Here is a 57671-nt window from a genome sequence, read left to right as displayed (position 1 = left end):
GATTATTCCTGAAAGTATCGAACATGACTCCTCAATGGAGAAACTCTTTTCAAAGGCTTCAGACTCTATCTTAAGTAGGGCTTTTAAAGAGTTAGGTTTACAATCTTCAGTACTAGATGCTAGATCTGATTCTGCAGATGTTATTGCTAAGTCATATTTTCACGAATATAGCTTAGTTGCAGATGCCAAAGCATTTAGATTAAGTCGAACTGCAAAGAATCAAAAAGACTTTAAAGTAGAAGCATTATCTAAATGGAGAAAAGATAATAATTATGCCATTTTAGCTTCACCTTATTTTCAATATCCCAATAAAATAAGCCAAATTTATAAACAAGCTCAGGATAATAATGTTTGTTTACTAGGATGGGAACATTTGTGTTTCTTGATTAAAAATGGGATTAAAGAGGATGAAAAACTAAATCTTTCTAATTTATGGTCTTTCTCAGAAAAATATTCTCAAACTTGTACTGTTGCTCATAGTAAAGCATATTTTATTGATAAATTTGATATCTATTTTTGCGAGCTATTAAAGCTAGAGCACTCTGAATTTGAAAAGTTCTTAAATACGCAAATTAATATCATAAAAGATCGAGGAAGAACTGAGAAAGAATTTCTACAATCAGAGGAAAAACTTATTAAGAAATACTCACGCGAAGAGGCTATTAAAGAATTGCTCAAAGCAAAGAAAATTGATAGCAAAATACAGCAAATAGATAAATACATTCAGAGATTGGATTTATGATCAATAATATTATTTTAGGGAACTCCATTCAAGAAATTAAACGTATTGAAACTGAAAGTATTCATTGCATTATTTCAGATATTCCTTATGGGATTGGCTACGATGATTGGGATGTGTTACATCAAAACACTAATTTAGCCTTAGGTGGGCAATCACAAGCACAAAAAAATGCTGGTTCATTATTTAAACGTCGAGGAAAACCCTTAAATGGTTGGAGTGAAGCAGATAAAAAAATCCCTTATGAATATCAACAGTGGTGTGAAAGTTGGGCAACAGAATGGTTTAGAGTGTTAAAACCTGGTGCAAGTTGCTTTATTTTTGCTGGACGGCGTTTTGCTCATCGTTGTATTGTTGCATTAGAAAATGTCGGTTTTACTTTTAAAGATATGGTTGCCTGGGAAAAAAGCAAAGCACCTCACCGTGCTCAAAGAGTTTCAGCTATTTTTGAACGTAGAAATGATATAGAAAATGAAAAGCGATGGAAGGGATGGCGAGTAGCTAATCTTCGCCCAACATTTGAACCGATTCTATGGTTTCAGAAACCTTATAAAACGGGTGGAACATTAGCCGACAATATACTAGAGAATGAATTAGGTGCTTGGAATGAGGAAGCTCTTAAAAAGTATTCTTTATATGAAAATATTTTATCATCATCTAATATCTTAAAAGTAGAAACAAATGCTAATGATTTTGGGCATCATATTACTCAGAAACCTTTAAAACTTATGGAATTATTGATTTCATTAGTTACAGTTGAAGGGCAAATAGTTTTAGACCCTTTCGCAGGTTCAGGAACCGTCTGTGTCGCTGCCAAAAAATTAAATCGTTCTTATATCGGTATTGAGTCTGAGCAGCAATATGTAGATATTGCTAAAGAGAGATTAAAATTTAATCATCAAATTGATTTAAAATTTGAGGTTAATCCACATCCAAAATAGATTTTTATAATTCATTTTTTAATGAAATCCAAGCAAAAACTCAATATTTTCCCCAAATAGAATCAATGTTGCACGGCAGGCGAATGGGACACGATTTCTATCCGCCGTCCAAATAACACGGCGTGCGGTATAAATCGGCGCATTTTTAATCGTTAAAACAAGGCAAAAAATCACCGCACTTTTCTTGTTTGCAAGGTTGAGTGCGGTTAAAAAACAAGGCTTATTCGCCCTAATGCCCAGACATTTGCGACATTGAATTGAGCAACACCACGCCGAGCAAAATCAGTGCAATGCTCACAATGCCGATGAAATCCGTTTTTTGCCCAAAAAAGACCACGCTCACCACCGAAGTCAGCACCAAGCCCAAACCAGCCCACACGGCATAGGCTGTGCCAAGTGGCATTGTTTTGAGGGCTAAGGAGAGGAAGTAAAACGAAATGATAAACCCAATCGTCATTCCTAGCATGGGCAAAGGTTTGGAAAACCCTTCGCTAAGTTTGAGCATAGACGAGGCAAAGACTTCGCTGATAATCGCACCAGCTAAAAATAACCAATGTAGTTGCATAAATAGCTCCCTAAAATGAAAAACGCTATTTTATCAATATGTTAAAAAATAAAACAGTCTTGTTTTTTCCGTTTTTTTGTGTGCAAAGGATGAAGATATCGCCGATAAAACGCCCTCGCCCCAGCAAAGCTGCCTGAAAGTTAGGGGCATTAACCCAAAACAAGGCAAAAAATCACCGCACTTTCACGCATCACTAAGGAACAAAATGCAAAAACTCCATCTTTCCACCCAAACAGGCTCGGTGTTGCACGGGGTATTATTCGCGGCGGCACATCCTGCGGAAACGGTCGTTTTTTATTCCAACCCTTTTTACTACCATATCGGCGACACGCTCGCCGCCAACGGCATTGATTTTATTTACGCTCAAACCCGCAACGCCTTTGGCAAATTTAATGATGTGAATACGTAAACAGGGTTACCTGAAATTTTAGGATCGTTTAACGAGGATTTTGTTAAAAGTATTGACGATGTGCGAGCCTACATTGATTTTGCAGAAAGTCGTGGCTACCGACATATTATTCTCGCCGGACATTCTTTAGGGGCAAATAAAGTGATTTATTATTTAAGCCAGACCCAAGATCCACGAGTGACAAAATTTATTTTATTAAGTCCGGCTAATGTAACCCACTTAACCAACAGTGTGAATGAAACTGAGCGTGCTTTTATCCGCAAAATGGTGGAACAAGGCAAAGGTGAACAAATGCTGCCCTTTGAGCTATTTGGCTGCCTGCCACCGCTAATACTGCTTATCAATGGCTATATTCACCTCTGTTGAATAATTGTTCATGTAGAGGAGAGTGGTGATTATCGTCAAATTCGACAAATTCCGCATACTGGGGCATTGCTCATCGGTACGCTTGATCGTTTCACTTATGGCGATCCCCGAGGTTTCTTGCAGACTATCAATCATCATTTTCCTCAAGGGGATAAAAATCAACTGCTTTTTATTGAGCAAACCGGGCATACCTATCAGCAAAAAGAGCAGGAAGTTGCAGATAAACTCTTAGATCTTGTTCAAAAATGGCGTCAATTATGGCATTTATCAGCGTAAAAACGACCGCACTGATGACTGCAGAATCAGAGACCGCATTAAAAAAACAAATCGGGCAGGCAATGTCTTTAATTGGACAAAGTGAAGCCTCTTTGATGTTAATTCTTAAGGGTAATCAAAGCCTGTATTTACGTGGCGAAAAACAACCGGCTGCCTTGATTAAGGCTAATATTTTCGGCAATCCTCAACATTTTGGCTATACCGACTTTGCCCAACGGCTAACCCAAATCATGAACGACATTCTGAATATTCCACCACAAAATAGCTACATTCAATTTAACGATATACAAAGTCGGGCGGTCGCAGGAAATTTAATTGAATAAGGATAAAAAATGCTGAAATTGACCATTTTCACCCATCCAATGATGGGGCTTTCCTACGAAAGTGCCCCTTTTTGGGCAAAAATTGAAACTCACTTTTCTGGGCAAATTGAAATGCAAACTAAAATGGCAGGACTGGTGAGTAATGTACGTCATTTTATGATTGCAGAAGATTTTCGTGATGGTGAAACCCGAGCACTTGAGCATTATAACCGCAGATTTGCTCATATTTACCAAGCGGAGCAAGCCATTAGTGGAATGCCCATTCACATTACGCCCGACAATCTGCACTTATTTGACCGCCAGCACCGTAGTTCTACGCCATTGAATTTAGCGGTGAAGGCAGCGGAATTAACAGATAAAAACAAAGCGGCGGCATTTCTCTATCGCTTGCGTTACGCTCTGATTGTTGAGACTCGTCCCATAACCCATTGGAAAGAGATTTTTCGGGTAGTGGAACAGACAGGTATCAACATTGCCACTTTTATGAAGTCTTATCAAAACGGTATGGCACAAGCTGCGTTAGAGCAAGATTGGGCTTTAAGGGAATCATTAAACATTTATCGTCTGCCTGCTTATTTATTGGAATATGAAAATCAACACATGTTATTGCAAGGTGTGGTGGACGATCGAACTTTCTTCAACGCTATCATCAAATTAAGTGAGGGTAAAATTCTTCCGGCCGCACCGAACGCGACTTTGGAAAATTTGCAAGATTGCTTACAAAACCATCCGCTTGTTTCATTCATTGAATTGCAATATGCCTTTGGATTATCGGATAAGAAGTCCGTGAAAAGCTGGATTCAACCGTTATTGAAGAATGGCACATTGGCGATAACGGGAAAAGGAGAATTTGTGGCGGTTCAGCGTTAAAAGTGCGGTAGATTTTTAATAAGATTTTGATTATTTGGACAAGACACAAAGCCGAAATAATGTTGTTATTATGAATTTTGGGGGACTGTCAAGCTTAACGTCAAACAGACTATCGACATAATATCGTAAGCTTTCATAAATTACCCTCCTATTTGTCTTTTTTGAAAGATGGGAAAGCACGATTATTTTAAATTGTAGAAATACCGATTGAACCTTACCATTATATATTGGTCTTTATAGAGGTTTTTAATTCATTCTTATAGAGGTAAAAATGCAAACACGTCGAGAATTTTTAGTGATGAGTGCCGGTATGGCTTGTGCAGTGAGTATGCCAAGTATCGTCTTCGCAAAAGGCGCTAATGAGCCTTTGAACGCAACAGCAATTACGCAGGTTTTTGGTGATGGGGTACAGATGGTGGCGGTTGCAATTGAATTTGCACAGGAATTGACACCAACAGATATAAAAACGGCTGATTTTAATGTTGAAGGCAGAACCATACAAAATGTATTTATTAGTCAATCGGTGGATTTAACCGAGAGTGATAAGGGTAAGTTCGTGATTGTGGCACTCAAACCTGATGAATCGGGTAGCGGTTTACAAGAAACCGTGCAGTTGGCGAATGCAACGTCTCAATCTCCGACACCGAATGGTGGCAGACCTCGCTGGGTTGCCGGTGATACAATGAGTAAAATTATTCGCTATAAAAAAGCACAGGCTAAAGTATTGGTAGAAGGTAAGACATTAGAAACCCATACGGTAAAAAATGGGGTCGTTGATGAGTTTCAACAGTCAGAATTTTACGATCAAAAAACAGCTAAAACGCTACCCTATAATTTATTTAAACCAAAGGATCAAAGTCAACCCTTACCATTAGTGCTATTTATGCACGATGCAGGGGCAACCAGCGATCAGACTGAAGTCACCCTTTTTCAAGGATTAGGCGCGGTTATTTGGGCTGAACCGAAGGAGCAGGAAAAGCGTCCTTGCTATGTGCTTGCACCACAATATAACGAGATTATCGCAGATGATGATTGGCGTACGTCTGATATGCTTGATACCACAATTCATTTGGTTCAAAAGTTGATTGAAGAAGAAAAAATCGATCCGAAACGTATTTATGTGACAGGACAATCCGGTGGCTGTATGTTAGCAACAGCAATGAATGTGAAATACCCTGATTTTTTTACCGCCAGTTATTTGGTGGCAGGCAAATGGAATGCTGAAGTTGTCGCACCATTGGCGAAGAATAAAATGTGGTTTATGGCATCGGTGGATGATTTGGGGGCATTTCCTAGTTTTAATGCGATCACCGAACGTTTAGCACAAGCAGGTGCAAAAATCAGCCGAGCGGAATGGAATGGTAGTTGGGAGGCGGATCAATACCGCTTTGCGTATGATGATTTAATGGCTGAACAAAGTCCGATTAATTATACCATTTTCGCTAAAGATACTGTTTTTCGTGAGACCGATAGTCGTCAAGGGGCTAGCGGGCATCGCAATACATGGCGGCTTGCATACAGTATTGAGCCAATTCGTGAATGGTTGTTTGCTCAGACGAAATAATCGTGCAGAGATTGTCTCTTTTGTCGTGGGGGAAACATAATGAAAAAGTTAGGGTTATTCATTGCACTATGGTTTAGTTTATTTGCGTTTGCGAATGAACCGGAAGAGAGTGCGAAAAAAATGACTTTTCCTGAAATACAAGCATTGGCGAGTCAAGGTGATCCTGAGGCTCAGGCTCGTCTTGGCGAGGCTTATTTGAATGGTAATTATGAGCAAAAGGTTGATTTTTCTCAGGCTTTGTTATGGTCAAAAAAAGCTGCTGACCAAGGGAATTCGAGAGCAAAATTAAACTTAGGTGTGATGTCTTTGAATGGCTATCAAGGCGAATTTGATTATCGTCAAGCAAAAGCACTGTTTGAAGAGGCCAATAATGCCGGTGAACATAAAGCTCCCCGTTACTTAGGTATCATTTATGAACGAGGCTTAGGTGTAGCACAGGATTATGTTTTGGCCGCGAAATTTTATCAACAAGGTGATAAGTATGGTGATGTGACGGCACAATATAGGCTGGCAAAGCTGTATGAACAAGGGCTGGGGGTAGCACGTGATTATGCTAAAGCCATTGCTCTTTACCAAAAGCATCAACATCGTATTGATCACATTAGTGCGCCAAGTTTTATTGCATTAGGCGATATTTATGGATTGGGGCTTGGCGTTAAAGTCAATAAGGTTGAGGCGGAAAAATGGTATCGTTTAGCCATAGAGACGGGGAGTAAGGAAGGAGAAATCAAATTAAATTTATTAAATGAGGGGTAATTATTTTTGACTTCATTACTATAACGGTAAAGTGCGGTTAAATATGTCGGAATAGTTAATACAAGATGTATTCGTTGACTAGGTGAATCCTTTTGTCTGTATTGACAAACCAACAATTTAATTGCACATAATATTTAGAAATATCATGATCTTAATTGGAGAAAAATAATGTTATCAAAAAGTTTATTGGTGGCTACTACACTGAGTGCGATTGCCATTCAAACACAGGCTGTATCGAAAGAAATGGATGATCCTTTGGCAGATACGCCTTATTTTAATCAGACCGAAAACGGGTTTGATCTAACATTCTCACCGAAAAACTACCGTATTTTGGAAGCGAAAGTGAATGGTGAAACCGTGAAATTTCGTGCGTTTGAGAAAATCGTTTATGTATAAAATCCCATAGAAGCGGATTATCAAACACTCAATTTGTATGTACCGGAAGCCTATTTTCAACAAGGATCAATTAACGGATTTAATGCTGATAATGCCCCTATTTTCTTGCCGAATGCGGTGGGAGGATATATGCCTGCGAAGGCTGCAACCTATGACAAAAAAAGTATAGGTGGTGGGGATAAACCGAATGCAATTTTAACCGCACTTTCTAAAGGCTATGTGGTAGCCAGTGTGGGGGCTCGTGGCAGAACATTGGAGAAAGAGGGAAAATACACGGGTAAAGCACCGGCTGCGATTATCGATCTTAAATCTGCCGTACGTTATTTACATTTTAACGATGCTGTTATGCCGGGAGATGCGAATAAAATTATTTCAAATGGGACAAGTGCCGGTGGGGCATTATCCGCCTTATTAGGGGCTAGTGGCGATAGTCGTGATTATATAGCATATTTCCAACAATTAGGCGCAGCACAGGCATCAGACCGTGTTTTTGCGGTATCGGCGTATTGCCCGATTACCAATTTGGAGCACGCAGATAGTGCTTATGAATGGGAATTTAATGGATTAAATGATTATCAAAGAATGGATATGAGCCGCTTGAATGCCAATAGTTATAATGATCGCAGCCAACCTGCCGCTAAGGCAATGATTGAGGGATCGTTAAACAAAGATGAAATAGCTGTTTCTAATCAGTTGAAAGCTGCATTTCCTGCCTATTTGAATAGTCTCAATTTGAAAGATACACAAGGCAATCCTTTAACGTTAGATCAGGATGGCAATGGTTCATTCAAAACTTATTTAGAAGGTATCATTGTGCGTTCAGCCAATAAAGCCTTGAAAAATGGTACGGATTTAAGCCAAATTACTTGGCTTGTGAAAGATAAAAATGGTGTAACCGGAATGGATTGGAACGGGTATATTCATTCTGAAAAACGAATGAAATCACCTCCTGCTTTTGATGCATTAGACTTAACAAGTGGTGAAAATAACCTGTTTGGTACGGAAAGTATTAATCATCGTCACTTTACTGCCTTTTCACTGGCGCAGAATAAAGCACAGGGTAATCAATCAGAATTAATGGCAGATAATGAGCAAATTAAATTGATGAATGCAATGAATTATGTCGAAACGAGTCCGACCCAACATTGGCGTATTCGTGTCGGTACAAGTGATCGAGATACTTCACATGCCATTGGTGCAATGCTTGCGGTGAAGTTAGAGATGTCCGGAAAGTCTGTCGATTATGAGATGCCGTGGGGTATTCCACATGCGGGGGATTATGATTTAGATGAACTATTTCAATGGATGACGGATATCAGTCGATAAAGTTAGAAAAATCCTCTGCATAATTAATTCGCAGAGGATTTTATTTATTGTCCGATTTATTCGTAATATATCAATCGCAATCAAAGGCGAATAAAAGTGCGGTCAATATATTATCAATTTTCTTGCTTAGGAAGCGTGCCGGAATTCCAACTATGAGCCTCACTTGGACGTTTAATTTGTAATAAGAAACGCTGATTTGCCGGTGCTTGTGGTTGAATGACGGTACTCGATGGTGTGGAGAATGAAATTCCGCCTTTGAGTAATTGTTGGACACTACCGGTATTAAATTTAGCACCTTGCCAGCCTAGCGTGAAATCATAGCCGGATGAAACCCAGAATTCAGAATTTTTACGCACAAGATGTTGGTATTTTGGTGCGATGATAATATGGATTAGAACACGGTCACCTAGACTGTTTAAGTCAAATTTACGTATCGTTCCAACCTCAACACCACGATAAAGCACCGGTGAGCCTTCCGTTAAATTCATTGCATCATTGGTTTCAAGAATAAATGGCATACCTTGGCTGTATTTATTACGGCTTGCTGTGGTTTGTGAAAGGTTAAATTGTGTTTTCATTTTCCCATTTCCTACTTCCACATCAATATAGGGTTGTAAAAGGCTATCTAGGTTTTCGATAGCACCGGCGGAAATTTGCGGAGAAATGATTTTAAAGGTCGAGCCCTCTTTTGCAATGATTTCCATATAGTTTGGATTAATAAATGCTTTTGCCGTGATCTTACGTGATTTGGCATCTAATGTTACACTTTCAACTTCACCAATAGATAATCCTAAATAGCGTAGGCTCATACCTTTACTTAGATTGGTAGCATCATCAGTGGTAAGGGTAATGATTTTTCCTGAAGATTTCGCTCGTAATTCGTTAGGGTATAAGATCTTATTTTTTCCTGCTCCGGTGTTATCAAAACTAATTGCCCCTTTTAATGAGCGTGCAATCGGTGTCGCCTGAATGCTGATACCTTTTGGCGTAATATCAACCTGTGCTGCACTTTCCACCCAAAAGATGCTTCTATCCGTTAATAAATGTTTGTACGGCGGATAAATATAAACATCAATATTAAAATGGTTGGTTTGGGGTTGAATGTTGGTGATTTTACCCACTTCATATTGGTGATAAAGTACAACAGAACCTTTACTGATACTTGGTAATGTTGATGTTTTTAGGGTGATACTTGGTTCAACCAATTTCCCTGTGATACCGTATTCGGCATTTTGCGTATCTTTATAGAGGGGGTAGCTTTTTAGTGGCTCACCTAATCCTTTTTTGGCAATAATACGAATACCACCTTGTAGCCATTTTTCAGGATGTGCCGCTTCAAAGCGTACGCCATCAATACCTAAATTGACATTAAAATTTGAGGCCGCCACGAAAAGTGTATTAGGGTTAATTAAATTACGATATGTCGAGGCAATGGCAACATCATATTCTACGCCTTCTACCCCTACCTGCTGATTGATGATTTCCCCAATGGCAATATTATTGTAATAAACGGATTGACCTTCAGAGACACCATAGCTTTCAGGTGAGGTTAATTTTACAACTAAAGTATTTGGTGCTTTTAAAAGTAACTCGTTTTCTTTAATGACATCAAATGCTAACTGTTCAGATCCTTCACCCGGAATAATTTCAAAGTAATCACCACGGAAAAGCCGTTGTGGATCGGTTAAGTCCCCTAAGGTTGGTTTTTTATTGCGCAGTACAATTCGGGTATGGGTCTTTAATAAGTTGGCTTGGTTTGGATCGATAAGTAGTGTTCCCTGTAATTGACTGTCATCATTTTCAATGGTTGTTAGGCTTGAAAGCACACCAATTTTATGATCTTGGTAATACACCTCATTGCGTCCGGCTTCTAAACCGGCAACAGAGGGGAGGGTTATTTCAACATTAATTCCTCTTTTTGCCGCTTGTAGGTTTGAATAAAGGGTGTAGCTTGTATTTTCTACTGCGTTAGGGCTATTGGTGGGGGAATCAAAGGAAACGGCACCTTGAACAATGGAATTAAGGCTTTCCATATTCACATTTAAACCTGCCGGTGTGATATTGGCTGCGATACCGCTAATATTCCAGAATCGTGAATCTTTTTTTACAAAATGTGCATATTCCTTATTGATCACAACATCAATTTCCACTTTGTTATCGTTATTAAAGCGGTAATCGTAGATTTTACCTACCGGCAATTTTTTGAAGTAAACGGAGGCACCAATAGAAATAGAACCCAAGTCATCCGAAATTAAATGAATAAGTAAATCACCTGATTTAACTTGAGCTATCGGCCCTTTTTCTTCAGCGATAAACTCATCTTCACTGTTACCATCACCAGGCTGTAATGTAATGTAGTTGCCTGACACAAGGGAGTCTAGCCCTGAAATACCCGCGAGAGAAACATTAGGTTGTACAACCCAGAATTTAGTGTTTTCCCTTAGAACACCTGTTGCTTCAGGGTAAATGTTTGCAATGACCTCAACTTTCTGCATATTGTCAGTAAAGTTGACTTTTTTCACTACACCGATTTGTAGCCCTTGATAGCGAATAGGGGTTTTATCCGCAACTAAGCCTGCGCCATTCGTAAAAGTAATTTTGATACTTTTACCTTGTTCCTCCACAATTTGGAAGAAAAGAATCGCCCCAATACAAAGTGCAATAAAGGGCAATAGCCAAAACGGAGAAACCTTCCGATTTTTCCGCAAAACGGCTTGAACGGCTTTGTATTGTGAACTAATACCCGAGTCGGTTGAATGCTGGTCATTCGGTTGTTGTTTTTCTGTCATAGATTTTCCAAATCAGTCGGCTATCGAATTGTGAGGTTGAAATCATTGTAAGGAAAACTGCAGCACCAAAGTAGAAGGCAGCAGGTCCTACCGTAAAATTAATAATTTGCCCACGTGTTACAAGCGACATCATAAGGGCAAGAACAAATAAATCAAGCATAGACCAACGTCCCACAAAATGTACGATATGTAAGAGACGCATTTGCCATTTTATTGAATGTTGCCATTTAAAATGCACGCTGGCGAGTAAATATAGCATAATGAAAATTTTGCTAATCGGTACAAAAATACTGGCAAAGAATACAACAAAGGCAACAAAGTAGCTTTTCATCTCAATAAACGAAATGACGCCGGACATTAATGTATCTTCAGATAGAGAACCCGTCAAATAAACACCGGAGATGGGGAGTAGGTTTGCAGGGAAGAGCATAATAATACCGGCAATAAGTGTTGCCCATGTTCGTTGCAGTGTAATGGATTCTGGGATAGCTATACGTGAATCGCAACGGGGACAGAAAGAATGACTGTGATCCCGCTTTATTTCTGAATGAGGGAAGGAATAGTGGCAGGCGGTGCATAATTCAATATCATTTGTTGTTGAATGCACATGCTTGTTTTCCGGATAAAATTCATCCCACAATTCATTTAAGTTAATTTTAATGAATAATAATGTGGTTAAAAGTGCGGTAAATATAAAGGCAAGTAAATAGAGATCAATTTGTAATGCTGCATATTCCCGTACTTTAAACATAGATACGCCAAGTGCCACGAGATATACATCAAACATCACCCAAGGTTTAATATAACTGAGAAAAAGTAAAACGTTACGTGGACGAATACCAAGTAACTTTGAAAACCATAACATTAAAACCAAAATCGCAAAAGAAATAGGCATTAATACGGCACAAACAAATACTAAAAAAGCGGTGTATTGATAGCCGGCTGTTGCCATTTTCCAGATTCCTTCCCATACCGAGGCGTCCACTCTTATACCCAGTAAATCAATACTCAATAGCGGGAAATTCAAGGCAAAGGGCATTAAAATGAGAATAGAAAGTGCAATCATCGCACAACGATGTAATGACCAACGATTGCTTGTGCTCAACGTATGATGGCAACGGGGACATTCTGCATGTTCATCCTGAGGTAAGGGATAAATGATGGAGACGAGCTCGTCACATTCGCCACAACGGGTGATTTTATAGCGGGATTGAGTTGAGTTTGTCGTCATCATCGTTGTCTTATTTACAATAAAGTGCGGTCAAAAAAATTGGCGTATTTTATCTTTATTTCCCCCATTTTGTGAAGTTTAAATCAAGAAATGTTGGGTAGAGTGAGCGTTTGTATGCAAAACTATGGATTTTATTAATGTTTCTTATGAATTTATTGAAATTGACTCATAGACGAACTTATTTTATTGTAGCGTAGCAACATCATTCTATATGGGAATAATAATATGAGTTATGCAAAAGAAATTAACAACTTGAACCAAAACATTGCGGATTTTAATAAAAAAATCAATGTATCCTTTGAGTTTTTTCCACCTAAAAATGAAAAAATGGAAACAATGTTATGGGAATCAATTCACCGCTTGAAAGTACTAGAACCTAAATTTGTTTCGGTGACTTATGGGGCGAATTCGGGAGAGCGGGATCGTACTCATAGTATTGTAAAATCTATTAAGCAAGAAACCGGATTGGAAGCTGCACCACATTTAACCGGGATTGATGCGACACCGGAAGAATTAAAGCAAATTGCCAAAGATTATTGGGACAGTGGGATTCGGCACATTGTCGCATTGCGTGGTGATGAGCCGCAAGGCTATGAGAAGAAACCATTTTATGCAGCCGATTTGGTGGAATTACTGAGAACCGTAGCAGGTTTTGATATTTCCGTTGCGGCTTATCCTGAAGTACACCCTGAAGCGAAATCTGCACAAGCGGACTTGATTAACCTGAAACGGAAAATTGATGCTGGGGCAAACCATGTGATCACGCAATTTTTCTTTGATATTGACAACTATCTCCGTTTTCGAGACCGTTGTGCGTCTATTGGTATTGATACGGAAATTGTACCGGGTATCCTACCGGTTACCAATTTTAAACAACTCCAAAAAATGGCATCTTTCACTAATGTGAAAATCCCGACTTGGTTGTCAAAAGCCTACGAAGGATTAGATGATGACCCAACAACACGTAACCTTGTCGCAGCAAGTGTTGCAATGGATATGGTGAAAATTTTATCCAGTGAAGGTGTTAATGATTTCCATTTCTACACGCTCAATCGTAGCGAATTAACCTATGCGATTTGTCATATGTTAGGCGTGAGACCAAGGGGATAAACGGTTTTCTAACGGATAAAATAAAGTGCGGTTGTTTTTTGTGATGTTTACGGTATACATCCCCAAAATTTTAACCGCACTTTTTTGTTCATTTTCAATAAATAATGTTTTTTATCGGTTTTATGTATGTACCGATTTTTTACTTCATCTCTATTTCGTCTAACACATTTTCTTTTGCAACTTTTAAATATTGAATCATCGACCAAACCGTTAAAATCGCTGCAATATAAAGTAAGACAATTGCTGAAATTTCCATATAAATATTATAGCGCCATAATAATCCGCCGAGTGCAAGCATTTGAGAAGTCGTTTTCACTTTCCCCAACCAAGAAACGGCGACTTTATTGCGTTCCCCCAATTCCGCCATCCATTCACGCAAGGCTGAAATAATAATTTCACGAGAGATCATAATGATTGCAGGAATCGTGATCCAAAAGGTATGTTGATATTCTACGATAAGTACGAGTGCGGCAACGACCATGACTTTATCTGCCACAGGATCTAAAAAGGCTCCAAAGCTTGTGATTTGTTTCCATTTACGTGCGAGATAACCATCGAGCCAGTCTGTTACACCGGCAATAAAGAAAATAAGCGTGGTAATAAATGGGGCAGATTCAAAAGGCAAATAAAAGGTGATCACAAAAAAAGGAATTAATACAACGCGAAAAATTGTGAGAAAAGTAGGTATATTAAATTTCATAGAAAATTAACCGCACTTTGGTTAGAGATGGACTTATTCTAAAGGATATCAGGTGATAAAAAAAGCCACGTAATGTGGCTTTATTGTAAAGATTTGATAAAGATTAAAGTTTATCCGCATTTTGTTTTAAGTATTTTGCAACGCCTTCGGGATTATCTTTCATCCCTTCTTTGCCTTTTTCCCATTGAGCAGGACAAACATCACCGTGTTCTTCGTGGAATTGTAGGGCATCAACCATACGTAACATTTCATCAATATTGCGACCTAACGGAAGATCATTAACGATTTGGTGGCGAACAACCCCATTTTTGTCAATTAAGAATGAAGCACGCAGAGCGACACCTTCGGTTGGATGTTCAATGCCGTACGCTTGGGCAATTTCATGTTTAATATCAGCGGCTAACGCATATTTAACTTGGCCGATACCACCGTTTTCAGTTGGTGTATTACGCCACGCATTGTGGGTGAATTGAGAATCAATAGATACACCAACGACTTCAACACCACGTTTTTTGAATTCCTCATAGCGGTGATCGAAGGCAATTAATTCAGACGGACATACGAAAGTGAAATCTAATGGGTAGAAGAAAATTACGGCTGCTTTTCCTTCAATATGTTTTTTGAAGTTAAAATTATCAACAATTTCACCATTGCCTAAAACTGCAGATGAAGTAAAATCGGGTGCTTGGCGAGTTACTAATACCATAGTCTAATTCCTCTATTAAAAGTTTGTTGATAGAAAAAACGGGTAATATTCCGGCATTATGTAGCGATTGCACAAAAGTGATTGTAGGGCATTTGTAGGGATACTCATATGTAGGGATACTCATAACAATCCGTACATTTGTTGGGATTTTTGATTTTTGCCCATTTGCTACACAATGCCGCAACATTCTATAAAATTTAACCACACTTTTATAGTGCTTTTGTTTCATTATCTTGTTTGTATTGTTTAAATTAGGTGAAATTTATGTCAAAAAATACTTCATTATCCACATTGCTTGTCCATAGTGGACGAAATAAACGATTTTCTCAGGGGGCAGTTAATCCTGTGGTTCAACGGGCATCTTCACTGGTTTTTGATACGATAGCGGATAAAAAACACTGCACGAAAAATCGTTATAAAGGTGAATTATTTTATGGTCGCAGAGGTACACTCACGCATTTTGCGCTACAAGATCTAATGTGTGAAATGGAGGGGGGGGCAGGCTGTTATCTTTACCCTTGTGGGGCAGCTGCCGTGACAAATACCATCTTATCTTTTGTAAAAACGGGCGATCATATTTTGATGAGCGGTGCTGCCTATGAACCTACACAAGATTTCTGCAATATTGTTTTGAAAAAAATGCAGATTGATACTACTTATTATGATCCTTTAATTGGTGAGAATATCGCCCAGCTTATTCAACCAAATACCAAAGTTCTGTTTTTAGAATCACCAAGTTCTATTACCATGGAAGTGCCGGATATTCCGACTCTCGTGAAAGTGGCCCGTTCGGTAAATCCTGAAATTGTGATTATGATTGATAACACGTGGTCGGCTGGGGTGTTATTTAAAGCATTAGAGCATGGGATTGATATTTCTATTCAAGCAGGGACGAAATATTTGGTGGGGCATTCGGATGTGATGATAGGCACAGCGGTAGCAAATGATCGTACTTGGGATCAGCTACGAGAGCATTCCTATTTAATGGGGCAAATGGTCGATGCGGATTCCGCTTATATGACGGCAAGAGGGATTCGCACTTTAGCGGTGCGATTAAAACAGCATCATGAAAGTAGTATCAAAATCGCAAAATGGTTAAGTGAGCAGCCACAAGTGAAGGCAGTCTATCACCCGGCTTTACCAAGTTGCCCGGGACATGAATTTTTCCAACGTGATTTTAATGGCTCGAGCGGTTTATTTTCCTTTGAATTAACTCAACGTTTGACAGATGAGCAAGTCGCCCAATTTATGGATCATTTCAAACTATTCACCATGGCATATTCATGGGGAGGATTTGAATCCTTAATTTTATGCAATCAACCGGAAGAAATTGCCAAAATTCGCCCGAGTATCAAAAGAAAACTCACAGGCTCACTGATTCGTGTGCATATTGGTTTTGAAGATCCTGATGAATTAATTAATGATTTAAAAGCCGGTTTTGAACGAATTGCGTGACAGGTTTTATGATGAGTAAAAAGGCTTGTAGAATAAGCCTTTGTTTACTCACACTTTGAGTTGATTTATCATATTTTTCATTTTTTATAAAAGAGATTACAAATGAAGCATATTCATATTTTAGGTATTTGCGGCACATTTATGGGGGGCGTGGCGATGATTGCCAAACAGATGGGCTATAAAGTGACGGGATCAGATACGAATGTCTATCCACCGATGAGTACCTTTTTACAAGAACAAGGGATTGATATTATCCCTAATTATGATGTTGAACAACTTCAACCCGCACCGGATATGGTGATGATTGGAAATGCCCTAAAACGTAGTAATCCTTGTGTCGAGTACGTATTGGAAAATCGTTTGCCTTATACTTCCGGCCCACAATGGCTACATGATAATTTATTAAGAAATCGTTGGGTTTTGGCGGTTTCGGGTACCCATGGAAAAACCACCACAACCGGTATGCTGACCTGGATCTTGGAACAAAACGGCTTAAAACCCGGCTTTTTAATTGGTGGAATTGCCGGTAACTTCGGGACTTCCGCCCGTTTAGGAGAAAGCAATTTTTTTGTCATTGAGGCAGATGAATATGACACGGCATTTTTTGATAAGCGTTCTAAGTTTGTGCATTACAATCCTAAAACCTTAATTATTAATAACATCAGTTTTGATCATGCGGATATTTTTGATGATTTGAATGCGATTCAACGCCAATTTCATCATATGATTCGGACTATTCCAAGTAGTGGGCGTATTCTTTCTTTTGCTGATGAGCAAAGTGTAAAGGAAACATTAGCTATGGGATGTTGGTCTGAACAACAGTTTCTTGGAAAAGATAAGGAATGGTTTGCAGAACGTCTAACAACTGACGCTTCCCATTTTGCGGTATTCCATCATGGCGAAAAAGTGGCTGAAGTAAAATGGAATGTAGTTGGCGTGCATAATATGCATAATGCATTAATGGCAATCGCCGCAGCTTATCACGTAGGGGTATCTGTTGAGAAAGCTTGTGAAGCATTAGGTTCTTTTATTAATGCAAAACGTCGCCTAGAAGTAAAAGGTGAAGTCAATGGTATCACGGTTTACGATGATTTTGCTCATCATCCCGAAGCTATTCTTGCCACCTTAACGGCATTGCGTGATAAAGTTGGTGGGGGTGTTCGTATTCTTGCGGTACTAGAACCTCGTTCAAATACGATGAAAATGGGCGTGCATAAAGATGAAATTGCACCGGCATTAGGCAGAGCAGATCTCGTTTTTATGTTGCAGCCAGATAATATTCCTTGGGAAGTCGCAGAAATTGCTTCACAATGTGTGCAACCTGCATATTGGAGTGCAAACCTTGATAAGTTGGTTAATATGATCGTCGAAGAAGCCCAACCAACAGATCATATCCTTGTGATGTCAAACGGCAGTTTTGGCGGTATCCACCAAAAAATTTTAGATAGACTAAAATAATTTTTGATGAAAGTGCGGTTGGAAAATCATGTGTTTTTTAACCGCACTTTTGTTCTATTATTTGACTAGAAAGGAGGAAAAATGGCTGATCCACATATTCAGTCCCCAATGGATATTTGGGATAACATCACAGTGATAATTTATCGAACCGGGTTTGTTGTCGCCGCTTTTGGTATTTTGCTATTGACTTGGTTGCCAAGTTTGGCAGAAATCACGATTTTAATTGCTGCGACCTGTTGTGCCTCATCTTTGCATATTTATCTCAAACATTTTCGTTTAATCTTTCAATTTGCTACTTGGTTAGCTCTGGTTTGCTTCATTTTAGGTTGGCATGAACTGGCACTAGGCGGTGCATTAGTCACCTTAGGTGGGCTTTGTTTTAAAGAATATTTTTGTTTCCGAGTGCCATTATTAAATTTACAGCCTATTTTTGTGGCGATACTCTGGTTTGTTTGGGTATTTGAAAGCGGAATACTGACTCGGATCTTCTCAATGATTGTAGGGGTATTACTGTTGTTACTTGCCATTCAAAAATGGAGAATGCCATTGCATTTTGATATTGGCGATAAAACAAAATATCAGGTTTAAAATAGGGTATTATGTAGCAAATGCACAAAAACAGAAATTTCAACGATATGTAGGGACACACTGAGTGTGTCCGAATTTTAACATATTGAAATAATTTGATTTTATAGCGGACACACGCAGTGTGTTCCCTACAATCTAACCAAAAAACAGGTTTATGCAATTGCTATAAAATAAAAAGAGCGGTCAATTTTACCGCTCTTTTTTACATATTATTAGTGTAGATAAGTCACCACAGCTAAGAAAACTTTTAATAGTGAGGCATTAATTAAGTCAATAAAGAATGCGCCCACCATTGGTACGATTAAGACAGCCTTGTGAGACGCACCGAAACGGCTGGTGATTGCTTGCATATTTGCCACTGCAGTTGGAGTTGCACCTAAACCGAAACCACAGTGTCCCGCACTAAGTACGATCGCATCGTAATCTTTACCCATGGCACGATAAGTCACATAAATGGCGAAGAATGCCATAAAGGCAACTTGAATTGCTAGGATAACTAATACATCCGTGGCAAGACCGGCTAATTCCCAAAGTTTTAATGACATCAAGGCAATGGCTAAGAAGATAGATAATCCCACACTGCCGAGAACATCAATAGCTGAATCTGCCACACGGAATTTGAAGATATGTGCTAATGCATTACGAATGATAACGCCGGTAAATAAACACCAAACGAAGGTTGGTAATTGTAATGCCGTACCTTTTGTCACGCTGTCTAGATATTGACCGATCAATAGACAGAAAGACATCATTGCAATGGTTTCAATGATAGAACGTGCATTGACTTTACGTTGGTAGGTTGGATGCTCAAAGGCTTCTTGGACATCATCTACTTCATCATTTTCCGGGTTTTCCCCTTGTTTTTGACGATTTAGCAAGAAACGTGCTACCGGGCCGCCAATAATACCGCCGAAAACTAAACCGAATGTAGCACAAGCCATGGCAATTTCTGTTGCCGCCGGTAAGTTAAATTCCTTGATGAAGGTTTCAGCCCAAGCCGCACCGGTACCATGACCACCGGTTAAGGTGACGGAGCCCGCTAATAAACCATAGGCAGGGTCAATGCCTAAAATCTGAGTGCCGGCAATACCGATCACGTTTTGGAAGAAAATTAACGCCGCGGCAACAAAAAGAAAAATAATTAATGGTTTTCCACCTTTAATTAAACGGGCAAAATTTGCACTTAAACCGATTGATGAGAAGAAAACTAACATCATTGTGGCTTGTAGGCTTTTCTCAAAGGTAAATGAAGTACCATCTATTTGATACCAAATTGTCAATGCGATAGCGATAATAAAACCGCCGACAACCGGTTCAGGAATATTAAAGTTTTTCAGTACGCTAATGCGTTTTACTAAAAAATAGCCTAATAATAAAACAAGGCTGGCAAGTGCCAGTGTTTGATAAGTATCGAAAACAATATTCACGAAGTATTCTCCTCTTAGTTTGTTTTGGAAAATTTATGTGTTGTGTTCAGGATCAATCACCGTAATATCCACATTGCTGTGTAAGCCTCGGGGGAGTTGCGATCCTTTTCTGCCTCGTTCTGTGCGGAACTTTTGCAGATCTTCTGGCTTTAATGTCATTTTTCGTTTGCCGGAGTGGAACTCAAGAGCGGCTTGATCTGAAATGAGCAATAATTTCACTAATAATTCGCTACGATCTTTTGCATGAGTCGCAGAAATACTCACGATTTTATTGCCTTTACCTTTTGATAATACCGGTAAATCTTGTACCGGGAAAATTAACATTCTGCCGGCTGAAGTCAAGGCAACGAGAAGTGCGCTTGAATCCGACAGAATTTTTGGCGGCAACACTTTGGCATTTTCCGGTAAAGAAATCAAGGCTTTTCCTGCTTTGTTACGTGCAATTAGATCTTCAAATTTACAAATGAAGCCATAGCCCGCATCAGATGACATCAATAATTCCTGTTGATCCGCTTCCATGATGACATGCTCAATAGTGGCACCAACAGGCAGAGTTAATCTACCTGTGAGTGGTTCGCCCTGTGAACGGGCAGAGGGCAGGGTGAGCGGATCAACGGCATAGCTGCGTCCGGTGCTGTCAATAAATACGGCAGCTTGGTTGCTTTTACCACAAGCATGAGCGCGATAACCATCGCCGGCTTTATAACTTAATGCTTTTGGATCAATATCATGCCCTTTGGCACAGCGTACCCAGCCCATTTCCGACAAAATAACAGTAACCGGTTCTGCCGGTGTCATTTCGCTTTCTGAAATCGCTTTGGCTTCTTCACGTTCGACTAATTGTGACATCCGTGGACTGGCGTATTTTTTGGCATCTTCTTGGATTTCTTTCTTAATGAGCGTATTGAGACGACGTTCAGAGCCTAAAATCGCTTCTAAATTTGACCGCTCTTTTTCCAACTCATTTTGTTCGGCACGAAGTTGGTTCTCCTCTAATTTTGCTAAGTGACGCAAGCGTAAGTTTAAAATCGCATCAGCTTGCTCATCACTTAAGTTAAAGCGTGCCATGAGTTCTGTTTTGGGATCATCCTCATGGCGAATAATCTCAATCACTTCATCAATATTTAAGAAGGCAATCATTAATCCTTCCAAAATATGCAGACGGGAAAGCACTTTATCAAGACGATATTGTAAACGGCGTGTCACCGTAGTGCGGCGGAAATGTAGCCATTCATTGAGAATTTGCACTAACCCTTTTACTGCCGGTTTATGATCAAGCCCAATCATATTCATATTCACACGATAGCTTTTTTCCAGATCGGTGGTGGCAAATAAGTGAGCCATGAGGGCGTCGGTATCCACCCGATTGGAACGAGGCACGATGACAATACGAATCGGGTTTTCGTGATCGGCTTCATCACGAATATCTTCCACCATCGGCAATTTTTTCGCCGTCATTTGATCGGCAATTTGCGCAATGATTTTGGAGGGAGAGGCTTGGTGTGGCAGGGCGGAAATAATAATTTCTCCGTCTTCTTTTTTCCATGTCGCACGCATTTTTATCGAGCCACGGCCTTGTTCGTAAATTTTACGAATTTCCGTTTTTGGCGAAATAATTTCCGCTTCTGTTGGGAAATCAGGCCCTTGCACAATATTTAACAGATCATCAAGGCAGGCTTTAGGATGATCGAGCAAATGAACGGCGGCATCGGCAATTTCATTAATATTATGAGGGGGAATATCCGTTGCCATTCCTACAGCAATCCCTGTTGTACCGTTAAGTAAGATATGGGGTAAACGTGCAGGCAAATATTGCGGTTCTTCTAACGTACCGTCAAAGTTCGGTTGATAATCTACCGTGCCTTGCCCAAGTTCAGAAAGTAAAATTTCAGAAATTTTGGACAGGCGTGATTCCGTATAACGCATAGCCGCAAAAGATTTGGGATCATCAGGCGCACCCCAGTTACCTTGACCGTCCACCAATGGATAGCGATAAGAAAAGGGTTGGGCCATCAATACCATGGCTTCATAGCAAGCGGAATCGCCGTGAGGGTGGAATTTACCCAACACATCCCCCACCGTCCGTGCGGACTTTTTGTATTTTGCCGTCGCGTTTAAGCCAAGTTCTGACATGGCATAGACAATACGGCGTTGTACGGGTTTTAAGCCATCGCCAATAAAAGGCAATGCACGATCCATAATGACGTACATGGAATAATTAAGATAGGCACTTTCGGTAAAAGTGCGGAGCGGCATTTGCTCAATGCCTTCATAGTTGATATTTGTACTCATATAAATTTTCCCATTACACCGTTAAATCCACTTGATCGCCTTTGGTTTGTAGCCAATTTTTTCGATCTTCGGAACGTTTTTTCGCCAACAACATATCCATCAGTTCTAGGGTTTCTGTGCCCTGTTCTTCTTCTGAATTGTAGGTTAATTGCACCAAACGGCGGGTATTCGGATCCATGGTGGTTTCCCGTAATTGAGAAGGATTCATTTCACCCAAACCTTTAAAACGTTGAACATTTGGTTTGCCTTTTTTATTTTTCAGGCGATCTAAAATTGCCTCTTTTTCCCCTTCATCCAAGGCGTAGAACACTTCTTTATTTAAATCAATGCGGTAAAGGGGGGGCATTGCGACATAAACGTGCCCCTCTTGTACTAATTTTGGGAAATGACGTAAGAATAAGGCACAAAGTAATGTCGCAATATGTAAACCGTCTGAGTCGGCATCGGCGAGGATACAGACTTTTCCGTAGCGTAGTTGGGACAGATCATCACTATCCGGATCGATGCCTAATGCCACCGCGATATCGTGAATCTCTGTGGAACCGAGAACCTGTTCCGGTGAAACCTCCCAGGTGTTCAAAATTTTTCCCCGTAACGGCAAGATTGCCTGATATTCCCGATCTCGGGCTTGTTTTGCCGAGCCGCCCGCAGAATCCCCTTCCACTAAAAATAATTCAGTTTTTTCCAGATCTTGTGATCCGCAATCCGCTAATTTACCCGGCAATGCTGGGCCGCTTACCAGTTTTTTCCGCACCACTTTTTTGGCAGCACGCAAACGGCGTTGGGCAGAGCTGATCGCCATTTCTGCAAGCTTTTCCGCATCTTGGACATTTTGGTTAAGCCATAGGCTGAAGGCATCTTTTAAAACGCCGCTGACAAAGACCGCACTTTGACGAGATGATAAGCGTTCTTTGGTTTGTCCGGCAAATTGGGCATCTTGCATTTTGAGCGAGAGAATATAAGCACAACGATCCCAAATATCATCAGCGGTGAGCCTAACACCACGAGGGAGCAGATTGCGAAATTCGCAAAATTCACGAATCGCATCAAGCAAACCTTGGCGTAAACCATTGACGTGTGTGCCGCCTTGAATAGTTGGGATCAAATTTACATAGCTTTCACCGATCAATTCTCCGCTCTCAGGCAGCCATAATAATGCCCAACTGACCGCTTCATTATTGCCTTTAAATTCTCCCACGAAAGGTTTTTCCGGCAAGGTTTCATAACCGTTGACGGCTTCAATAAGATAGTCGGACAAACCGTCTTCATATAGCCATACATCTTGTGTGTTGTTGACTTTATCCGTGAATTTGATTTCCAGCCCTGAACATAACACGGCTTTGGCACGCAATAAATGGCGTAAGCGACTGACGGAAAATTTTGCACTATCGAAATATTTCGGGTTAGGTTTGAAGTGAACGGTCGTACCGGTAGTGCGTCTGCCGCAGGTGCCGACCACTTCCAATTCTTCCACTTTTAGCCCATTTTCAAAAGCGATTTTATATACTTCGCCATTGCGTTTGACTTGAATATCCACTCGCTCGGAAAGGGCATTCACCACAGAAATCCCTACGCCGTGCAAACCACCGGCGAATTCATAGTTTTTATTGGAAAATTTACCACCGGCGTGAAGTTTGGTTAAAATCACTTCCACGCCTGACACGCCCTCTGTCGGGTGAATATCCACCGGCATTCCCCGACCGTTATCAATGACTTCAAGCGATTGATCCGCATGCAAAATCACTTCAATTTTAGTGGCGAATCCGGCAAGGGCTTCATCCACACTATTATCAATGACTTCTTGTGCGAGGTGGTTTGGGCGGGTGGTGTCAGTGTACATACCTGGGCGGATTTGCACCGGTTCGAGATCTTTTAATACGGTAATTTCTTGAGCTGAATAATTGGCTGTCATTTGGTTATTCGTTAAATATGAAAAAATTGCGAAAGAGTGTATCAAAAAGTGCGGTTATTTTCGACCGCACTTTTAATCATAAAGGCTTGGGTCATTTTCACTTGGGCGTGTTTTAAAACGGCGGTGTAACCACATATATTGTGCCACGCCTTTTAGAATTTCTTTTTCCACCACTTGATTCATCCTGGCGGCAACAGAGGTTTCATCCGCTAAATCGGTAAAATCAACAGGAGCGGAAATACTCACCGTATAGCCTGAGCCGTCTTTGTTACATAAAGGGGCAAAGGGAACGATTTTACTTTTCGGAGAGGATTTTAATAGATAGTAGCTGCCGGTGGTAGTGCAAGCATCGGGTACAGCAAAAAATGGCACAAATACCGCATTTTTTCGCCCATAATCGTGATCAGGCGCATACCAAATGGTTTCACCTTGGCGCAGGGCTTTAATCATACCTCGAAGATCTTTACGATCTAACATATCTTTATTGGAACGCAAACGCCCTTGCGTTTGTAGCCAGTCCATTAGAGGATTGTCATTAGGGCGATACACGCCCAATCCCGGGTGATGTAACCCCACAATACGCGCACCCAGTTCCAGAGTGAGAAAATGGACACCGACAAAAATAGTACCGTCTTGTTGGCTCTCTTTGAGATGATGTAAGCCCTCAATTTTCGACCATTTTTTTATGCGGGCATCAGACCAAAACCAAGCCATACCCGTTTCAATAATCGCCATACCAACAGCACGCAAATTCTCTTTTAGGATATTTTCCCGTTCTTTTTCCGACATTTCAGGAAAGCAAAGTTCAAGATTGCGGCGCGCGATAGCAGCACGGCGTTTGCCGATTTTTAAGCGGGAAAAAAGCCAGCCCAATCCGTTACCGATGTGGCGTAAAATTGGGTAGGGCAACAGTAAAATAGCACGCCAAAGAGCAAGTCCAAGCCAGAATCCCCAATATTTAGGGGCAAGAAAAGTGCGTTGAAACCTAGGGAGTTTGTTATTTTTCATTATCATTCTCCATGAAATTGCGCGGTAGTTTAACGTAAAAATGACTTGTGGTAAAATCACGCCAATTTTTTCCAAGAGAGAATAGCATGGCTCAGTATTTAGCAGAATTTAAACAGGCAAAAGTCCTTGTATTAGGCGATGTAATGCTTGATCGTTATTGGTTTGGTGCAACCAACCGAATTTCACCTGAGGCACCGGTACCGGTGGTGCGAGTGCAAGAAAATGAAGAACGTGCCGGTGGTGCGGCGAATGTGGCGATGAATATTGCCTCACTGAATGTGCCTGTACAATTAATGGGATTGATTGGGCAAGATGAAACCGGTGCAGCATTGTCTAATTTGCTTAAAGAACAAAAAATTGATTGTAATTTCGTCGCATTAAGTACCCACCCGACCATTACTAAATTACGTATATTATCCCGTCATCAACAGCTTTTACGCCTTGATTTTGAAGAAGATTTTAACAATGTAGATTGTCAGGATTTACTTTCTAAGCTGGAAAGTGCGGTGAAAAATTACGGTGCTTTAGTGCTTTCCGATTATGGTAAAGGTACACTGAAAGACGTGCAAAAAATGATTCAAATTGCCCGTCAGGCGAATGTGCCGGTGTTAATTGATCCAAAAGGCACTGATTTTGAGCGTTATCGTGGGGCGACCTTGCTCACACCTAATATGGCAGAATTTGAAGCAGTGGTGGGCAAATGCAACACGGAAGAAGACATCATTGAAAAAGGCTTGAAATTAATTTCTGACATAGAATTGACCGCACTTTTGGTGACCCGTTCAGAAAAGGGCATGACCTTACTTCGTCCAAATCAAGAACCTTATCATTTACCAACCGTAGCGAAAGAAGTCTTTGATGTGACCGGCGCAGGGGACACGGTAATCAGTGTATTGGCAACCGCACTGGCAGATGGGCGTTCTTTTGAAGAGTCCTGCTATTTAGCGAATGTTGCCGCAGGCATTGTGGTAGGGAAATTGGGAACATCAACAGTTTCCAACGTTGAGCTTGAAAATGCGATCCATGCACGTCCGGAAACCGGTTTTGGTATTATGACGGAAACTCAGCTCAAAGAAGTCGTCAAACAAGCGAAAGCCCGTGGTGAAAAAATTGTTATGACAAACGGCTGTTTTGATATTTTACATCCGGGTCATGTGTCTTATCTTGAAAATGCCCGTAAATTAGGTGATCGTTTAATTGTTGCTGTGAACAGCGATGATTCTGTCAAACGCTTAAAAGGCGAAAGCCGTCCAATTAATCATCTTGATTCCAGAATGGCGGTATTGGCTGGGTTATCCTCCGTGGATTGGCTTGTGCCTTTCTCGGAAGATACGCCACAACGCTTAATTGCTGAAATCTTACCGGATTTACTGGTGAAAGGCGGCGATTATAAACCGGAAGAGATTGCCGGTAGCCAAGACGTGTGGGAAAATGGCGGGGACGTGAAAGTATTAAACTTTGAAAATGGTTGCTCCACCACCAATGTGATTGAAAAGATTAAATCGTTGAAAGATTAAATTGAAATAAAAGGTTGGGAATGCCCAACCTTTTATTAATTATGAATGAAATTTCTCAATTTCTTTTTCGCTACTTTTTACAAAAAAATAAATCATCCCTGCAATCATAAAAGTGAAACCTAATGAAACAATCCAATAACCGGGACCGAAAGCGGTGGGATTGACTGTCATATAAACGAGTGAGCCAACAGTGCATAAAATCACACTAATACGTAATCCCCATTGAATCATTTGATTTTGTTTTTCTTGCAAGAAGTGTTGCATAAATAGCATCATTGTCATGATAGCCGGGAATAGAATTAAGCTCACATCTAAGTGTAACATTCTGAAGGCAAAACCAAAATCCGCTAAAGGGACATCATTTGATGAGCTGTATAAGTTAGCTTGATATTCTTGTAAAAAGCCCATTCCCGCAACAGTGATAATAATACAAGTCCAAGTTCATAATAGACCGCCTAACGTATATTTAGCTGTTTGAGTTAAAGTTTCATGATTTATTCTTTTGCCAAATAATATTGCAAGAATCATAAATAATCCTCCGAAGAGAAATAATGTTCCAATCACAAAATCAACAAGATCAATACCTGCTACGCTTTGTCCACGTGCGGCATAGAATCCTTTTTCTGTAAATATATGTGGAATTTGCCAATTTACACCGGCAAAACCGGCTACAGCTAAAATAATCGTCATTAAAATTAATCCAATGGTTGCCATATATTCACCACTGATTTTAAGTGTTTTGGCTATACCTGTTAGATTTTTACTATATTTCCAACTTATGATTGAGAGAATTAATCCAATAATGGCAATTACAATCATATCTGAGTGTGCACGTAATAAATTATCATTCCATTCTGTTAATGAGTAGCCAATGTGGTTAGCATAAGCACTAAATATTCCCAAAATATCGCCAAAATCTAAAATTACGCCCATAAGATCGCCAAGTAGTGCTGCAATAATTGCAGATCCTGAGGAGGTGGTGACGAGATAGTAAGTTGATGAATGTTTTAATGTTTTATTTTGGGTATTTAAAAGTCCGATAAATAAGGCTATTAAGATAGCATCTAACGAAAAAAATGAGAGAGTTTGGTACCATAACCATAATTTAGTTTCTTCCATAGAGCGGTTAATCGCGCCACCTGTAATACCAAAGAAAATTGTAGAAACAGTGCAGTAAAAAATAATTTTTTTATAAACATTTTTTAAATCAAAAATTTGACTAATACTTAAACACGTTAATCCGGCTAAACCAACAGTAAGTCCGTGGAAATACATGATTCGTGAATAATCTACAGGGGTTTTTCGATCCACAAAAATAGAAAAAGGATTAGAGATAAAAATACTGCCAATTGCATAAACGAGCAAAGCAATAAGTAATAGTTTGATAATGTGTTGCCAGGAATAGCCTGCAATACCAAGTTCTGTAGAATTTGATTCTTTGGATTGGTTCATAGGAGCCTTGAATAAAATTTTTGTTTGATTGAATTAAGGGAGCTAATAGTATAAATAAGAAAATAATCCTATATCGTACTTTATTATAATTTTAGTACTATATAGGATTAAATCAATAGGGGAATGTAAAAAAATGTAAAATAGTATTTTGAGAAAAGAAAACAGTGGGATACCCCACTTTTATTATTTTAAGATTTTTTTCATCATAATATCCGTTTGAGCATCATTTCCCATCATAAAGGTGTGCTTGTCAAATTCTACAAAGCCATTTTTTCGATAGAAATTTTGAGCTTTATGATTATGTTCCCATACGCCAAGCCAGATATAGTCTGCTTGGTATTTTTGAGCAATATCTAAAGCTTGTTGAAATAGGGCTTGTCCCACGCCTTTGCTATGATATTGATTCAATACATAAATACGCTGAATTTCAACCGCACTTAGTGATTGTTTTTCTGTTTGTGCGACGCCTAAATTCACTTTTAGGTAGCCGAGCATTTCACCTTCGGATTCTGCCACATAAAATAGCATTTCTTTGTTTTTTAATTCACTTTCGAGTTGTGTGAGACTAAAACTTTCTTGCAGATAGTTTTGCATATCCTCATCACTACAAGTGCCGACAAAGGTTTCAAAGAACGTTTGTTTACTTAAAGTTTGTAGGGCATTAACATCGTTTAAAGTGAGTTTTTTGATATTTAATTGATTTTCCATTCGTAGTTTACCCATTCGTTATTTTGTTGTGCACCAAGCTTTTTGTAAAAATGTTTTCCGCTTTCGTTCCAAGAAGCAACTGTCCATTTTATTTGCTGACAACCGTGATTTTGAGCTTCAGCTTTTAAGGCTTGCATTAATTTTTCACCAATTTTTTGTCCTCGGTAATGTTCATCAATATAGAGTTCTTTGAGGTAAATAGCAGGGCGATTCTGAGCGGTATAAGGCAGAAAATAATAAACGGCAATGCCTACAATATTTTCTTTATCAGTGGCGACCAGACAATAAAAATCCGGTGGGTTTTTATTAAAACCACATTCTTCGACAATTTTAGGGGTAATGGCAAAGTTATCAATATAGTGTTCAAAAATAGCGAGTTCTTTCATTAAATGCCATATTTTTTCGCAATCTTGTCGTTTAGCTTTTCTAATGAGAATGTTCATTTTCCTATCCTCGTTTTTGGTTAAGTTGTTGTGAAAAGATATCAAGTAATCGTTCCACTTCGGTTAAAAGTGCGGTCAATTTTTCAGAAGAATATTGTTGTTCTGTCTGCCATTCAATTTGAGTTATTTCTGCAATGATTGGCTCAATAAACATTTTGCCTTGTTCAGTTAATCCAATCTGCTTACTACGTTTATCTTTTTCATCTGTGATAAATTGTAAGTAGCCTTTGTTATCAAGTTGTTTACAGATTGATGTGACAGTTTGTTTTGGTAAACTCCACCGTTCCCCTATGGCAGTAGGCGATGATGTTCCATTGCGTCCAATATGATAGAGAAAATGGAGTTCGTTCAAGGTGATTCCTTTCTGTTTAGCCCAATTTGCATAGAGAGAGGATAGCTTTGCGGAAAGATCTGAAAGTTTATCGAATTGTGTTAGCATAATTAGTCCTATTTCGGTGTTTTTTGCTATTTTAGTACGAAATAAGATTAAATCAAGCCTAGGATTTTGGATATGATAGGAATGACTTGCTTTTGTTCTATACAATAGATAGAATGCTCATTCCTTGTCATCGCTGAGTTAGAGATCGGCGAATGATGTATCAACAACACTACCTTTTAGGAGTAAAAAATGTCTCTAAGTACTGAAAAAAAAGCGGCAATCGTTGCTGAATTTGGTCGCGATGCGAAAGATACCGGTTCTTCTGAAGTTCAAATCGCATTATTAACTGCACAAATCAACCACTTGCAAGCACACTTTGCTGAGCATAAAAAAGACCACCATGGTCGTCGTGGTTTATTACGTATGGTTTCTCGTCGTCGTAAACTTTTAGACTACTTAAAACGTACGGATCTTGCTTTATACCAAAGCACCATCGCGCGTTTAGGTTTACGTCGCTAATTTTTATTCCAATATTAAACAATTTAGCCCTCAATTTTGAGGGCTTTTTTGTGTGTAGTAATATGCTTAGAAAAGTTCGAGCGATTTGGTTGAACCTACTTTTTATTCCTCCGCTTTCTTTTTCAAATAAGTATAAAGCTCATCTTTAATCCGTAATTTTTCTTTCTTCAAGATCTCAATTTCCGTATGAGTTGCGAGCGTAATATTTTCCTCTTTATTTTTAATATCATGATCTAATTCATTATGTTTTTTAAATAAACGATCAAAATAAGCATCATGATTCTTAAGTTTGGTGATTAATTCTCTAAATTCGGGAAACATAGGTAAGCTCCTGTGAATGGTTAAAAACTGTTTCTACTTTAACCTATTTATAAAAAATTAATAGAACCGAATCACAAAAATTTGAACCGGATCACAAAATAAAATCCTTATTCTCCATTGGGTTTTAACTGGTTTATTTAGTGAATCCACGCTAGAATAAGGGCGTTTTATTTCAATGAAAAACTAAGGAAATGCAATGATCGATCCAAATTTACTCCGCAACAATTTGGCGGAAGTCGCAGAAAAACTAAAAATTAAACGTCACTTCATTCTTGATACCGAAAAACTTGTGGCGTTGGAAGAACAGCGTAAAACACTTCAAGTTAAAACAGAAACCTTGCAGGCGGAACGTAATACTCGCTCGAAGGCTATCGGGGCGGCAAAAGCCCGTGGTGAGGATATTGCCCCATTACTTGCTGAAGTCGATAATATGGGCAACCAATTAAATGAAGCGAAAACTCAATTAGATGAAGTTTTGGCGGAAATCAATCAAATTGCATTAACCATTCCAAATTTACCAGCAGATGATGTGCCGCTTGGTAAAGACGATTCGGAAAACCTCGAAATTTTACGTTGGGGAACGCCAAGAGTTTTTGATTTTGAAATTAAGGATCATGTTACTTTAGGTGAGCAAATTGACGGGTTGGATTTTGCCGCCGGAGCAAAATTGGCGGGGGCGCGTTTTGCTGTGATGAAAGGTCAAATTGCTAAAATGCATCGTGCTTTAGCCCAATTTATGTTGGATCTTCATTCTGAGCAACATGGTTATTTAGAAACCTATGTGCCTTATTTGGTGAATCATGCAACCCTTTACGGTACAGGGCAATTACCAAAATTTGGTGAGGATTTATTTCACACCAATGCTTTAGAAGGGGAGCAGCCTTACGCCTTAATTCCAACGGCGGAAGTACCAGTAACGAATTTAGTCCGTGATGTGATTCTTGATGACGCCGAATTACCGATCAAAATGACTGCACATACGCCGTGTTTCCGTTCAGAGGCAGGATCTTACGGGCGTGATACGAGAGGATTAATCCGTATGCACCAGTTTGATAAAGTGGAAATGGTGCAAATTGTTGATCCGGATAAATCAATGGAAGCCCTTGAAGAATTAACCGGCCATGCGGAAAAAGTATTGCAATTGCTCAATCTTCCTTATCGTAAAGTATTACTTTGTACCGGTGATATGGGCTTTGGTTCTTGTAAAACCTATGATTTGGAAGTGTGGGTGCCAGCACAGGATACTTATCGTGAAATTTCATCTTGTTCTAATATGTGGGATTTCCAAGCCCGCCGCATGCAAGCCCGTTGTAAAGCGAAAGGGGATAAGAAAACCCGTTTAGTGCATACGTTAAATGGCTCGGGGTTAGCGGTAGGGCGTACGTTAGTTGCCGTACTTGAAAACTATCAAAATGCCGACGGCTCAGTTACCGTACCGGAAGTTTTGCGTCCGTATATGGGCGGGTTAGAGGTTATCGGCAAATAATACCAATATTCGGCGAGTAAAAAGTGCGGTCAATTTTAACCGCACTTTTTGTTTTCTACATACTACAACCGATTTTTTATAATACAGCTACTGCTGCATCATAATTCGGTTCACTTTTAATTTCAGACACCAATTCGCTGTGTAACACATTGTTGTTTTCATCTAACACGATCACAGAGCGGGCAGTTAAACCGGCAATCGGGCCGGTTGAAATAGCTACACCTAAGTTCTCATGAACATCTTTATGGCGGAAAGTGGAAAGCGTTTGCACATTTTCAATGCCTTCAGCACCACAAAAACGGGCTTGAGCAAAAGGGAGATCCGCTGAAATACATAATACAACGGTATTTTCCAAATTTGCCGCACGTTGGTTGAATACACGTACCGATGTCGCACAAATGCCGGTATCAATACTTGGGAAAATATTTAATACTTTACGTTTTCCTGCAAAACTTTCTAAGGTGACATCTGCCAGATCTTTATTGGTTAAGATAAGGTTATCAACTTTTTCACCTTTTTGTGGAAAATTACCTTCGATTTCAATGGGATTTCCCATCATTGTTACTACTGTCATAAAAAGCTCCTAGTTAGCTTGAGTTAAATTGAGCACGTTAATTAGTGCGGTAAAAAATTTGTCGTTTTCGTGCGGTAATCCAATACTAATGCGTAAATGATTTGGCATTCCGTAGCCGGTAATGGGGCGGACAATCAAGCCTTCTCGCAATAACGCCTCATAAATTGGCATAGCAGGCTTTTTAAAGTCGATTGTAATGAAATTGCCTTTTGAAGGAATATAATCCAAGCCGTATTGTTGGCAGAAATGTTCATAACGAGCCATTTCAGCACGGTTATTTGCTGCCACTTTTTCAATGAAAGCGTCGTCATTCATCACGGCAATCGCTGAGGCAAGCGCTAAACTATTGCAGTTAAACGGCTGACGGACACGGTTTAATAAATCGGCAATTTCAGGATTAGACACCGCATAGCCAATCCGTAAGCCGGCTAATCCATAGGCTTTCGAGAGTGAACGGGAAATTATGAGATTAGGGTATTTTTTCAATAAACCGAAAGAATCGATCCGTTCTTCGGGCAGGGTAAATTCCGTATAGGCTTCGTCTAATATGACCAGTACGTTTTCCGGTACTTTTTCTAAAAACGCATCAATTTCCTGTTCTGTGAGAAAATTCCCCGTCGGATTGTTCGGATTCGCAATAAAAATTAATTTGGTTTTATTGGAAAGTGCGGTCAAAAATCCCGCTAAATTGTGTCCCCAATCCTTTGCCGGAATTTCTTTTGCCGTGGCATTAATCGCCTTTGTCACAAGGGGGTAAACGATAAAAGCATATTGTGAATAAATGATTTCGTCCTCTTCACCGGCAAAAGTATGGGCGAAGAGTTCAAGTAAATCATTTGAACCGTTGCCTAAGGTAATTTGATTCGGCTGAACACCAAATTTTTTGGCGATGGTTTGCTTTAGCTCAAAGCCATTTGCATCAGGGTAACGGGTGAGCTGATCCAATTGGTTGATAATGGCTTGTTTTGCACTCTCGGGAAAACCGAATGGGTTTTCATTAGAGGCAAGTTTAACGATATTAGAAATACCGAGTTCACGTTCAAGTTCTTCAATCGGTTTACCCGCCTGATAAGGAGAAAGAGATTTTACGCCTTGATTGGCGATATTAATATATTGCATAGTTTTACATTTATTAAGATAGAAGGGCGTTTTATCACGCCCACAACATTGAGCGTTGAATTTACTATTATGCCTTTGTTACGCTTAGGAGAGATTCTCCGCTTCAAATTTTTTCATAAATTCAATTAACGCTTCCACACCTTCTAAAGGCATTGCATTATAAATGGAGGCACGCATACCACCCAGAACTTTATGACCTTTTAACGCTTGTAAGCCGGCTGCCGTTGATTCTGAGACGAATTTTGCATCTAATTCCGGGTTGCCGGTAACGAAGGTGACATTCATTGTGGAGCGATTTTCTTTTGCCACAACATTTCGATAGAGTTTGCTGGAATCAATATAATCATAAAGGGTTTTCGCCTTTAATTCATTTCGCTTGGCAATCACTTTCAAGCCACCGAGTGCTTTAATATGTTTAAATACTAAAGAGCATAAATACCAAGCAAAAGTTGGTGGGGTATTGATCATTGAATCCGCATCTCGTTGTATTGCATAGTTCCAAATGGAAGGCGTTTCTTTACGCGCATTGCCAATCAAATCTTCACGAACAATCACCAATGTGATCCCTGCTGGGCCGAGATTTTTTTGCGCACCGGCATAAATTACACCGAATTTGCTAATATCAATTTCACGAGAAAGAATATTAGAGGACATATCCGCGACAAGTACGGCATTTCCAACCTTTGGTACGTCAAAAATTTCTACACCGCTAATAGTTTCATTAGGGCAATAATGGACGTAATCATACTGATCGGCAATATCACTGAAATCTAATCGGGTTATACGGGTATTATCGCCATTTTCAACAATCGTAATTTCATCAATTTCTGCAAAATTGCGAGCTTCTTTTGCCGCAGTTGCAGACCAATGTCCGCTATTTAAATAAAGTGCTTTTCCTTTTTGGCCGATAAGGTTCATTGGCAATGCAGCAAATTGACCGCGTGCACCACCTTGTAAAAATAACACACGATAGTTGTTCGGAATGTTATAGATTTCGCGTAGCTCTTTTTCTGCTTCTGCGATGAGTGACATAAAATATTTGCCACGGTGGCTCACTTCCATCACGGACACGCCTTGTCCTAACCAGTTGGTGAGTTCCGTTTGTGCTTTGTGTAATACTTCAGGAAAAATCATAGCCGGACCGGCACTAAAATTGAAGACTTGAGACATTGTGTTTCCTTGTTTTTAGAAAAATAATACGCCACGTTTTATCACTAGAAAATCGGATAATCAATGCTTTTTAGAAAAAACTGAGATTTTTTTGATATAGGCCACAAAATTTAAATTTAAGGTTTTGACGACAGGGGAAAAAAAAGCTAAATTACAGTCAGTTATTTTGTCTAAATAGAGAGAGCAATTATGGAAACAGTGAACAAACAATCCTTTCAAGAAGTGTTGGAATATGTGCGTATGTATCGTTTAAAAAATAAGTTAAAGCGTGATATTGAAGACATTAGCCGTAAAATTCGCGATAACCAAAAACGCGTATTATTACTTGATAATTTGAATCAATATATTCGTGATGATATGGATATTGAAGATGTTCGTGCCATTATTGAGAATATGCGTGATGATTATGAAGCACGTGTTGATGATTATACAATTCGTAGTGCGGAGCTTTCTACTCAACGCCGTGAAATCAGTGGAAAAATGAAAGAGCAAAAGAAATCTCACGAAAATTTGCTAAAGAAATCAAAATAAAGTCATAGAATAAACATCACCAATAAAAACAACCGCACTTTAGCAATTAAAGTGCGGTTACTTTTTAGATTATTTTCATTGAATGATGGATAAAATTTAACGCTAATTCAGTAAGTTTTTTCCCATCAGGAAAAATAAGATCAGGTGCAATTTCTACTAAAGGCACAACCACAAACTCTCGATTGTGCATATCATAATGGGGGATGGTTAAGCGCTCATTTTGAATGATTTCATTGCCGTAGAGCAGAATATCTAAATCCAATGTTCGTTCACCCCAACGACGTAAACGTACCCGCCCTTGTTCATTTTCGATACGTTGTAATTCATCTAACAATGATAATGGGGGAAGTGTGGTTGTAATTTTTGCTACTGCATTGACATAATCCGGCTGATCTTGTGGACCGAGCGGTTTGCTTTGATAAAATGAACTTACCGCAAGAAGTTGGGTTTGCGGTAGGTTTTCAATCCCATTTAATGCACTATTGAGCTGCTCAACGGGGGTGTTTAAATTGCTACCAAGGGCGATATAAGCAGTGATCATCGTTGTTATTCCAATTTTCTTATACTGATTTTGGGTTACGACGTTTACGGGGGCGGAAGTATTTTTTCTTCGGTTTTGGATGTAAACGTTGCTGCTCTTGGACAAGTTGATGACGTTGTTCGCTATTGCTGAATTGATATTCATGCCACCATTTAGCGAGTTCAACGGTCTCACCACCTTCAATTTCAGCACGCATCATTAATAAGTCAAAGGCTGCACGAAATTTGGGATGTTCCAGAAGGCGTACAGGTGTTGAACCGGTGCGTTTGAGCAATTGTAATTGCAAGAACCAAATGTCACGAATCACTGCCGTATGGCGACGTGGTGCCGCTAACGTGTGACAACATAAGTCTAAAATCTCATTACCTGCTAAGGCATAAGCATCGTGATTATTTAATCCTCCCTCATTTTTTAAAATTTCCACTTTTTCACGCAATGGATACCAAAAAAAGGCAGCAAATAAAAAGGCGGGGTTAATGCGTAATTTATCCGCAATACGCTCATCTGTTGAAGTGAGGGCAATAATAATCATCCTTTCGGCAAAACTGTCTTCTTTTTCCGTGAAAAAAGGTGTGAGGCCGGGAAATAGCTGTTCAAACAACCCGTATTGACGTAGTAAACGATAAGTTTTTACACCCTGCCCGGTTTGTAATAATTTTAAACTTTCATCAAATAAACGTGCCGGCGGAATATTTTTTAGTAAATGTGCTAATTCACGAATGGGCTGTTCGCTTGGTTTTTCAAGGAACATATCTAATTTCGCCATAAATCGAATTGAGCGGAGCATCCGCACCGGATCTTCTTGATAACGGGTGATAGGATCGCCAATTAAACGTAATTTACCGGCTTTGAGATCAGCAATACCGTTGAAATCGTCACGTAGCGTATTATCTTGAGGATTATAATAGAGTGCATTTACGGTGAAGTCGCGGCGTTCTGCGTCTTGTTCAACAGAACCATAGACGTTATCACGTAAAAGCATCCCCTCATCATTTTGTTTTGCTTGCTGTTCGCTATGGGCATCATTATGATTGGCACGGAAAGTTGCAACTTCAATAATATCGCGGCCAAACATAATATGCGCTAGGCGAAAACGACGACCGACTAAGCGACATTGGCGTTGAAAAATTTTTTGAATTTGCTCAGGTCGGGCATTGGTAGCGACATCGAAATCTTTTGGGTGTTTACCCAATAAAAGATCCCGAATACATCCGCCGACAATATAGGCTTCAAACCCTTGTCGTTGCAATTTTTCTACGACGGTAAGAGCATTGCGACTAAACATACGAGGATGAATGCCAAAATGCGAAGCTTTAATCACATTTTTATTATATTGATGCTTTTGGCTGTTTTTTTTGTGGCGTAATACGTTTGGTTGCTCAACTCCTCTAGAATGAGCATTTGTTTGGACGGTTTGTTTTTTTGTATTTTGTGATGATTTTTTCTTTTTACCAAACAAATTTTTAATATAAGTAAGAATAATAAACTCCATTTGTTTTGATGATTGGTGATAGGAATACTACAAAGGCATCAGCTTTTAACATATTGAAATAATTTGTTTTTTTATCGCAGATACAGGTGTACGTCCCTAAATTTTGTTGAAATTCCAGTTTGTGTATTTGCTACATAATGTTGTAAACGCAAAAAGTGCGGTCAATTTTAACCGCACTTTTATTTCCTTAACAAAATAAATTAACCGGCGACTTGTTTTTCACGGATTTCCGCAAGGGTTTTACAGTCGATGCACAGATCCGCTGTTGGGCGGGCTTCCAAACGACGAATACCGATTTCTTCGCCACAAGAATCGCAGTAACCGAAATCATCGGTATCCAGTTTTTTCAATGTGGCTTCAATTTTTTTCATTAATTTACGCTCACGATCACGGTTGCGTAACTCCAAACTGAACTCCTCTTCCTGAGTTGCTCGATCAGCCGGGTCTGGGAAGTTTGCCGCTTCATCTTGCATATGCGCAACTGTACGAGAAGCCTCTTCCACGATTTGTTCGTGCCAAGCCGTTAAGATTTTTTTAAAGTGAAGAAGTTGATTTTCATTCATATATTCTTCATCTTTTTTTGGTTGATATGGTTTTACGCCGGCTAGCTCTAATAAACTTAACGTTGCCTTTGACATATCTCACTCCTAATACGAACAGAATTTAAGCGTGAAGTTCACGACTTCCTGTCATAGTTTATAATTCGTTCTCGATGATGTGACTGAGAACCCGATTTTTGAGGGCGATATAAATAGCAAAACTTTTCACGTTTAGCAAATAAAATTTCCCCACTAAAATTGTATTTTGCGATCAATGTCGCAAAATTTATAAGGGGAGATTGCCTATTCGCTTAAAAATACATAGCGTTCACTTATTTTACTGTGCAATTTTCCCCTTATGCCTTTTACTGTGTTTATGTTCGCCACAAGTATGATCGTGGCATCATTGTCATTGCTATTTTTACCCAATTTTATGCTAATCAGTGGAAAGCAAATGTTGTTAGGTAATTTAGTTCTCTCGCTGATAGCAGTTTGTTTTTATTGGGGCAAAAAATTTTCTGTTTCTCGTGTTATCGTGCGTTTAAATATACTGATAGTTGCGTTAGGCTATGCCCATTCTTCCGCCTTAGATTTATTGTCTCAAGTGGAGAAAATTCAGGTAAAAAAGCAGTCGATAGTCTTCACAATTGAGGAAATATTACACCAACAGACATATCAAACGGTGATTGTACGCACGGTATTAAAGGAAGGGGAGAAGGCACAACGTATTTTTTTAAATTGGAAAGCGAAAGAACGTCCTTTTTTAGGTGAACGATGGCAGGGAGAGGTTTCTCTCCGCCCACTGTCTGCACGATTGAATTTTGGGGGATTTGATCGTCAACAATGGTATTTTTCCAAGGGGGTGATTGCCACCGGAACCTTAAAAAGTACGGTTAAAATTGGCGATGATTTCTCATGGCGGGAGAAAAAACTCCAACGGGCACTAAAACAAACGGAAAATTTATCTTCACAAGGTTTATTGATTGCATTAGCCTTTGGAGAGAGAGCGTGGTTAGATAACACCATTTGGCAGGTTTATCGACAAACAAATACCGCACATTTAATAGCAATTTCCGGTTTGCATATTGGATTAGCAATGGGGATAGGATTTCTATTGATGCGTATCGTGCAATTTTTTCTTCCAACAAAATTTATTTTTCCCTCTGTGCCTTTTCTATTCGGTGTTATGTTCGCCTTATTTTATGCCAATCTCGCAGGCGCGAGTATTCCCACTTTTAGAGCAATTTCTGCGTTAATGTTTGTTTTTGGGATTCAAATGTTTCGGCGATATTATTCCGCTTTTCAGTTATTTATCTTGGTGGTGGCTTTCCTTCTACTGAACGATCCGTTAATGTCGCTTTCGATGAGTTTTTGGCTTTCGATAGGTGCGGTATTTTGCCTAATTGTTTGGTATCGCTATGTGCCACTTTCTTTATTTCAATGGCGATATCGACCTTTCCCTCAAAAAGTACGTTGGATTTTGGGGATACTTCATTTACAGGTTGGCTTGCTATTATTGTTTACGCCACTGCAAATATTTTTGTTTAATGGCATCTCATTGAATAGTTTTGTTGCGAATTTAGTTGCCGTTCCCCTGTATAGTTTTTTCCTTGTCCCTTTAATTTTGTTTGCGGCATTAACGAACGGTGCATTTTCTTCTTGGCAACTTGCGAATGGCTTTGCTGAAGGGGTGACACAAACCATTGCTTTTTTTCAGGGCCACTGGTTTAGTATTACCTTTGATTTGTCTTTAATATTAACCGCACTTTTCAGCATTCTTTTTCTTCTTCTAGTTCATTTTATTTATCGTGAAAAACCGCAGCCGCTCCAAATCAGAACGATAAAACGAACAGGATTTTTTACCCTTAACATTAATAAATCATTACCTAAGATTTTGAAAACACAAGTTATTTTGATTTCAACCGGCGTAGCGATTTTGTCTTTATTAGTTGTTACGATCCGACAAGCCCAAAAACCAATGTGGCAACTTGATACACTAGATATCGGGCAGGGGGTGGCCACTTTGATTGTCAAAAATGGTCGGGGAATTTTGTATGATACAGGGGCTGCATGGGTAGGGGGTTCTATGGCGGAATTGGAAATTTTACCTTACTTGGCGCGTGAGGGCATCGTGTTAGATAAGGTAATACTGAGCCATGACGACAATGACCATTCAGGCGGAGCGAAAGCGATATTCAATGCTTTTCCAAATGCGCTATTGATCAGCCCATCAGAAAGAAACTATGGTGAAAACAACCGCACTTCTTGCATTGCCGGTAAAATATGGAAATGGCAAGAAATCCGTTTTCAAGTGCTTTCTCCGAAAAAGAAAGTGAATCGTGCTGATAATTCGGATTCTTGTGTGATTTTGGTGGACGATGGTAACTACAGGGTATTACTTACCGGTGATGCTGACATACAAAATGAACGATTTTTTACCCGCACTTTAGGAAAAATTGATGTACTGCAGGTTGGGCATCATGGCAGTAAAACTTCCACTGGTGAGGTTTTACTTTCACACACTAAGCCTGATCTTGCGATTATTTCAAGCGGGCGTTGGAATCCTTGGAAATTTCCTCATCACTCTGTGGTGGAACGTTTAAAACGGCACCAAATTGCCATAGAAAATACTGCAATTTCGGGACAAATTCGGGTGAGCTTTTATCAAAATGAATGGAAAATTGATCGTGCAAGAATGCCTTTTTCTCCTTGGTATGCGTATGTGATTGGATTATCAACGGAATAAAAGGTACAATGCGGCGAATTTTTTTCGGAAGATAAGTAATATGCAAAATCAAAAAATGCAAGATAAAGACCTTTCCACTATACAGACTTTTAAACGTTTGTGGCCAATGATTAAACCCTTCAAGTCAGGATTGGTCGTGGCTGCCGTTGCGTTGGTTCTTAATGCTTTGGCAGATTCCGGCTTAATTTATTTATTAAAACCCTTACTTGATGAGGGATTCGGTAAAGCCGATCATTCTTTTTTGAAAATAATGGCGTTTGTTGTCGTCGGAATGATTTTTTTACGCGGGCTTAGTAGCTTTATTTCTAACTATTGTTTGGCTTGGGTTTCCGGAAAAGTGGTGATGACCATGCGTCGTCGATTATTTAAACATCTCATGTTTATGCCGGTGAGCTTTTTTGATAGCAATCCTTCAGGAAAATTACTTTCTCGTATTACTTACGATTCCGAGATGATCGCTAATTCATCTTCCAATTCTCTTGTGACGATTGTACGTGAAGGGGCTTACATTATTTCCTTACTCGTTGTGATGTTTTATACCAGTTGGGAATTAACGCTAGTGTTATTTGTGATTGGACCGATTATTGCTGTATTGATTCGTATGGTGTCAAAAATCTTCCGTAAACTTAGCAAAAATTTACAAGATTCCATGGGAGAATTAACCTCTACCACGGAACAAATGCTGAAAGGGCATAAAGTCGTCTTATCTTTTGGCGGTCAATATGTGGAAGAAGCGCGTTTTAATCAGGTGAGTAATGATATGCGCCGTAAAGGGATGAAAATGGTAACCGCTGATGCCATTTCTGATCCCGTAGTACAAATTATCGCTTCTCTTGCTTTGGCTGCTGTGCTTTATTTAGCGACAACACCATTAATTGCAGAGGAGAATTTAAGTGCAGGATCTTTTACCGTCGTTTTTTCGTCTATGCTGGCGATGATGCGTCCACTTAAATCTTTAACGAATGTTAATTCCCAATTTCAGCGTGGTATGGCTGCTTGTCAAACATTGTTTGCAATTTTAGATTTAGAACCGGAAAAAGATAATGGCAGTTATAAAGCGGAGCCGGCAAAAGGCGAATTAGAATTTAAGAATGTGAGTTTTGCTTATCAAGGTAAAGATGAATTAGCATTAAATAATATTTCATTTAGTATTCCGGCTGGAAAAACGGTGGCATTGGTGGGGCGTTCAGGTTCAGGTAAATCCACTATTGCCAATCTCGTCACCCGTTTCTACGATATTTCACAAGGTGAAATTTTGCTTGATGGAGTGAATATTCAGGATTACCGTTTATCCAATTTGCGACAAAATTGTGCGGTGGTTTCTCAACAGGTGCATTTGTTTAACGATACGATTGCAAACAACATCGCTTATGCGGCAAAGGATAAATACACACGTGAAGAAATTATTGCGGCCGCCAAAGCAGCTTATGCATTAGAGTTTATTGAAAAATTGCCGCAAGGTTTTGATACTGTGATTGGTGAAAATGGGGCGAGCTTATCAGGTGGACAGCGTCAGCGTTTGGCAATAGCTCGAGCTTTACTGCGTCATTCTCCGGTATTAATTTTAGACGAAGCGACTTCCGCCCTTGATACGGAATCCGAAAGGGCGATTCAATCGGCACTGGATGAGTTGAAAAAGGATCGTACCGTGCTTGTCATTGCTCATCGTCTTTCCACCATTGAAAATGCCGATGAAATTTTAGTGATTGAACATGGTGAAATTCGTGAACGCGGTAGTCATCATGAACTGCTTGCTCTAGAAGGAGCATATAAACAGTTACACAGTATGCAGTTTAGTGGCTAGATTTGATCATATCTAAACGCGGGTTGCAAAACTCGCGTCATTTTATCCGCACTTTTTAGAGGGAACATTTATGCCATTTTGGTATTCGCATTCCAAACTCGCTTGGTTTCTTTTGCCATTCTCATTTTTATTTTGGCTGATAAGTCAATTTCGCCGAGTTTTATTTCGACTTGGGCTAAAATCCTCTTATCGAGCGCCGAAACCGGTGGTGATTGTAGGAAATTTATCTGTTGGCGGAAATGGAAAAACCCCTGTTGTGGTGTGGTTAGTGGAAGAAATAAAGAAACGTGGATTACGTGTAGGGGTGATTTCACGTGGCTATGGTAGCCATGCGAAAACTTATCCGTTACTCGTCACCGCAGAGACAAATCCCCATGAAGGCGGAGACGAGCCGGTTCTCATCGCTCAACGCACGGGTGTGCCGGTGGTGATTTCAGCAAACCGTCGACAAGCCATTGAGTTACTCTTAAAGCATAGCAATTGCGACATTATTATTTCGGATGACGGATTGCAACATTATCAATTACAACGAGATATCGAAATCGTGGTGATGGATGCGGAACGGGGGCTTGGCAATGGTTTTGTGTTACCGGCCGGCCCTTTGCGTGAATTACCAAGTCGATTAAAAACCGTAGATTTTGTGATCACCAACGGTGGTAAAAATCAATATTCCGATGCGGTGATGACATTGCTACCTAATTATGCCATCAATTTAAAAACCAAAGAAAAACGTCCGTTAAGTGAATTTCAATTCGGTTCTGCCATTGCCGGTATTGGTCACCCTCCACGTTTTTTTACAATGTTGGAAAAATTAGGGATAAATTTAGTTCAAACTCAGGCTTTCCAAGATCATCAGGATTTTGGTGCCTCGCAGTTAGAAAAATTTCCACAAAATCAACCACTCTTTATGACGGAAAAAGATGCGGTGAAATGCCGGGAGTTTGCAAAAGAAAATTGGTGGTATGTGCCGGTAGAGGCGGAAATAACGGAGGTTGAAAAACAAGGTGAAAATTTACCGCACTTTTGGAAAAAAATAGAGGCACTCGTGGAGCGATATAAAAATGCCTGAGCGATTAAACCCAAAATTGCTTGAAGTGATCGCCTGCCCCCGTTGTCTTGCTCGTTTGCAATATGATGCTAAAAATCAACGATTAATTTGTCGCTATGAACAGTTGGCTTACCCCATTAAAAACAGTGTACCAATCTTGATTGCTGAAAAAGCGGAAAAGATTGTTGATTAAGTTTTTGATTATTGATTTTTAGGATTATTAAAGAAAAGAAGGAATATTTTATGTCATTTACTGTGATTATCCCTGCCCGTTTTGCCTCCTCACGTTTGCCGGGTAAACCCCTTGCAGACATAGCCGGAAAGCCAATGATTCAACATGTTTTTGAAAAGGCACAACAATCAGGTGCAAACCGTGTGATTATTGCAACGGATAATGAAAAAGTCGCAAAAGTTGCACAAAGTTTTGGAGCGGAAGTGTGTATGACATCGGAACAGCGTAATTCCGGTACTGAGCGTTTAGCCGAGGTGGTGGAAAAACTGACTATTTCCGATGATGAAATTATCGTCAATATTCAAGGCGATGAACCTCTTATTCCACCTGCGATTGTTCGTCAAGTGGCGGAAAATTTAGCAAAATTTAAGGTGAATATGGCAACCCTTGCGGTGAAAATTCACGAACCAGAAGAACTGTTTAACCCGAATGTCGTCAAGGTACTGACGGATAAAGAGGGCTATGTGCTGTATTTTTCCCGTTCGGTTATCCCTTACGATCGGGATCAATTTATGGACTTACAAGATGTCGCAAACGTAACACTGACGGATGTATATTTGCGTCATATCGGTATTTATGCTTACCGTGCAGGCTTTATCAAAAAATACGTGCAATGGGCGCCGACACAGTTGGAAAATTTAGAAAAATTGGAACAATTACGCGTGCTATGGTATGGGGAACGAATCCATGTGGAATTAGCAAAAGAAGTGCCGGCCGTGGGAGTGGATACGGCGGAAGATTTAGAAAAAGTGCGGTCGATTTTAGCAGCGAATTAAGATGTTTGATGCCAAGAAATTCCTGACGAATGTTTCTCACGAACCGGGTGTTTATCGTATGTATGACGATAAAGATCAGGTGATTTACGTGGGCAAAGCCAAAGATTTAAAGAAACGCCTGTCGAGTTATTTTCGTTCCAATCTTAGCAGTAAAAAAACAGAGGCGTTGGTGGCGTCTATTTATCATATTGACACCACGATTACCTCTTCTGAAACAGAAGCCTTATTGCTGGAACACAATTTCATCAAGCTTTATCAGCCCCGTTATAACGTCCTATTGCGTGATGATAAATCTTATCCTTTCATTTTATTAACCAAAGAACGCCATCCTCGCATTACGGCTTACCGAGGGGCTAAAAAAATTGCCGGTGAATATTTTGGACCTTATCCTCACGCAGGGGCGGTGAGGGAAACCTTATCCTTAATCCAAAAATTATTTCCGGTACGGCAGTGTGAAAACTCCGTCTATGGCAATCGCTCGCGTCCTTGTTTGCAATATCAAATCGGGCGTTGCTCTGCGCCTTGTGTGGCAGGCTATGTGACCGATGAAGACTATTCACAACAGGTGGAGCTGGCACGTTTATTTTTACAAGGTAAAGATCAACAAGTGCTGGACTATTTGATTGGCAAAATGGATCAGGCAAGCCGTGAGTTGGATTTTGAACAAGCCGCGCGTTATCGGGATCAAATCCAAGCGGTGCGATCGGTTATCGAAAAACAGTTTGTGTCCAATGAACGGTTAGACGATATGGATATTATGTCTATCGCTTATCAACACGGTTTAGCCTGTGTGCAAGTCATGTTTATCCGTCAGGGAAAAGTATTGGGTAATCGCAGTTATTTCCCGAAAGTGCCGGCAAATACGGATCTTTCTGAGCTAACGGAAACCTTTGTTGGGCAATTTTATTTACAAGGGCATCAAGGCAGAAGTATCCCGAATAGTATTATTGTGGATCGGAAACTGACGGAAAAAGCCGAACTGGAAACGCTGCTTACCGAGCAAGCGGGCAGAAAAGTGACGATTCAAGAAAGTGTGAAAGGCGATAAAAGTAAATATTTACAGCTAGCACAAGTGAATGCGAAAGTGGCGCTTGCCACCCAGCTCAAGCAATCCTCACGAATGTCTGAGCGTTATCTGGCTTTGTGCGAATTGCTTGGTATGTCGGAAATTAAACGAATGGAATGTTTTGATATTAGCCACACAATGGGCAATCAAACGGTAGCGTCTTGTGTAGTATTCAACCAAGAAGGCCCGTTAAAATCCGATTATCGGCGATTTAACATTGAAGACATTACCGGTGGTGATGACTATGCGGCAATGGAACAGGCACTCAAAAAACGCTATGACCGTGATTTAGAAGAAGACAAAATCCCTGACATTGTTTTTATTGATGGAGGAAAAGGGCAACTTAATCGTGCTTTGGACGTGTTTCAACAATTGAAGGTCAAATGGGATAAAAACCGACCGCACTTAATTGGCGTAGCGAAAGGGGTAGATCGTCGTGCAGGGCAGGAAGTGTTGATTATCAGCAAACAAAATCGTGAAATCCACTTGCCCGATGATAGTTTAGCCTTGCATTTAATCCAACATATTCGTGATGAAAGCCACAATCACGCCATTAGCGGACACCGTAAAAAACGCCAAAATGCTTTCACTCACAGTGGTTTAGAAACCATTGAAGGAGTAGGTGCAAAACGACGTCAAGCGCTATTGAAATATCTTGGGGGCTTGCAAGGCGTGAAAAATGCCACATTAGATGAAATTGCTTCAGTACCGGGTATTTCAAAAAAATTGGCAGAGACAATTTACGAAACATTGAGAAGTTGATGAAATACGTTGCTTTTCTTCGTAGAGAGATTATGATCTCGGCTTTCGGACTTTATTTATAGGGACACATTATGTTTGAATGGCTTTCAGACCCTGAAGCTTGGCTTTCTCTTGCAACATTAACCGCACTTGAAATTGTTTTGGGGATCGATAATATTATTTTTATCAGTATCTTAGTGGGGCGTTTACCAGCAAATCAACGTCAATCCGGTCGGGTTATCGGTTTATCTTTAGCGATGATTACGCGGATTTTGCTTTTGATGTCGCTGACTTGGATGATGAAATTAACCGAACCGCTGTTTACTTTGTTTAATCAAGAGATTTCCGGACGGGATTTAATTTTATTCTTGGGGGGCTTATTCTTGATTGTGAAAAGTATCGGGGAAATTAAGGAAGCTCTCCATCCGGAAGAACATCATGAGAATGACAATCAAAGAAAAGTCAGTTATTTTGGCGTATTGATTCAAATAGCCATACTGGATATTGTGTTTTCTCTTGATTCTGTTATTACCGCTGTTGGTATGGCAGAGCATTTACCTGTAATGGTTTTGGCAATTGTTATTGCTGTTGGTGTGATGATGTTTGCCGCAAAACCAATCGGTGATTTTGTGGATACCCACCCAACTTTAAAAATTCTCGCTTTAGCTTTCCTGATTTTGGTTGGTATGAGCTTAATTGCAGAAAGTCTCGATATTCATATTCCAAAAGGTTACATTTACTTTGCAATGGGATTCTCTGCAATTGTAGAAATGTTGAACATCCGAATGAGACGTGCTGTTAAATAGAAAAATTTCCCTGCACCTAAAGGTTGCCTGAAGGATAACCGATTAAGGTGCAGGTTTTTTATAAGACAATACTCCCCACTTTTCAAGCAATGGTTTAAAAGGAATTGATTAAAGTAAAGTAAAGAGAAACCTGATCACTTTTAGGTAGCTGATGTAAATAGAATCAGATTAAGCTAAAATAGCCCAAATTTAAATCACTCAACGTTAAATATTAATGACAACATTCACCCTAGAACCTCAAGATAATACACGTCTTCAATCTCTTTGTGGTGCATTTGATGAGCATCTTAGATTGATCGAAAAAGCGTTTTTTAATTTGAACATCGCCCGCAATAATTTCACTTTTACCCTCAAATCAAATGAAGATAATCCAAAGCCTCAGCACGAAAAACTTATGCAAAGTGCGGTCAAATTAATTCAAGATTTATATGTGGAAACAGCCCCGATTAAAGGGAAAGTGAATGAATTGGATTTAGAGGATGTGCACATTGCTCTACAAGAAAGCAGAATGCTTTCCCAATTGGAATTAACACGAACAGAAAGTAAAGTTTACAGCACAACGATAAAAACGAAACGTGGCGTGATTAAGCCACGTGGTGAAAATCAAATTCAATATTTACATAACATTTTAACCCATGATATTAGTTTTGGTATTGGGCCTGCGGGTACGGGAAAAACCTTTTTAGCCGTAGCAGCAGCGGTAGAGGCGTTAGAGCGACAAGAAATTCGCCGTATATTATTAACCCGCCCGGCAGTTGAAGCGGGGGAAAAACTAGGTTTTTTACCGGGGGATTTAGGGCAAAAAATTGAGCCTTATTTACGACCACTGTATGATGCATTGTTTGAAATGTTGGGTTTTGAACGTGTACAGAAACTGATGGAACGCAATGTAATAGAAATTGCGCCTTTAGCCTATATGAGAGGAAGAACCTTAAATGATAGCTTTATCATTTTAGATGAAAGTCAAAATACGACTGTCGAGCAGATGAAAATGTTCCTAACCCGTATTGGGTTTAATTCCAAAGCGGTGATTACCGGAGATATTACGCAAATTGATTTACCCCGTAACACTAAATCAGGCTTACTCCATGCGATTGAAGTGCTTGAAAGCGTACCTGAGTTAAGTTTCAATTATTTTGATAGTCAAGATATTGTGCGTCATCCTGTGGTGGCGAAAGTGGTGCAAGCCTATGAAGCATGGGAAATAAAAGATGAAATCCGCCGTAAGGAATTAGCCGAGCAACGTCAAATTGAGAGAGAAAAAGAGCGGTCAATTTTAGCCGAGAATTTAGGAGAATAATCATGAGTAGTATGTTAATTGATTTACAGATCGCCACAGAAAATATACAAGATTTACCAACAGAACAACAAATTATTCAATGGGCAACGGCAGCGGTTCAACCGGAAAGCGAGAATATGGAAATGACTGTGCGTATTGTGGATGAAGCAGAAAGTCATGAACTTAATCTCACTTACCGTGGAAAAGATCGTCCTACAAATGTGCTTTCCTTTCCTTTTGAATGTCCTGATGCAGTTGAATTACCTTTATTAGGCGATTTAGTGATTTGTCGCCAAGTGGTGGAGCGTGAAGCCAAAGAACAAGGAAAACCGCTTATGGCACATTGGGCGCATATGGTGGTGCATGGTAGTTTACATTTATTGGGCTATGATCATATTGAAGACGATGAAGCCGAAGAAATGGAAAGCCTGGAAACACAGATTATGCAAAATTTAGGTTTTGCCGACCCTTATTTATCGGAAAAATAATTTGGAGTAAGTATGTATAAAGCTGTATTCAGTGATTTTGATGGAACCTTGTTAACCTCAGATCATAAAATCACCCCAAGAACCTTAGCCGCCATTCAGCGTATTACACGCAAGGGCATTCCTTTTGTTCCTATTTCTGCCCGTTCTCCTCTAGGCATTTTGCCTTATGCCAAGCAAATTGAGCATTACAATATCATTGTCGCATTTAGTGGTGCGCTGATTTTAGATCGTCAGCTTAATGTACTTTATTCCGTGAATATTTCAGTGGAAGATATTCAACAAATTAACCAACTATTGGCACAGTATCCCGAATTAGCTGTGAATTACTACACTCATGATGATTGTGTGGCTCGTGATATAAATAATAAATGGGTTATTTTCGAGCAGAGTGTGACGAAAATTCAAATTGATCCTTATGATGAAAGTGCGCTTTACTCTCCGCATAAAATTCAAATTATTGGTGAAACAGATGAAATCATTGAAGTTGAAAACCGTTTAAAAGCGGCTTTTCCACATTTAAGTATCTGCCGTTCACACCAGAATTTCTTAGAAGTCATGCATCAATCTGCCACAAAAGGCCGTGCCGTGCGTTTCTTAGAGGATTATTTTCAGGTCAAAATTGAAGAAGCCATCGCCTTTGGCGATAATTTTAATGATTTGGATATGTTGGAAAATGTAGGTTTGGGTGTCGCAATGGGCAACGCCCCCGAAGAAATCAAACAAGCAGCCAATCGTGTCACTGCAACCAACAATGAAGATGGACTAGCCCTAATTTTGGAAGAAATTTTCCCAGAATAAAAACAGATAAAAAAATGACCGCACTTTGCCTGAGAATTTCTTATTTCAAGGCTAAGTGCGGTTTTTTATAGAATCTCAACACAGAGGAAAATAAAAAATTAAGTGGTTGACTAAGTTAAAGGAATTTTAATTGCTATATTCTACTTTGGAGCTAACAGCCTTTTTTAATAAGTTCTTTTAACTCTTTAATTTCATTTTCTAATATATTCATTTTTCCTAAGAGCTTATCTTCTTTTTCTTGAATTTTTAAATTCATCTCATATTCTTTGATTTCTGTAATACAATCAACAATAATTCCAATCGCAATATTTAGGACAATGTAGCTTGCAATAAGTAAGAAACTAATGAATGTTATCCAAGCGTAAGGGGAGCTGCTTAGTATTGGTCGAACGATACCTGATGACCAACTATCAAAAGTCATAATTTGAAATAGAGTATAAAAACTTTCTGTTAAACTACCAAAATATTGTGGGGATATATCACTATATAAATGTGTAGTTAATACAGCATACACATATAATACGATACATAATAAAATTGCAACCCCTTGCATTGAATGAATTGATTTAAATAATACTTGAGTAATAATCCTCATTTTAGGAATTGCAGATAAAAAACGTAGAATGCGAATGACACGAATAACCCTAAAAATAGAAAGAGGGCTAAACTCAGCAAGTACAGAGATAAGAATAATTCCAAAATCAAAAATGTTCCAGCAACTTTTAAAAAAGGATTTTTTAGTATAAAAAATTTTTAATGTTATTTCTATAACAAAAATAGTTAAACAAATATTGTTAATTAATGTAAGATAATTACCCATTTTATAAGATAGTGCAGGGTAAGTATCCGCACCAACTATAATAGCATTGATAACAATTAATAATAAAATGATTTTATTAAATAATTTTATCATATTGTTTCTTATAATTTTTTGTTTTGACATAATAAAATACCTTGTTTAGGAAGATATAAATAATCTGAGAGGATATATTAAAAATTATTCTATGTTTGAAATTAATCATTATTAAAATTTCTACAAATTTCTAAATTAACTTTAACAAATTCATCCCATTCATAAAGATGAGATAAATACGTTTTATAGTAATCTTCAACCCGACAAACAAGCGGTCTAGTTTCATAAATATTACACAAATTAGTTTTCTCATTAAAATATTGGCAAATACCATCACCACGATCTAAAAAGCTAGTTTGTTCACTTAGATTAACACGGCGACAGCATTTGCCACAAGCTGTACAGGGGAATTTTGTATTAGTCATTTTCCATCATAAATTTTTCAAATTCATCAAGATCGTTAAATCTATCTTCATGTTCATATATACTCGCAATACTACCAATAATTTTCGTTGCTTGGTGATGATCTGAGGTATCAAGTGCATTTTCTAGAGAATTTAGTAATAATGTTAATTCCTTTTTACGCTCTAAAAAGAAGCGTTCTATTTTTTTATTATGTTCTATTAAAAAGTTATTTACTAAATGATTTACATCTTCAACATAAGAATTATAGGCTTCAGCTCTTAATTTATAACGTTGAATCTCTATTTCATTCTTCAATAATGCAATTGATTGTCGAAGAGCTAAATAAGAAAATCTCATCCAAGCAACAAAATTCAAACGAGAGAAAAATTCAACCCAATTTTGAGCAAACCCACTACGAATAAATGCATCTCCAGCATCAACTAAGCAAAGTGTTCCTTGACCTACAAGTAGCATTTTTTTTAATCTTGCATTTCTGTCGAAATTTAAAAATTGTAAACAATCAGCCCAAGATCGGTTATATTGAAAACGATGTCTAATAATACAAAATACTCTTACAAACAGCTCAACCATTACAACTGGAATTGATTGAACCATTCCAAATCTAAAGTCATAACCTTGCTCAAAAACTTTAACTGCAATTTCCGCCAATGATTTTTTATCATTGCCGAAACTACCAATATTTAAACTCTGCAATAGTTCATAAAATGGTATAGGTATTCCCGATCCTCTACCACTTGCTCCAGAAGAACCTGCAATATCAGACATAATATGCCCTATCCAATTGATAAATGCTGCAAATAATTTACTTGGAAAATTGCTACCTTGTAAGTTGCTTTCTGAATCAACAGTAATTAAATACCCATTATCTAGGAATGTTGCCGTTCCTTTAAATTGATCTATAATAGAAAAGATTAGACCTATTGGACTAGGTGAGTGAGATAATGATTTTAAGTGGTGATTGACTGCTGCCATAGTAAAAAGACCAGAAACATCACTGCTATGTCTATGATCATAATTGACTTTAAACGCTTTTTCTAAATAACCAATAGCACTTTTAGTAGGATCAGAATTTTCTTTTGGACCATTCCACCCATTAAGTTTTGCAAATTTTTGCACTAAATTATCCATAACACTATCTGCAGAAGAGAGCCATTTTGAATCTTTAGGTGAACCGACAAAAAAAGAATCAACAAGCCCAGCTAATACGCCAGCAGAGCTTGCAAAAATATAGTCCCATTTATCGCATTCATTTCTAATTTTTAAATCTTCGTTTATTTCTACTAATTTTTTATTTAACTCCAGCTCTCTTTCATCAATTCTATCTAGTACAATATTATGAGCTTTTAAAATATCTTTAAAAGAAAGATACTCCTCTTTCTTTATAAGACTCTCAAAACCATATAAGTTACTGTTATCTTTATATAGCAAATCTGTTATTGACGACTTTTTAAAAGTTTCTAAATCATTCATATTTATTCCTCATATAAAGAAATGGGGAAAAATTCCCCATTTTTTAATTTAGCTATTGAAAGGTGTAATCCTTTTTAGCTTTTTTCAATGCTTTTTGTTCTTCTTTCGAGATCACATTATCATCTTTCATTACAGGCTCACTAATAAAATCTCGTAATAGATATGCTATTTTATAATTTGCCATCACAATATCTTTATCACTTTTACTTAAATCACTATAATGAACCCCTCTAGAAGCTAAGTTATCAAATTTCACAAAAAGGTCATCTAACCAATAATTCATTAATTCTTTGAATGTAGAATTACATTCCTTTGTATATATGCAGATAGCATTTAATTTACTAATGGCTATTTCTAACTTTTTTATTTCTCCACGAACTTTAGATAGGTGCTCATACGCTTCATCTTTTTTAGCTGCAGCTTTTGAAGCCATTACAGCACCTCCAATAGCAAGCAAAGGACCAGCGACTAATCCACCTAGAACTGCAGTTCCCCCTGCGATACCTAAACCTCCAGAAGCAATAGAACCACCTCCTAACCAAGCTAAAGTTGCATTAGTAGCTGCGGCTCCAGATAGAGTGCTTATTGCTGTTCCTGTTGAGGCTGCAGCTAAGGTACCAACGCCTAAATAACTCGCACCACCAGCGGCTAATCCTGCTATTGTGCCAGCAGCAACAGATTGTACTGCACTCGTCATTTTTTCCATGTTGATGGTCTGTGTTTTTACTAACTTTATTGAATCTTCTAGTGATTTATGTTTATCAATAATTTCTAAATCTTTTAAGATTTGCACCTCTTCTTTTGGTGTTATAATGACTTTTTTATTAAATGCTACAGAAAGTTGTTTATTTCTTCTCTCTCCATTAGGATAGCAAATCAACGAATCAAATTTATTAATTTGATCTATTCCTTGTTTTTTAGAATTTCCGTAAGAAACTAATGCTGAATTTGTGTTAGATCTTTGAGATTCTAATTTCTTATTAATATCATTAGATTCTTCTTTTGCATAGCGTTGATATCTTTCTGCGTCATCTAGATCGCTTTTAGCATCAAACCCTTTCTTAACTCCATAAACACCTGAGACAATTGCAGCACCAGCTAAAATAAATGGTAAAGGCATAAATTTCTCCCTAATTAGTTTAATAAAGTTTCAATTTCTTTAGATAAAACAAGCTGTTTTTCAACCCAATTTTCTAAGGCATTTAATTTATCCAATGAGATACCTAGATTATTAGCATATTGAGAAATTAAATCTCTTTCAGAGAGATGGTATTCTTCATTAGCATGTGCAATACCTAAAAGTTCAAGTAATAATGAACATTTAGCTTTTTCTGTATCAAAGAAATTTGGAAGTTCGTCTAAGGAAATTACTTTTTCTGTAATACCATCTTCGGATTGTTTTAGCAAAATCTCTACCATACCTAGTTGTAACTCGTCAGAACTTCCGTCAGCCTGAGCAACTTCTTTAGCAAAATGAAGTAAAATAGATTGCTGTTCTCTATTTAGATTTTGTACAAACATAATGTTTCTCCTAGTTGTTTGTGGTTGATAAATAACTTTGCAATTTCTCGATCATTCTTCCCTGTAATTCACTTGGGCTAATAATCGTCAAATGAGGTATCCAATATTGCACTAAAGGGACAACATCCAGTTCGTGGACATTTTCACTTGATAAAATCAGTTCGCCGTTTTCTGCTTTATGGACGAGTTTTTGATTTGGGAGCAAATTTCGGCGTAGGAAATAAGGGGCGGCAAAGGCGGAGACTTTAATTATCACCTCGCTTAATTGGTTGCCGTGTGAAATGCTGTCATTTTTTGTGATTTCTTCTAGCAGTTGTGGATTAGGCGTGAAAAATTCATCTAAAATTTCGACCGCACTTAGTTGGGTGAAACAAAAGGTTTTCTGTTTGTCTTGATCTGTTCCAATGAGATACCAAATGCCGTTTTTATTAATCAAACTATAAGGGGCAATTTGGTAATATTTCCCTTCTTCAGTATTCAATTTCTTATATTTAAAGCTAATGAAATTGTGTTGTTGAATGGCTTTTTGCAGTAGGTTGAATTCTTGTTCAAGATGGTGGATGCTTTCATATTGAAACCCTTTAATCTGCACGCTCTGTGTCAGTTTTTCTTGATAGAATTGTTGGTCGATTTTCGGGAATAAATCCGCCACGCTGACAAAGAGTGCGAAACGTTGAATATCTTCTTCGGTGAGAAATCCCAGTCTTTGGCGGTTAATTTTGTAATATCTTGCGCCTTTTTCTTCCCATTCGAGAAAATCAAAGCGGTTGATATCACGCTGAATGGTGCGTAATGAAACACCAAATTCTTCAGATAATTGGTGAACATCAAGACGAACCCCTTGATTAAGTTTGCTTAATATTAGTGCTAAACGTTGTGCAAGTTGGTTATTCTTTTTCATTTTTTTAAATCGCTGTAGATAGGTATATATAATTTAGCAAAGAAGTTCCGATCTTGTGCGTCAGGTTGTGTCGCAAGCGAAAATTTTTTGTTTTTTTCGCTATTATATTTAAATTAGATTTTTTAAGTCTAGTTATAGAATTAAAAGCTGTTTATGTGAGAAAGTCAAGGTTTATCATTGCTACTTTCAATGTAGGGGAAAGCAATGCCAGACAAGAAACAAGAATTAATGCTTACTGTTGGTCGTGCCATTACGAAATATCGTCAAGCTGCCGGATTAACGCAGGCGCAATTAGCGGAAATTTTGGATATGAGTAATGATGCGGTATCGCGAATGGAACGGGGGAAAACCGTGCCGACAATTCTTCGTTTGGTAGAGCTATCAGAGATTTTTCATTGTGAAGTTGCTGATCTTGTGATTGACAGTAGCAATCGCACAATGGATCAAGCCCGAAGATTGGAACGTTTACTGCAAGAATTAGAGAATGATCAACGCAGTGAGTTGCTGGATTTGGTTGAGCGTTTAATCCGATGGGGAAATAGAAAAAACAGTTAAGGGAAAATATCCTTGTTTCCAAATATATTAAAAATAAGATAAAAATAACCGCACTTTGAGATGTGAAAAGTGCGGTTGTCTTTTTCAATGTTTTTTAATTTTTAAAATTAGCACCTAAGCAAGGGCGGATTTTATTTATCATTTCTTTTAACACTCGAGTTGGGGCGGCAATGATATTTCCACTGCGTAAATAGCCGTTACCCGCTTCAAAGTCGCAAATTAAGCCGCCGGCTTCACGCACGATTAAATCTCCGGCTGCACAATCCCATGCTTTTATGCCCATTTCAAAATAACCGTCAACACGGCTTGCCGCTACATAGCATAAATCTAAAGCGGCAGAACCCGTACGGCGGAAATCCGCTGCATCTTCAATGAGGGTATTCATTATGGCAAATTGGGTTGGCATAAGTTTTGGTTGTTTGAATGGGAATCCGGTGGCAAGAATAGCGCCCTGAAGTTCACGTTTGGCATCAACACGCAAGCGTACTTCGTTTAATTTTGCGCCTTCACCACGTACAGCGGTAAATAATTCGTTACGTATTGGATCATAAACCACGCCTACTTCAGTGCGGTTTTTTACACGAATAGCGATTGATACGGAAAAGTGTGGCAAACCATTCATAAAATTACGAGTGCCGTCTAGCGGATCGATAATCCATTGTATATCACTTTCTTTTCCCTCAATTGCACCGCTTTCTTCCGTGATGATAGTGTGATCGGGATAAGATTTGTGGATAATCTCAATAATTTCAGCTTCAGCGAGTTTATCTACGCTGGTCACATAATCGTTAATGCCTTTTTGCGTTGCTTCGATAGTATCACGGCGTTCGTAATTTTTAGCAATGACATTGCCCGCTCTTCGTGCCGCACGAATGGCGATATTTAACATTGGATTCATAATTCCACCAGATTTTAAAGAACTGAAAAATTTCCGTGCCATTATAGCGGCATTTGTGAAAATAACCAGCTGAAAATCATAAAACAAGGTTTTTTCCTTGTCTTTACCATAGGTTTTGCGATCCGAATCGAAAAAATGATTCAGCATTGTTGCCCCTGTGAGAAAAAACGTTAAAGTGAGGCTGAAATGAGGGGCGTTTTATGCGAAAAGGTGCGACATTGTTAGAATTATTAATCACTTTGACAATTATCAGTATTACATTGAGTTTTACGATTCCCTTTTGGCAAACGGATAATCCGAAAATGATTTTAGCCAAAGAGCAACATCGTCTTTATTTATTTTTGCGACAAATTCAGGGGAGGGCAGAAAATTCCTCTGAGATTTGGTTTATTTTGGCAAATCGTCATCCTACTACGAAGCGCTGGTGTATGACGGCTCAGGTAAAGAATGACAAACTTTGTGATTGTTTGAATCCGACAGCTTGCCCAAAAGAGGTTTATGCACATTTTTACTATCCCTACTTTTCGGATCAAACAACGATTATGAGTCCAAAGATTTACCCCTTAGAAATAGCTCGTTTCAATGGCATACGCAATACAATAGATTCCAACTGTTTTTTATTACAAGTGGGCGATGATCGTACATTATTTTCTTTCTTTAATGTAGGCAGTTTGAAATTGAAACCAAATCAATCAGCCAGTGCTTGTACGAGATCATGATGAAAAAAGGGCAAACATTGTTGGCATTAATGATTTCACTGGCCATTTCATCGGCACTTTTATGGGTGATTTCACAGTTTTATACCCATATCCAAGTTCAAAATCAGCAGATTTTGTTGAAATTGAGACTTCAGTCTGAGTTGCAACGAACGATTCAGCTTATGGGTAAAGATCTTCGTCGTGCGGGGTTTCGGGCACTAAATAGCAAGTTAATAGAAAGCAATATTCTTTTGTTTGAGTTAGATAAGCAGGGCTCTGCGCTCTTTATTTCTCAAGCGGATAATGCACCCCAAAATAGCTGTGTTTTATTCTTTTACGATTTGAATGCAAACGGATGCATAGGTGAGAAATTCACAAAAAATACGTGTTTAAATAGGGGGCAGAATGTGGCAAAAGGCATCGAAAAAGAGCTTTTCGGGTATAAATTGAATAACAAAATGATTGAAACGAAACAAACTTATAAAAGTGCGATCAATGCTAAGTGTCGATCAACCGAATGTCAAAAAGCACTTCAGCAAACAGCCTGTAAGGCGGGAGGAGGCTGGA

Annotated in this window: 59 protein-coding genes and 1 pseudogene (2 of these 60 running past the window's edge); 31 read left to right on the top strand and 29 right to left on the bottom strand. The window is 38.9% G+C overall.

Features of this window, described 5'->3' with window-relative positions; translation table 11 throughout:
- Both E4T92_RS03765 and E4T92_RS03760 read left to right on the top strand, forming a co-directional pair.
- Nucleotides 1-742, top strand: partial view of a HindIII family type II restriction endonuclease gene (locus E4T92_RS03765; RefSeq protein WP_135093497.1) — the 3' portion only. 134 nt of this gene lie to the left of the window's left edge; 742 of the gene's 876 nt are visible here — the last part of the coding sequence; its start codon lies beyond the left edge, outside the window; the stop codon is at nt 740-742.
- Nucleotides 739-1680, top strand: a complete 942-nt coding sequence (locus E4T92_RS03760) for a site-specific DNA-methyltransferase (protein WP_135093496.1) — start codon at nt 739-741, stop codon at nt 1678-1680. Before E4T92_RS03765 ends, E4T92_RS03760 begins: the two co-directional genes overlap by 4 nt.
- Nucleotides 1681-1698: 18 nt before the next feature.
- Here the strand turns inward: E4T92_RS03760 and E4T92_RS11055 are convergent, their stop codons facing one another.
- Nucleotides 1699-1854 (bottom strand): hypothetical protein, encoded by a 156-nt coding sequence (locus E4T92_RS11055; protein WP_167754000.1) that lies wholly within the window; start codon nt 1852-1854, stop codon nt 1699-1701.
- Between the two features lie 55 nt (nt 1855-1909).
- Nucleotides 1910-2245 carry a multidrug efflux SMR transporter gene (locus E4T92_RS03755; protein WP_135093495.1) on the bottom strand — a complete coding sequence of 112 codons (336 nt, stop codon included), beginning with the start codon at nt 2243-2245 and terminating at the stop codon, nt 1910-1912.
- Between the two features lie 205 nt (nt 2246-2450).
- On the opposite strand from E4T92_RS03755, the gene E4T92_RS11205 reads away from it, so the two are divergent.
- The 8 genes and pseudogenes from E4T92_RS11205 to E4T92_RS03725 all read left to right on the top strand — a co-directional run bounded on the left by E4T92_RS11205 (nt 2451) and on the right by E4T92_RS03725 (nt 8531).
- Nucleotides 2451-2654 carry a hypothetical protein gene (locus E4T92_RS11205; RefSeq protein WP_167753999.1) on the top strand — a complete coding sequence of 68 codons (204 nt, stop codon included), beginning with the start codon at nt 2451-2453 and terminating at the stop codon, nt 2652-2654.
- 60 nt (nt 2655-2714) lie between these two features.
- Complete coding sequence (locus tag E4T92_RS11200) at nt 2715-3020, top strand: DUF1749 domain-containing protein (RefSeq protein WP_167753997.1); 306 nt, start codon at nt 2715-2717, stop codon at nt 3018-3020.
- Nucleotides 3021-3086: 66 nt separating this feature from the next.
- Nucleotides 3087-3296, top strand: a complete 210-nt coding sequence (locus tag E4T92_RS11040) for a hypothetical protein (RefSeq protein ID WP_167753995.1) — start codon at nt 3087-3089, stop codon at nt 3294-3296.
- Nucleotides 3278-3619 (top strand): phenylpyruvate tautomerase MIF-related protein, encoded by a 342-nt coding sequence (locus E4T92_RS03745; RefSeq protein ID WP_167753993.1) that lies wholly within the window; start codon nt 3278-3280, stop codon nt 3617-3619. The genes E4T92_RS11040 and E4T92_RS03745 overlap by 19 nt, the downstream gene beginning before the upstream one ends.
- Nucleotides 3620-3628: 9 nt before the next feature.
- Entirely contained in the window at nt 3629-4489 is an 861-nt protein-coding gene (locus E4T92_RS03740; protein WP_135093493.1) for a DsbA family protein, read from the top strand.
- Between the two features lie 271 nt (nt 4490-4760).
- Nucleotides 4761-6053 (top strand): PHB depolymerase family esterase, encoded by a 1293-nt coding sequence (locus tag E4T92_RS03735; RefSeq protein ID WP_135093492.1) that lies wholly within the window; start codon nt 4761-4763, stop codon nt 6051-6053.
- A 39-nt stretch (nt 6054-6092) separates the two neighbouring features.
- On the top strand, nt 6093-6809 hold the full coding sequence (locus E4T92_RS03730) for a tetratricopeptide repeat protein (protein ID WP_135093491.1): 717 nt from the start codon (nt 6093-6095) through the stop codon (nt 6807-6809).
- 243 nt (nt 6810-7052) lie between these two features.
- Nucleotides 7053-8531, top strand: a pseudogene (locus tag E4T92_RS03725) (subtype B tannase).
- Nucleotides 8532-8644: 113 nt separating this feature from the next.
- Here E4T92_RS03725 and E4T92_RS03720 read toward each other — a convergent pair.
- Both E4T92_RS03720 and E4T92_RS03715 read right to left on the bottom strand, forming a co-directional pair.
- Nucleotides 8645-11320: a PqiB family protein gene (locus E4T92_RS03720; RefSeq protein ID WP_135093490.1), complete on the bottom strand. Its 2676-nt coding sequence runs from the start codon at nt 11318-11320 to the stop codon at nt 8645-8647.
- Nucleotides 11295-12551, bottom strand: a complete 1257-nt coding sequence (locus tag E4T92_RS03715; protein ID WP_135093530.1) for a paraquat-inducible protein A — start codon at nt 12549-12551, stop codon at nt 11295-11297. Before E4T92_RS03715 ends, E4T92_RS03720 begins: the two co-directional genes overlap by 26 nt.
- A gap of 225 nt (nt 12552-12776) precedes the next feature.
- Between E4T92_RS03715 and metF the strand changes: the two genes are divergently transcribed.
- On the top strand, nt 12777-13661 hold the full coding sequence (gene metF, locus E4T92_RS03710) for a methylenetetrahydrofolate reductase (RefSeq protein WP_135093489.1): 885 nt from the start codon (nt 12777-12779) through the stop codon (nt 13659-13661).
- A 139-nt stretch (nt 13662-13800) separates the two neighbouring features.
- On the opposite strand, the gene pgsA is transcribed toward metF, so the two are convergent.
- Together pgsA and E4T92_RS03700 are read right to left on the bottom strand one after the other, a co-directional pair.
- Complete coding sequence (pgsA, locus tag E4T92_RS03705) at nt 13801-14361, bottom strand: CDP-diacylglycerol--glycerol-3-phosphate 3-phosphatidyltransferase (protein ID WP_135093488.1); 561 nt, start codon at nt 14359-14361, stop codon at nt 13801-13803.
- Between the two features lie 103 nt (nt 14362-14464).
- Nucleotides 14465-15067 (bottom strand): peroxiredoxin C, encoded by a 603-nt coding sequence (locus tag E4T92_RS03700; protein ID WP_077541134.1) that lies wholly within the window; start codon nt 15065-15067, stop codon nt 14465-14467.
- Between the two features lie 264 nt (nt 15068-15331).
- On the opposite strand from E4T92_RS03700, the gene metC reads away from it, so the two are divergent.
- The 3 genes from metC (at nt 15332) to E4T92_RS03685 (ending at nt 18568) form a co-directional block, all read left to right on the top strand.
- The gene (gene metC, locus E4T92_RS03695) at nt 15332-16522 is read left to right on the top strand and encodes a cystathionine beta-lyase (protein WP_135093487.1); all 1191 of its coding nucleotides are present in this window, start codon (nt 15332-15334) and stop codon (nt 16520-16522) included.
- Nucleotides 16523-16624: 102 nt separating this feature from the next.
- A complete protein-coding gene (mpl, locus tag E4T92_RS03690; protein WP_135093486.1) occupies nt 16625-17980 on the top strand; it encodes a UDP-N-acetylmuramate:L-alanyl-gamma-D-glutamyl-meso-diaminopimelate ligase in 1356 nt (451 codons plus the stop codon).
- 81 nt (nt 17981-18061) lie between these two features.
- Nucleotides 18062-18568 (top strand): DUF2301 domain-containing membrane protein, encoded by a 507-nt coding sequence (locus E4T92_RS03685; RefSeq protein WP_077541128.1) that lies wholly within the window; start codon nt 18062-18064, stop codon nt 18566-18568.
- A 212-nt stretch (nt 18569-18780) separates the two neighbouring features.
- Here the strand turns inward: E4T92_RS03685 and gltS are convergent, their stop codons facing one another.
- From gltS to E4T92_RS03665, 4 genes are all read right to left on the bottom strand, one after another.
- The gene (gltS, locus tag E4T92_RS03680) at nt 18781-19995 is read right to left on the bottom strand and encodes a sodium/glutamate symporter (RefSeq protein ID WP_135093485.1); all 1215 of its coding nucleotides are present in this window, start codon (nt 19993-19995) and stop codon (nt 18781-18783) included.
- A gap of 33 nt (nt 19996-20028) precedes the next feature.
- Nucleotides 20029-22287, bottom strand: a complete 2259-nt coding sequence (gene parC / locus E4T92_RS03675; protein WP_135093484.1) for a DNA topoisomerase IV subunit A — start codon at nt 22285-22287, stop codon at nt 20029-20031.
- Between the two features lie 13 nt (nt 22288-22300).
- A complete protein-coding gene (parE, locus tag E4T92_RS03670) occupies nt 22301-24199 on the bottom strand; it encodes a DNA topoisomerase IV subunit B (protein WP_135093483.1) in 1899 nt (632 codons plus the stop codon).
- Between the two features lie 72 nt (nt 24200-24271).
- Nucleotides 24272-25207, bottom strand: coding sequence for a Kdo(2)-lipid IV(A) acyltransferase (locus E4T92_RS03665; protein WP_135093482.1), 936 nt, complete (start codon nt 25205-25207; stop codon nt 24272-24274).
- Nucleotides 25208-25293: 86 nt separating this feature from the next.
- On the opposite strand from E4T92_RS03665, the gene hldE reads away from it, so the two are divergent.
- A complete protein-coding gene (gene hldE / locus E4T92_RS03660; RefSeq protein WP_135093481.1) occupies nt 25294-26724 on the top strand; it encodes a bifunctional D-glycero-beta-D-manno-heptose-7-phosphate kinase/D-glycero-beta-D-manno-heptose 1-phosphate adenylyltransferase HldE in 1431 nt (476 codons plus the stop codon).
- Nucleotides 26725-26763: 39 nt separating this feature from the next.
- Here the strand turns inward: hldE and E4T92_RS11155 are convergent, their stop codons facing one another.
- The 5 genes from E4T92_RS11155 to E4T92_RS03640 form a co-directional block, all read right to left on the bottom strand.
- Nucleotides 26764-27132, bottom strand: coding sequence for a hypothetical protein (locus E4T92_RS11155; protein ID WP_209307344.1), 369 nt, complete (start codon nt 27130-27132; stop codon nt 26764-26766).
- Between the two features lie 33 nt (nt 27133-27165).
- Nucleotides 27166-28176, bottom strand: a complete 1011-nt coding sequence (locus E4T92_RS03655) for a hypothetical protein (RefSeq protein ID WP_209307343.1) — start codon at nt 28174-28176, stop codon at nt 27166-27168.
- 183 nt (nt 28177-28359) lie between these two features.
- Nucleotides 28360-28884, bottom strand: coding sequence for a GNAT family N-acetyltransferase (locus tag E4T92_RS03650; protein WP_135093480.1), 525 nt, complete (start codon nt 28882-28884; stop codon nt 28360-28362).
- Nucleotides 28869-29327: a GNAT family N-acetyltransferase gene (locus E4T92_RS03645; RefSeq protein WP_135093479.1), complete on the bottom strand. Its 459-nt coding sequence runs from the start codon at nt 29325-29327 to the stop codon at nt 28869-28871. The genes E4T92_RS03650 and E4T92_RS03645 overlap by 16 nt, the downstream gene beginning before the upstream one ends.
- Before the next feature lie 4 nt (nt 29328-29331).
- Complete coding sequence (locus tag E4T92_RS03640) at nt 29332-29766, bottom strand: MarR family transcriptional regulator (protein WP_135093478.1); 435 nt, start codon at nt 29764-29766, stop codon at nt 29332-29334.
- 189 nt (nt 29767-29955) lie between these two features.
- Between E4T92_RS03640 and rpsO the strand changes: the two genes are divergently transcribed.
- Nucleotides 29956-30225, top strand: coding sequence for a 30S ribosomal protein S15 (gene rpsO, locus E4T92_RS03635; protein ID WP_005628925.1), 270 nt, complete (start codon nt 29956-29958; stop codon nt 30223-30225).
- Between the two features lie 102 nt (nt 30226-30327).
- Here the strand turns inward: rpsO and E4T92_RS03630 are convergent, their stop codons facing one another.
- Nucleotides 30328-30546 (bottom strand): YdcH family protein, encoded by a 219-nt coding sequence (locus E4T92_RS03630; RefSeq protein ID WP_077541108.1) that lies wholly within the window; start codon nt 30544-30546, stop codon nt 30328-30330.
- 196 nt (nt 30547-30742) lie between these two features.
- Between E4T92_RS03630 and serS the strand changes: the two genes are divergently transcribed.
- Nucleotides 30743-32032: a serine--tRNA ligase gene (gene serS / locus E4T92_RS03625; RefSeq protein WP_077541106.1), complete on the top strand. Its 1290-nt coding sequence runs from the start codon at nt 30743-30745 to the stop codon at nt 32030-32032.
- Between the two features lie 76 nt (nt 32033-32108).
- Here serS and tpx read toward each other — a convergent pair whose 3' ends face one another.
- From tpx to serC, 3 genes are all read right to left on the bottom strand, one after another.
- A complete protein-coding gene (gene tpx, locus E4T92_RS03620; protein ID WP_135093477.1) occupies nt 32109-32606 on the bottom strand; it encodes a thiol peroxidase in 498 nt (165 codons plus the stop codon).
- A 9-nt stretch (nt 32607-32615) separates the two neighbouring features.
- Nucleotides 32616-33725: a histidinol-phosphate transaminase gene (gene hisC, locus E4T92_RS03615; RefSeq protein ID WP_135093476.1), complete on the bottom strand. Its 1110-nt coding sequence runs from the start codon at nt 33723-33725 to the stop codon at nt 32616-32618.
- 84 nt (nt 33726-33809) lie between these two features.
- Entirely contained in the window at nt 33810-34895 is a 1086-nt protein-coding gene (gene serC, locus E4T92_RS03610) for a 3-phosphoserine/phosphohydroxythreonine transaminase (protein ID WP_135093475.1), read from the bottom strand.
- 189 nt (nt 34896-35084) lie between these two features.
- On the opposite strand from serC, the gene E4T92_RS03605 reads away from it, so the two are divergent.
- Complete coding sequence (locus E4T92_RS03605) at nt 35085-35426, top strand: DUF496 family protein (RefSeq protein ID WP_077541098.1); 342 nt, start codon at nt 35085-35087, stop codon at nt 35424-35426.
- 64 nt (nt 35427-35490) lie between these two features.
- Here E4T92_RS03605 and folK read toward each other — a convergent pair whose 3' ends face one another.
- The 3 genes from folK to dksA all read right to left on the bottom strand — a co-directional run bounded on the left by folK (nt 35491) and on the right by dksA (nt 38097).
- On the bottom strand, nt 35491-35967 hold the full coding sequence (gene folK, locus E4T92_RS03600; RefSeq protein ID WP_135093474.1) for a 2-amino-4-hydroxy-6-hydroxymethyldihydropteridine diphosphokinase: 477 nt from the start codon (nt 35965-35967) through the stop codon (nt 35491-35493).
- A gap of 19 nt (nt 35968-35986) precedes the next feature.
- Nucleotides 35987-37459, bottom strand: coding sequence for a polynucleotide adenylyltransferase PcnB (gene pcnB, locus E4T92_RS03595; protein ID WP_135093473.1), 1473 nt, complete (start codon nt 37457-37459; stop codon nt 35987-35989).
- Between the two features lie 200 nt (nt 37460-37659).
- Complete coding sequence (gene dksA, locus E4T92_RS03590) at nt 37660-38097, bottom strand: RNA polymerase-binding protein DksA (RefSeq protein WP_059365396.1); 438 nt, start codon at nt 38095-38097, stop codon at nt 37660-37662.
- 259 nt (nt 38098-38356) lie between these two features.
- On the opposite strand from dksA, the gene E4T92_RS03585 reads away from it, so the two are divergent.
- The 10 genes from E4T92_RS03585 (at nt 38357) to E4T92_RS03540 (ending at nt 49782) form a co-directional block, all read left to right on the top strand.
- Nucleotides 38357-40744, top strand: coding sequence for a DNA internalization-related competence protein ComEC/Rec2 (locus E4T92_RS03585; protein ID WP_167753991.1), 2388 nt, complete (start codon nt 38357-38359; stop codon nt 40742-40744).
- Nucleotides 40745-40784: 40 nt separating this feature from the next.
- Nucleotides 40785-42548 carry a lipid A ABC transporter ATP-binding protein/permease MsbA gene (msbA, locus tag E4T92_RS03580; protein WP_135093472.1) on the top strand — a complete coding sequence of 588 codons (1764 nt, stop codon included), beginning with the start codon at nt 40785-40787 and terminating at the stop codon, nt 42546-42548.
- 70 nt (nt 42549-42618) lie between these two features.
- Entirely contained in the window at nt 42619-43617 is a 999-nt protein-coding gene (gene lpxK, locus E4T92_RS03575; protein ID WP_135093471.1) for a tetraacyldisaccharide 4'-kinase, read from the top strand.
- A complete protein-coding gene (locus E4T92_RS03570) occupies nt 43610-43789 on the top strand; it encodes a Trm112 family protein (protein WP_135093470.1) in 180 nt (59 codons plus the stop codon). The genes lpxK and E4T92_RS03570 overlap by 8 nt, the downstream gene beginning before the upstream one ends.
- Before the next feature lie 50 nt (nt 43790-43839).
- On the top strand, nt 43840-44604 hold the full coding sequence (gene kdsB, locus E4T92_RS03565; protein ID WP_135093469.1) for a 3-deoxy-manno-octulosonate cytidylyltransferase: 765 nt from the start codon (nt 43840-43842) through the stop codon (nt 44602-44604).
- A gap of 1 nt (nt 44605) precedes the next feature.
- Nucleotides 44606-46432 (top strand): excinuclease ABC subunit UvrC, encoded by a 1827-nt coding sequence (uvrC, locus tag E4T92_RS03560; RefSeq protein WP_135093468.1) that lies wholly within the window; start codon nt 44606-44608, stop codon nt 46430-46432.
- A 71-nt stretch (nt 46433-46503) separates the two neighbouring features.
- Nucleotides 46504-47217 (top strand): TerC family protein, encoded by a 714-nt coding sequence (locus E4T92_RS03555; protein WP_135093467.1) that lies wholly within the window; start codon nt 46504-46506, stop codon nt 47215-47217.
- Nucleotides 47218-47431: 214 nt separating this feature from the next.
- A complete protein-coding gene (locus E4T92_RS03550) occupies nt 47432-48517 on the top strand; it encodes a PhoH family protein (RefSeq protein ID WP_135093466.1) in 1086 nt (361 codons plus the stop codon).
- A gap of 2 nt (nt 48518-48519) precedes the next feature.
- Nucleotides 48520-48984, top strand: a complete 465-nt coding sequence (gene ybeY / locus E4T92_RS03545; protein ID WP_077541077.1) for an rRNA maturation RNase YbeY — start codon at nt 48520-48522, stop codon at nt 48982-48984.
- A 12-nt stretch (nt 48985-48996) separates the two neighbouring features.
- Entirely contained in the window at nt 48997-49782 is a 786-nt protein-coding gene (locus E4T92_RS03540; RefSeq protein WP_077541075.1) for a Cof-type HAD-IIB family hydrolase, read from the top strand.
- A gap of 151 nt (nt 49783-49933) precedes the next feature.
- On the opposite strand, the gene E4T92_RS03535 is transcribed toward E4T92_RS03540, so the two are convergent.
- From E4T92_RS03535 to E4T92_RS03510, 6 genes are all read right to left on the bottom strand, one after another.
- Nucleotides 49934-50725 (bottom strand): ion transporter, encoded by a 792-nt coding sequence (locus E4T92_RS03535; protein ID WP_135093465.1) that lies wholly within the window; start codon nt 50723-50725, stop codon nt 49934-49936.
- Nucleotides 50726-50796: 71 nt separating this feature from the next.
- Nucleotides 50797-51060 carry a YkgJ family cysteine cluster protein gene (locus E4T92_RS03530; RefSeq protein WP_135093464.1) on the bottom strand — a complete coding sequence of 88 codons (264 nt, stop codon included), beginning with the start codon at nt 51058-51060 and terminating at the stop codon, nt 50797-50799.
- Nucleotides 51053-52531: a hypothetical protein gene (locus E4T92_RS03525; protein WP_135093463.1), complete on the bottom strand. Its 1479-nt coding sequence runs from the start codon at nt 52529-52531 to the stop codon at nt 51053-51055. The genes E4T92_RS03530 and E4T92_RS03525 overlap by 8 nt, the downstream gene beginning before the upstream one ends.
- A 52-nt stretch (nt 52532-52583) precedes the next feature.
- Nucleotides 52584-53651, bottom strand: a complete 1068-nt coding sequence (locus E4T92_RS03520) for a hypothetical protein (RefSeq protein WP_135093462.1) — start codon at nt 53649-53651, stop codon at nt 52584-52586.
- Between the two features lie 14 nt (nt 53652-53665).
- A complete protein-coding gene (locus E4T92_RS03515; protein WP_135093461.1) occupies nt 53666-54052 on the bottom strand; it encodes a DNA repair protein in 387 nt (128 codons plus the stop codon).
- 10 nt (nt 54053-54062) lie between these two features.
- Complete coding sequence (locus E4T92_RS03510) at nt 54063-54953, bottom strand: WYL domain-containing protein (RefSeq protein WP_135093460.1); 891 nt, start codon at nt 54951-54953, stop codon at nt 54063-54065.
- Between the two features lie 204 nt (nt 54954-55157).
- On the opposite strand from E4T92_RS03510, the gene E4T92_RS03505 reads away from it, so the two are divergent.
- Entirely contained in the window at nt 55158-55508 is a 351-nt protein-coding gene (locus E4T92_RS03505; RefSeq protein WP_077541060.1) for a helix-turn-helix transcriptional regulator, read from the top strand.
- Between the two features lie 94 nt (nt 55509-55602).
- Here E4T92_RS03505 and suhB read toward each other — a convergent pair whose 3' ends face one another.
- Entirely contained in the window at nt 55603-56406 is an 804-nt protein-coding gene (suhB, locus tag E4T92_RS03500; RefSeq protein WP_135093528.1) for an inositol-1-monophosphatase, read from the bottom strand.
- Between the two features lie 200 nt (nt 56407-56606).
- Between suhB and E4T92_RS03495 the strand changes: the two genes are divergently transcribed.
- Complete coding sequence (locus E4T92_RS03495) at nt 56607-57125, top strand: prepilin-type N-terminal cleavage/methylation domain-containing protein (protein ID WP_135093459.1); 519 nt, start codon at nt 56607-56609, stop codon at nt 57123-57125.
- Nucleotides 57122-57671: the 5' portion of a type II secretion system protein J gene (locus E4T92_RS03490; RefSeq protein WP_077541056.1), read on the top strand. The gene runs 158 nt beyond the window's last position; 550 of the gene's 708 nt are visible here — the first part of the coding sequence; the start codon lies at nt 57122-57124; its stop codon lies off the right edge, out of view. Before E4T92_RS03495 ends, E4T92_RS03490 begins: the two co-directional genes overlap by 4 nt.

It is taken from the genome of Pasteurella sp. WM03 (assembly GCF_004570945.1).
In the GTDB taxonomy this organism is placed as follows: Bacteria; Pseudomonadota; Gammaproteobacteria; order Enterobacterales; family Pasteurellaceae; genus Rodentibacter.
The sequence above is the reverse complement of the archived record's forward strand: the minus strand, read 5'-3'. Positions and strand labels throughout refer to the sequence as shown.

Coding starts and splice junctions, on each gene's coding strand:
- E4T92_RS03760 (WP_135093496.1), top strand. CDS start 739: ATGATCAATAATATTATTTTAGGGAACTCCATTCAAGAAATTAAACGT.
- E4T92_RS03755 (WP_135093495.1), bottom strand. CDS start 2,245: ATGCAACTACATTGGTTATTTTTAGCTGGTGCGATTATCAGCGAAGTC.
- E4T92_RS11205 (WP_167753999.1), top strand. CDS start 2,451: ATGCAAAAACTCCATCTTTCCACCCAAACAGGCTCGGTGTTGCACGGG.
- E4T92_RS03745 (WP_167753993.1), top strand. CDS start 3,278: ATGGCATTTATCAGCGTAAAAACGACCGCACTGATGACTGCAGAATCA.
- E4T92_RS03740 (WP_135093493.1), top strand. CDS start 3,629: ATGCTGAAATTGACCATTTTCACCCATCCAATGATGGGGCTTTCCTAC.
- E4T92_RS03735 (WP_135093492.1), top strand. CDS start 4,761: ATGCAAACACGTCGAGAATTTTTAGTGATGAGTGCCGGTATGGCTTGT.
- E4T92_RS03730 (WP_135093491.1), top strand. CDS start 6,093: ATGAAAAAGTTAGGGTTATTCATTGCACTATGGTTTAGTTTATTTGCG.
- E4T92_RS03720 (WP_135093490.1), bottom strand. CDS start 11,320: ATGACAGAAAAACAACAACCGAATGACCAGCATTCAACCGACTCGGGT.
- E4T92_RS03715 (WP_135093530.1), bottom strand. CDS start 12,551: ATGACGACAAACTCAACTCAATCCCGCTATAAAATCACCCGTTGTGGC.
- metF (WP_135093489.1), top strand. CDS start 12,777: ATGAGTTATGCAAAAGAAATTAACAACTTGAACCAAAACATTGCGGAT.
- pgsA (WP_135093488.1), bottom strand. CDS start 14,361: ATGAAATTTAATATACCTACTTTTCTCACAATTTTTCGCGTTGTATTA.
- E4T92_RS03700 (WP_077541134.1), bottom strand. CDS start 15,067: ATGGTATTAGTAACTCGCCAAGCACCCGATTTTACTTCATCTGCAGTT.
- metC (WP_135093487.1), top strand. CDS start 15,332: ATGTCAAAAAATACTTCATTATCCACATTGCTTGTCCATAGTGGACGA.
- mpl (WP_135093486.1), top strand. CDS start 16,625: ATGAAGCATATTCATATTTTAGGTATTTGCGGCACATTTATGGGGGGC.
- E4T92_RS03685 (WP_077541128.1), top strand. CDS start 18,062: ATGGCTGATCCACATATTCAGTCCCCAATGGATATTTGGGATAACATC.
- parC (WP_135093484.1), bottom strand. CDS start 22,287: ATGAGTACAAATATCAACTATGAAGGCATTGAGCAAATGCCGCTCCGC.
- parE (WP_135093483.1), bottom strand. CDS start 24,199: ATGACAGCCAATTATTCAGCTCAAGAAATTACCGTATTAAAAGATCTC.
- E4T92_RS03665 (WP_135093482.1), bottom strand. CDS start 25,207: ATGAAAAATAACAAACTCCCTAGGTTTCAACGCACTTTTCTTGCCCCT.
- hldE (WP_135093481.1), top strand. CDS start 25,294: ATGGCTCAGTATTTAGCAGAATTTAAACAGGCAAAAGTCCTTGTATTA.
- E4T92_RS11155 (WP_209307344.1), bottom strand. CDS start 27,132: ATGGGCTTTTTACAAGAATATCAAGCTAACTTATACAGCTCATCAAAT.
- E4T92_RS03655 (WP_209307343.1), bottom strand. CDS start 28,176: ATGAACCAATCCAAAGAATCAAATTCTACAGAACTTGGTATTGCAGGC.
- E4T92_RS03650 (WP_135093480.1), bottom strand. CDS start 28,884: ATGGAAAATCAATTAAATATCAAAAAACTCACTTTAAACGATGTTAAT.
- E4T92_RS03645 (WP_135093479.1), bottom strand. CDS start 29,327: ATGAACATTCTCATTAGAAAAGCTAAACGACAAGATTGCGAAAAAATA.
- E4T92_RS03640 (WP_135093478.1), bottom strand. CDS start 29,766: ATGCTAACACAATTCGATAAACTTTCAGATCTTTCCGCAAAGCTATCC.
- rpsO (WP_005628925.1), top strand. CDS start 29,956: ATGTCTCTAAGTACTGAAAAAAAAGCGGCAATCGTTGCTGAATTTGGT.
- E4T92_RS03630 (WP_077541108.1), bottom strand. CDS start 30,546: ATGTTTCCCGAATTTAGAGAATTAATCACCAAACTTAAGAATCATGAT.
- serS (WP_077541106.1), top strand. CDS start 30,743: ATGATCGATCCAAATTTACTCCGCAACAATTTGGCGGAAGTCGCAGAA.
- tpx (WP_135093477.1), bottom strand. CDS start 32,606: ATGACAGTAGTAACAATGATGGGAAATCCCATTGAAATCGAAGGTAAT.
- hisC (WP_135093476.1), bottom strand. CDS start 33,725: ATGCAATATATTAATATCGCCAATCAAGGCGTAAAATCTCTTTCTCCT.
- serC (WP_135093475.1), bottom strand. CDS start 34,895: ATGTCTCAAGTCTTCAATTTTAGTGCCGGTCCGGCTATGATTTTTCCT.
- E4T92_RS03605 (WP_077541098.1), top strand. CDS start 35,085: ATGGAAACAGTGAACAAACAATCCTTTCAAGAAGTGTTGGAATATGTG.
- folK (WP_135093474.1), bottom strand. CDS start 35,967: ATGATCACTGCTTATATCGCCCTTGGTAGCAATTTAAACACCCCCGTT.
- pcnB (WP_135093473.1), bottom strand. CDS start 37,459: ATGGAGTTTATTATTCTTACTTATATTAAAAATTTGTTTGGTAAAAAG.
- dksA (WP_059365396.1), bottom strand. CDS start 38,097: ATGTCAAAGGCAACGTTAAGTTTATTAGAGCTAGCCGGCGTAAAACCA.
- E4T92_RS03585 (WP_167753991.1), top strand. CDS start 38,357: ATGCCTTTTACTGTGTTTATGTTCGCCACAAGTATGATCGTGGCATCA.
- msbA (WP_135093472.1), top strand. CDS start 40,785: ATGCAAAATCAAAAAATGCAAGATAAAGACCTTTCCACTATACAGACT.
- lpxK (WP_135093471.1), top strand. CDS start 42,619: ATGCCATTTTGGTATTCGCATTCCAAACTCGCTTGGTTTCTTTTGCCA.
- E4T92_RS03570 (WP_135093470.1), top strand. CDS start 43,610: ATGCCTGAGCGATTAAACCCAAAATTGCTTGAAGTGATCGCCTGCCCC.
- kdsB (WP_135093469.1), top strand. CDS start 43,840: ATGTCATTTACTGTGATTATCCCTGCCCGTTTTGCCTCCTCACGTTTG.
- uvrC (WP_135093468.1), top strand. CDS start 44,606: ATGTTTGATGCCAAGAAATTCCTGACGAATGTTTCTCACGAACCGGGT.
- E4T92_RS03555 (WP_135093467.1), top strand. CDS start 46,504: ATGTTTGAATGGCTTTCAGACCCTGAAGCTTGGCTTTCTCTTGCAACA.
- E4T92_RS03550 (WP_135093466.1), top strand. CDS start 47,432: ATGACAACATTCACCCTAGAACCTCAAGATAATACACGTCTTCAATCT.
- ybeY (WP_077541077.1), top strand. CDS start 48,520: ATGAGTAGTATGTTAATTGATTTACAGATCGCCACAGAAAATATACAA.
- E4T92_RS03540 (WP_077541075.1), top strand. CDS start 48,997: ATGTATAAAGCTGTATTCAGTGATTTTGATGGAACCTTGTTAACCTCA.
- E4T92_RS03535 (WP_135093465.1), bottom strand. CDS start 50,725: ATGTCAAAACAAAAAATTATAAGAAACAATATGATAAAATTATTTAAT.
- E4T92_RS03530 (WP_135093464.1), bottom strand. CDS start 51,060: ATGACTAATACAAAATTCCCCTGTACAGCTTGTGGCAAATGCTGTCGC.
- E4T92_RS03525 (WP_135093463.1), bottom strand. CDS start 52,531: ATGAATGATTTAGAAACTTTTAAAAAGTCGTCAATAACAGATTTGCTA.
- E4T92_RS03520 (WP_135093462.1), bottom strand. CDS start 53,651: ATGCCTTTACCATTTATTTTAGCTGGTGCTGCAATTGTCTCAGGTGTT.
- E4T92_RS03515 (WP_135093461.1), bottom strand. CDS start 54,052: ATGTTTGTACAAAATCTAAATAGAGAACAGCAATCTATTTTACTTCAT.
- E4T92_RS03510 (WP_135093460.1), bottom strand. CDS start 54,953: ATGAAAAAGAATAACCAACTTGCACAACGTTTAGCACTAATATTAAGC.
- E4T92_RS03505 (WP_077541060.1), top strand. CDS start 55,158: ATGCCAGACAAGAAACAAGAATTAATGCTTACTGTTGGTCGTGCCATT.
- suhB (WP_135093528.1), bottom strand. CDS start 56,406: ATGAATCCAATGTTAAATATCGCCATTCGTGCGGCACGAAGAGCGGGC.
- E4T92_RS03495 (WP_135093459.1), top strand. CDS start 56,607: ATGCGAAAAGGTGCGACATTGTTAGAATTATTAATCACTTTGACAATT.